Origin of the sequence: Bacillus cereus group sp. BfR-BA-01492, from assembly GCF_022662815.1 — a bacterium.
Classification (GTDB): Bacteria; Bacillota; Bacilli; order Bacillales; family Bacillaceae_G; genus Bacillus_A; species Bacillus_A cereus_BD.
Map to the genome: position 1 here is coordinate 1 of NZ_JAKUEH010000012.1, position 57,671 is coordinate 57,671.

Below are 57,671 nucleotides of genomic sequence, written 5' to 3' on the forward strand. Positions count from 1 at the left end.
AGGTGCTCTACCAAGCTGAGCCACTTCCCGTTAATGGCGCGCCCGAGAGGAGTCGAACCCCTAACCTCTTGATCCGTAGTCAAACGCTCTATCCAATTGAGCTACGGGCGCTTATTTATAATATTTTTTCATCACCATCTCTTGGCGACTTAGTTATCTTACCATAACACATTTTCAATTGCAAGTACTTTTTTATTTTTCTTTGGTGCGGCCGAGAGGACTTGAACCTCCACGGGGTTTCCCCCACTAGGCCCTCAACCTAGCGCGTCTGCCATTCCGCCACGACCGCGTATGCGGGTGAAGGGAGTCGAACCCCCACGCCAAAGGCGCCAGATCCTAAGTCTGGTGCGTCTGCCAATTCCGCCACACCCGCGGAAATAAAAAAGAGTGAGCCATGAAGGACTCGAACCTTCGACCCTCTGATTAAAAGTCAGATGCTCTACCAACTGAGCTAATGGCTCGTAAATGGCTGGGCTAGCTGGATTCGAACCAGCGCATGACGGAGTCAAAGTCCGTTGCCTTACCGCTTGGCTATAGCCCATCAAAATGTTTTTTTGTGACGCAAAGTATTATATCATAGCAACCAATAAAAAACAACTGCTACTAGCAGAAGTTAAAATGGCGGTCCCGACCGGGGTCGAACCGGCGATCTCCTGCGTGACAGGCAGGCATGTTAACCACTACACCACGGGACCATTTAAACTTAATCTACTTATTTCTATATGAAATATGGTGGAGGATGACGGGATCGAACCGCCGACCCCCTGCTTGTAAGGCAGGTGCTCTCCCAGCTGAGCTAATCCTCCAAAAGTGGTGACCCGTACGGGATTCGAACCCGTGTTACCGCCGTGAAAGGGCGGTGTCTTAACCACTTGACCAACGGGCCAATAGAAATGGCAGAGAAGAAGGGATTCGAACCCTCGCGCCGCGTTAGCGACCTACTCCCTTAGCAGGGGAGCCCCTTGAGCCTCTTGGGTACTTCTCTGTATGGCTCCGCAGGTAGGACTCGAACCTACGACCGATCGGTTAACAGCCGATAGCTCTACCACTGAGCTACTGCGGAATAAAGACAATTTGTATCTTATAAAAATTCACGTTGTAAGTCAAGATGTTTTTTACATTTTGTCCAAACGTGACATGTTTATAATATACTGGATTGCTTTTTAACTGTCAAGGCGTTTTTCAATTTGTTTTAATTTCCCCTTACACCTTCCGCACACATATTTTCTTATATTCATTTGACGCCTGCGCACATATTGAAATGAACAATCCGTACATTCATATACATACGTTCTCTCTCCTTTATTTGATACAGGTATTCTCTTACAAAATCGAGGTGCATCTACTTTTTCTAATAGTTGACGAAAGTCACGATCCCTATGCTGATATCCTTTTCCTTCAATATGCAAATGATAATGACATAGTTCATGCTTAATGATTCCAATCAATTCTTCTTCCCCATATAATTTGTAGTAATGATAATTCAGTTCTATATTGTGGCTTTTTAATACATATCGCCCGCCTGTTGTGCGTAATCGCATATTAAATGTCGCTCTATGTAAAAATGGCTTTTCAAAATATCGTAATGATATTTCTTCTACAAGTCTTTGAATTTCTTTGTCATTCACCTTTATTCCTCCTAAACGAAAAATAAATTTACACTTTTCTCGCTTTTGATACATATATTAAATAGTACATATACCCATCCTCATACAAAAGAAAGACCTTCTATAATAATGAAACTTTAATCAGCAGGGGATTTCTTCATCCCCACTGATTATACCTTCACCAATCGGGCTGTTACTGCCCTAAAATAACGGGATAACTAATAGAAGTCTCTTCCCTAAACTCTTATAGGGAGTTTCTAACACGACACATCTATATGCTTTTTCATCTTTGTAAACAAGGAAACTACTTATTTGAGTAGGATAAAACAAGGAGGGATACGCGTGCCCACATGGCTTCGAAAACAAATGCAGCGTGCATATTTTGAAAAAAACCGGTATCAAATTAAACTTTTAAATGAATGCTGGTTTTATTATAGCAACACAAGTCAAAATTCAACTGCACTTCCACGTTCCTAACGAATACTTATTTTTTTATCACGCAAACTACCATAAAGAAAAGAGAGCAATCTTTTCTGCTCTCTTTTCTTTCTTACTCGATAGGCAACATGGATAAAGCTACACGTCCCTTTTTCATATCCACATCGTCTACCCATACCTTTACAATTTGTCCAACCGACACAACATCTAATGGATGCTTTACAAACTGCTTACTTAACTTAGAAATATGTACCAACCCATCTTGCTTCACACCAATATCTATAAAAGCACCGAAATCGACAACGTTTCGAACAGTCCCTTCCAATTCCATACCGCGCTTTAAATCTTCTAGTTTCAAAATACCCTTTTTAAGCAGCGGTTTCGGTAATTCATCACGCAAGTCTCGTTCAGGGCTAATTAAAGCATCTATAATATCCATTAAAGTAGGTTCACCGATATTCGTTTCTGAAGATAATTCCGAAACGTCTACTCCTTCTAAATGTTTTTGTAGTTCTGGTGTTCCTACATCTTGAATTGCTAACCCTATTTTGTTTAATAACAATTCAACATTCTTGTACTGTTCAGGGTGAATACTTGTTCGATCTAATGGGTTTTCCCCTTCTAATATCCGTAAGAAACCGATACATTGTTCATATGTTTTCGCACCTAATCGCGGTATATTCTTAAGCTCTGCACGATTTGTAAATTTCCCATTCTCTTCGCGTTTCACAACAATATTTTTCGCAACTGTTTTTGATAATCCTGATACATATTGTAATAGTGACACCGAAGCTGTATTTACATTCACCCCAACTTGGTTAACAGCTGTTTCCACTACAAATGTTAATGATTCGTTCAATTTCTTTTGCGATACATCATGTTGATATTGCCCAACTCCAACTGATTTTGGATCTATCTTTACCAATTCAGCAAGCGGATCTTGTAAACGACGACCAATTGAAACTGCACTTCTCTCTTCAACTTGTAAATTCGGAAATTCTTCACGTGCTAAGTCAGAAGCTGAATATACACTAGCTCCCGCCTCATTGACAATCATGTAAAATACATCTTGTTTGACATCTTGCAAGACATCCACAATAAATTCTTCTGTTTCCCTTGAAGCTGTTCCATTTCCAATTGCAATCATTTGTACTTCATACTGATTTATAATAGAAAGAACTTTCTGTTTTGCATCATCGTACTTTTTCACAGGTGGATGTGGATAAATGACATCAATATGCAGTACCTTTCCTGTATCATCGACTACTGCCAATTTACAACCTGTTCTATATGCAGGGTCTACCGCCAATACAACTTTCCCCTTCATAGGTGGCTGCAATAATAAGTTACGTAAATTCTCAGCAAAAATATGAATCGCTTGCTCTTCTGCTGCTTCTGTTAATTCCTTACGAATTTCCCTTTCAATCGACGGCTGAATTAAACGTTTATATCCATCTTCAAGCGCTAATTGTACATACATGGCACTTTTTGAAGATTCATCACAAATCACTTTCTTATGTAAAAAACGAATCACTTCTTCTACAGGCGGAACAATAGAAACTTTTAATATCGCTTCTTTTTCACCACGATTTATAGCTAGCACACGATGTGGTACAATTTTTTGGATCGGTTCTTCATAACTGTAATACATCTCATATATGTTCTTTTCATCTTTTTCTTCATCTTTCACAGAAGAAGAAATCATCCCTTTTTTAAAAGTAATATTTCGAATCCAAGTGCGATAGGAAGCGTTATCTGAAATCACTTCGGCAATAATGTCCTGTGCTCCTTGTAATGCGTCCTCTGCTGAGTCCACTTTTTTCTCAGTATTTATAAAAGACTTCGCTTTTAATAGAGGCTCCTCTTTTGAAAATAGCAATAACCATTCCGCTAACGGCTCTAATCCTTTTTCCTTCGCTATCGTTGCTTTTGTTCTTCTCTTTTCTTTATAAGGACGGTATAAGTCCTCTACTTCCTGCAATTTTGTTGCAGCAACAATCTGTTGACGCAACTCTGCTGTCAATTTACCCTTTTCATCGATTAGACGAATCACTTCTTCTTTTCGATCTTCCAGTTGCATGACATACTGCCATCTATCTAAGATTGCCCGAATCTGCACTTCATCTAAAGAACCTGTCCATTCTTTTCGGTAACGAGCAATAAATGGAACTGTGTTACCCTCTTCTGTTAATTGAATCACATGACGAATTTGTTTTTCAGTAAAGCCTAATTCTTTTACTAACATTTTCATTAACACTTGACGATTATCTACCATTTCCATATACAATCGAAACCTCCTCTAATAAAAAAAGTTGCCCCTACAAAGAGCAACTTAAACTGCCGATTTAAAAATCTATTAGTCCTAAACTAATTTGTAAAGCCTCATCTACACGAATCATCATCACTTCATCTAAATGTGTGATTTTGTCCGTTAAGCGTTGCTTATCGATTGTTCGAATCTGCTCGAGCAAGATCACAGAATCCCTCTCAAATCCGTACTTCTTCGCATCAATCTCCACATGCGTGGGCAATTTTGCTTTCTGAATCTGTGCAGTAATCGCTGCTACAATCACAGTCGGACTAAAACGATTTCCGATGTCATTTTGAATGACAAGAACCGGACGAACGCCTCCTTGCTCAGAACCAACAACTGGGGAAAGGTCTGCAAAATACACGTCGCCGCGTTTTACAATCAAAATATTACCCCCCGCTTACTAAGCGTTCTACTGTATGAGCTGCTTCATACTCTGCTAAGAAAGCTTCAGATGCAATACCAAGATTAATTTTTCCCATTTCAATGTACCCACGTCGCATTGATTCATGTTGGTAGCGTTTTTTCGTCTTATGTTGACGCAATAACAGTTGTGTTGCCTGGCAAATTAGTTCATGGCGATTCTTATTCTCTTGTTTTCCAATCCCGTCCAATTCCGTCACCATTTGCTTTGGCAACCGAACCACGATTTCAGTAGTTACACTTGATTCGGACACAAAAATACACCTCCACCGTCAACTACACACTCAAATATATATGACACCTATTGTAATAATACCATTGTATGGAGCCTGTTGCAAAGACTTCCTTATTCCTTGCTTATGTTTTCCTATTCACAAACAAAACATTCATTCTCTTTTATTTTTTCCTTTTCTAATTTCAACATCATATAATACCTTTATGCCTACGAGCTCATCTTAAATACTTCTTTTATATATCATTCAAATAGTTGATTACTTCTACTACTTTCCCATTTCGAATGAATATACGTGGTACACGAAAACTAATCGTTGTTATAATCTCATAATGAATCGTATTTGTGTACTCCGCAACGTCTGCTGCACGAATATATTCACTCCCTTGTTTGCCAATAAGTGTGACTTTTGTACCAAGAGGAACTTTACAAGGAAGACGTAACATCAACTGGTCCATTGTAACTCTACCTACAATCGGAACTCGCTTTCCATTTACAAGCACTTTAAATCCTTGTAATCTTCTAAGCCAGCCATCCGCATAACCAATCGGTATAGTAGCAATCCACTCCTCCGTCCTCGTCCGGTACGTAACACCATAGCTAACCCCATCTCCTTTCATAACTTGCTTTATATGCGCAATAGTTGAATGAAGAGAAAGGGCAGGTTCTAATTTTATTGGTAAAAAAGGGCTTATTTCCATAGATGGTGTTAACCCATACATTGCAATTCCAATCCGAACAGCATTAAATGTAATTCCATGGAATCGCAAAGTAGCTGCACTATTTGCTGTATGAACAAGCTTTGGACTGACGCCAAGCTTTTCCAACCAACTCATTTGCTTTAAAAATGTATTGTATTGTTTGTCAAAGTACGATGTCTCTACTTCGTCCGCTGTTGCAAAATGTGTATAAACTCCTTCAAACTCTAGAAATGGAGCATTTTCTAAACTTCGTAAAAACCTTTCTAATTCCCCGTACTCACGAATTCCAATTCGCCCCATACCACTATCAAAGTTAAGATGAAATTTCATTGGAACTGGACTATTCCAAAGTTTTATCGCTTCTTCCACCCATTCTTTTTGAAACACAGTTAATGTAACATCATGTTCCGCAGCTACATTTACATCACGTGGCGCTGAGGGACCTAATACTAAAATAGGTGCTGTAATACCTGCACGCCGAAGGATCAAAGCTTCATCTAAAAACGCAACTGCCAATCTTGTCGCTCCGGCCTCTAGTGCCGTTTTGGCTACTGGTACATAGTCATGTCCATACGCATTCCCTTTTACTACAGCAAAAATCTCTACATCATCTCGGATTAATTCTTTCATGCGCATAACATTGTTATAAATTGCATCCAAGTCTACTTCAACCCACGTATCACGGTAAAACGATAATTCTTCCATAAAAAAACACACTTCCTTATATAAGATATACGAAGCTTATTCTTTTATATGCAACTTTTCATGAAATCCATTCCTTGAAGCAAGAAAAAGACGTGGTGTATATATCACCACGTCTAAAAAAGGTCATTTCACCTGCTTTTCTGTAACAGAACGAGCAACCATTAACAACTCTTCTTGTTTTAAACCTTTAGACACAAGCATATATTCCACTCCGTTATGAGACCATGTTAAAGAGTCCTTTGTTAACGCGCCAATTGTAAAGCCTAGGTCAACTAACTCTCCACTTACATGAATTGGCGACGAAGCCTCCGCAACTTTTGCCTTTTCTTGTATTAAAGTAAAGGATTTCTTATCTCCAGTGTATGTGAGAATCGCACGCTTGCCACTGTCTGTCTTTAACTCTTTCTCTTCTTTTAAAACAACACCTTGTGGGGTATCGCGCGGATATAAAATAGCAAATGACTTATCTTCTTTCACGGTTGTTTGTACATCCATTTGTGCTCTTGACATATTTTGTTTCATATCAAAAGCACCTTTATCAAATTTCGCATCAAATTTCACCTTTGAGAAGTCGACTTTCACAAGAACATTTTGATCGTTATCCATTAGTTTTACTGAAACAGGTGTTAAATCACTCTTATTCAATTTTATTTCCTGCTGCGGCAACATGTTTTGATGATGATAATTCGTTTTTGTCTTAAATACATAGTATTTATCGGTCTTTTTAAATGAGAGATTCTTCTTATCCTTTAAGATGTCTCTTACAAGCGACTCATATAAATAAGCTTGACTACTATTTTGTGGCCAATCACTTTGGAAGCGAAAACTTTTATTAAGAGATGGTGTTAACACAAATACACCTTCATTATTTCTTAAAATAATTTGACTTTGATCTTTCTTCGCATTTTTCAAATTCACACGATAATAAGCAGGCTCTTTGTGCCAAACTTCTACTTTGTACTCTTGCGGTTCATTCCCTGTCTTAATAGACAATGTCGCTTCAGCCTGGTAGCTCTTCATCCCTTTCACTTTCGCTTCTAAATCCCGCACGACATCTTCCTGTTTCTTCTCCATGCAACCCGCTAGCACAAAAACGGTCAATAAACCGACAATCACTAAAAATAGCTGCCTTTTCATCATTTCAGCCCCTTTGCCCCATAAATAAATGGAAGATATTTCTTCCCTATCGCTACCTCAAATATATGAGACAAAGTTTCAAAATATGCAGACTAGCATGACGAGCTTTCTAAAACAACTTGAGCAACTGCGAATTCTCTACTATGGCTAATTGATAGATGGACAATATATTCCGTATTTGTGAAAAGTACTGGTTTCCCTTTTGGATCATTTTTTATTTCAATATCTAAAAAACTCACTTCTTTTCCAATACCCGTTCCAATAGCTTTAGAATACGCCTCTTTTGCTGCAAATCTTCCGGCTACAAATTCTACAAGACGCTTCCCCTTTAACTTAGCAGCGACGTCGCGTTCTGTTTCAGTCAAAATTCGTTCCATAAAATGCAATTTTCCATTTATCATCTTTTCAATTCGATTTAACTCAATAATGTCTATCCCAATACCTAGAATCATTCTAACAATCCCCTTCTTCTATTTCTCTCTCTTCATTCATATTGTAAGAATAACAGAGAATCTTTTCGATGCAAAAGGTGGGATTATAAAATGCCAAGGATATTGCCATATATACGAATCAGTTCACAACCCGTCACCTTCTCTTTACTCTTCTTACAAGTTCTTATGATGCTATTAGGACATTTTTTCTTCTCTACTTTAGCCGCCTACAATGAATCCATATCAAAAGGAGAATGGTGGCGATTTATAACTTCCCTTTTTCTTCACGTCGACTTCCAGCATTTTCTTTCAAATATGATTTGTTTACTTATTCTCGGCCTTTCAATTGAAAAATACTTAGGCAGTATCGCTTTTTCTATTATTTTTTTCACCACTGGTATTAGCGGTAATATTCTCTCTTACCTCGTTATGTCCCTTACATATACCCATGCCGGGGCATCAGGTAGCATATTCGGTCTACTCGGCGTACAACTTTTCATTTTTTACAGCCGCTATCGTGATATAAATGGAAAGGAACTCATGTTATTTTTTTCAATTCTATTTATCCTTCTTCTCTTTACTTTCTTTCATTCTTCTTCCAATCCTATCAGCCATTTAACCGGCCTCTTAATCGGGGGTATTGGGGCACCTTTTTTACAAAATAAACATTGATGTAGAACTTATAAGATGGAAAAGCTCTCACTATAGCATCATATATGCACAAAAAGAGGATGATTCAAAAATCACCCTCTTTTTATTAAGCTTGTGGCTTACGGCTATGATGTTTTCTTTCGCCGCGTCCATTTGAAGATCCAGAGCGGCCTTCGCCTTTACGACCACGGTTGCGATTACCGTCACGATTGCGATCGCGATTACGTCCATCACGGTCACGACTACGGTTACGGTTACCATCACGGTATCCACCGCTTCGTTTCTTAGAACCACGCGAAACTACAGGCGGTTCTGATGTTAAAGAGATTGGCGTTGTATCCGGCTCTTTTGTCATCATTTTTAAAGCAGCTGCTACAACCGCTACAGAATCATTTTCTTCTAACATTTCTTCTGCAATACGCTTGTAGTATGATAAATTATCATTTTCAATTGTGCTTTGTAGTTTTTCCGCAATGAGACGTTGTTGTCCTTCTAATGCTTCATCAAGCGTTGGTGCTTTCATACGATCCATTTTACGCTTTGTTGTACGCTCGATATTTTTCAATTGTCCCATTTCACGCGGTGTTACAAATAACATCGCAAGACCTGTTTTACCAGCACGTCCCGTACGGCCAATACGGTGAACGTATGATTCTGGATCTTGTGGAATATCGAAGTTGTATACGTGCGTTACACCTGAAATATCAAGACCACGTGCTGCTACATCTGTTGCAACAAGAACTTCAATAGAACCTTCTTTAAATTTACGAAGTACAGACATACGTTTCGCTTGTGTTAAATCACCATGAATACCTTCCGCTGCATAACCACGTAAGTTTAATGCTTCTGATAATTCATCAACACGGCGCTTTGTACGACCGAATACGATTGCAAGTTCTGGAGATTGAATATCTAATAAACGTGTTAATACGTCAAATTTTTTCTTTTCTTGTACTTCTAAATAGAACTGCTGGATATTTGGCATTGTTACTTCTTTTGCTTTTACTTTAATATGCTGAGGCTCAGTCATGAAACGTTCAGCAATGCGACGAATTGGCTCTGGCATTGTCGCTGAGAATAATAGCGTTTGATGCGTTTCTGGCACATCTGTTAAAATCGCCTCAATATCTTCAATAAAGCCCATGTTTAGCATTTCATCCGCTTCATCAAGAACAACTGTTTCTACATTTTGTAAACGAAGTGTTTTACGATTGATATGATCTAAAATACGTCCTGGCGTACCAACAATAATGTGTGGACGTTTTTTTAGTGCACGAATTTGACGGTTAATATCTTGGCCACCATAGATTGGTAAAATACGAACGCGCTTATGTTGACCAATTTTGTAAAGTTCTTCACCTACTTGAATTGCTAATTCACGTGTTGGTGCGATAACAATCCCTTGAACCATTTCTTTATTTGTATCCACTTTTTCTAATAGTGGTAATCCGAATGCAGCTGTTTTCCCTGTACCTGTTTGCGCTTGCCCAATAATGTCTTTACCTTGCAATGCATGTGGAATTGTTTCAGCTTGAATTGGCGTAGCCTCTTCAAAGCCCATTTTTTCAACAGATTGCAGTAAAGAATCGCTTAATCCTAATTCTCGAAATGTTGTCAATGTTACTTCTCCTTTTCTTATCCTAGTACTTATCATTTAAAAAAAGGCTTTTTCCGTGTTTGCGGAAAAGCCCTTTTCCTGAATGCTCACGTATATAAACGGGCGTATATTCGTCACGAAAATACTTCTAAACGTTATTACACTTTATCAATTATAAGTTTTGTATGTGTAAAAAGCAAACCCCAACTGTTACCTTATTTCATAATATAGGGCTTTTTTCTTCACTTTCTCTTTTTAATCTTCACTGTAAGCGCTTATTATAAGTTTCCGCTATTTTCGTGATGAACATTCCTATTTATATACACCAATTATTTCAACATTGTAATGATTTCTTCCATTTTCATACCACGAGATGCTTTCACCAACACTACGTCTTCCATATTTACGACAGCTTTTAGATCTTTTACTAATTCTTCCTTATTATCATACGCCTTCACACGTTCATTTGGAAAATTAATTTTTGCTCCTTCAGCAATTTGAGCCCCTAATCTACCATATGTGAATACATAAGAAATTCGTGCAGGATCAATGAGCTTACCTACCTCATAATGAAATTGTACTTCTTGATCTCCAAGTTCTAACATATCACCAAGAACAACAATCTTTTTAGCAAATCCATCTAAACCGTTCATTAAATGAAAAGCAGCTTCCATTGCAGTTGGACTTGCATTGTACGCGTCATTAATAATTGTTAATCCGCTATTTGTTTTTACAACTTCCATACGCATTCCTGTCATTTGAAGCGTCACTAGACCTTGTTTCATTTCTTCCCATGTCACACCAAAGTATTTCGCAATTGCCATTGATGCAAGTGCATTATATACATTATGCTTCCCAAGAACGGGCAAATAGAACAATACATTTTCATCTCGGTTCATTGTAAAATGCGTTCCAGTTGCTTGTAATGTCACAGAAGTTGGAAAATAATCATTCGCTCTAGCATCGCCAAATGTAATCGTATCTACCGCTAAATTCATTTTCGGTACACGATTTGTTAATAAAGGCTCATCCCCGTTATATACAAATACTCCACCTTCTTGTAATCCAGTAACAATCTCAAGCTTCGCTTCTGCAATTGCATCTCGAGAGCCTAAATCCATCAAATGAGCTTCTCCAATGTTTGTAATAATCGCTGCATTCGGACGAGCTAGCTTAGATAAAAATTCAATTTCTCCTCTACTAGACATTCCCATTTCTAAAACAGCAATTTCTGTATCCTCTTCCAAATTCAAAATCGTAAGAGGTAGGCCAATATGATTGTTAAAATTACCTTCTGTTTTTTGGACTTTAAATTTAGTCGCAAGAAGACTTGTCACAATATCTTTTGTAGATGTCTTACCATTACTTCCTGTTACCCCAATAACTTTTACATTCAATTGATCACGATAGTTTTTAGCTAACATTTGCAATGCTTCCAATGTATCTTCTACAAAGATAACTGGCATATTCGTCGGTGGATTTTGTACATCTCTTTTCCAAAGTGTAGCTACAGCACCGCTCTCTATCGCTTTCTCTACAAATGAATGACCATCGAAACGTTCACCTTGAATCGGCACATATACATTCCCTTTTTCAATTTTCCGTGTATCAATTGAAACACCTTGCGCAGTCATATCAAAATATTTCTCTGCTAAGCCTGTTCCATTTACCATTTGCTCGATTTGCTTTAACGTTCGTTTTATCATATGAAACACTCCTTACATAGCGGAAGCACTATTCTTATGAATAGTGCCTCCTCCTTTTTTGTTAGATTGTATATTTAATTTTTTGTTTTTCCTTGTGACGCTCAATTGCTAAACGAATTAATTCTTCAATTAACTCCGGATATGGCAATCCCGTATGTTGCCATAATAATGGGAACATACTAAATGGTGTAAATCCTGGCATTGTATTTACTTCATTAATATAAACTTCGCCATCTTTTGTTAAGAAGAAGTCAGCTCTCGTTAAGCCCGCACCATCTAAAGCTTGGAATGCCCGAATCGCATCTCGCTGAATTGTAGCTGTTTCTTCTTCTGTAATTTCAGCAGGGATAATTAATGCTGTATCACCATCAATATATTTTGATTTATAATCATAGAATTCTTTCTTAGGTACAATCTCACCTACAACAGAACATTTCGGATCATCATTTCCTAAAACGCCCACTTCCACTTCACGACCGATAATATTTTCTTCTACAATAATTTTACGGTCAAATTGGAACGCTTCCTCAAATGCTTTCTCTAATTCTTCACGATCTTTACATTTATTAATACCAACGCTTGATCCAAGGTTTGCTGGTTTTACAAAGCATGGATATCCTAACGCTTCTTCTACTTTTTCATAAGCTTCTTCACGATTTTTCTCCCATACACTTCGAACGAAAGATGTATATTTTGCTTGGTTTAATCCAGCTTCTGCAAAAATATTTTTCATCACAACTTTATCCATACCAGCAGCTGATGCCAACACGCCATTTCCAACGTATGGTATGTTCATTAATTCTAATAGTCCTTGTACTGTTCCATCTTCACCGTTTGGCCCGTGTAGCAATGGGAAAATAACATCAATTGCTTCCTCTTGCTTAGAAGCAGGTGCAGGGATAATTTCTGTACTTAGTGATACCGGAGAAATTGCATTCACTTCTCCACTCATTTGTAAAGCTTCCACACTTGTTACTTCGCCTTCAATGCGTTCCCCACGCATCCATTGGCCTTGCTCTGTAATATAAATTGGATGAATCTCGAATTTTTCTTGATTTAATGCTTTAATAGCAGCTAGAGCTGTTTGTAATGAAACTTGATGCTCTGCTGATTTTCCACCATATAATAAACCTAATTTAATTTTCGTCAATGAAATCACCCTAACCAATTGTTTTCATTTTTCTATTTTAGCACTTTTTATAAAAATAGGTAGTTCTATTTGAAATAAAATGAAACTTCCACAAACAACAGAAAAGCACCGTTTATTGGTTTCTCTATTGGAAGTATATAATTTTCTTGATGATCTAGAAAAACGTCCTTTAAAGTAAGATTATGAAAGCATCTAGTTATGTACCTAAAATATGAAAAACTCATCCCTTTTGTGTATGTCACCTATTCATTATAAAGATTGCTTTACTACATTTTCCTTTTGCTTCTTTTCAACAAGATAATCTAATGATATGTATACAAGACCTGCTACTATACACCCTATCCCTAAAATTGTAAATAATAAGTGTCCTAATAAACGGTCAAGTAACACACCTCCTAAAAGAGGGCCAAACGCATTCCCTGTAATCCATTGTAAACTTGCCACACCCATATATGTCCCGCGTAAATGTTCCGGTGCCAAATTAGCAACAAATGTCATTTGTACAGGGGACATAATCATCTCTCCTAATGTGTATATAGCATATATAATTAGCAATGTGATGAAGAGAACTGTGGCATTGGCTCCAAAGCTGCCAAACCACTTTGGTACCCATCCTATAAAAAACAAACCAAATCCAAATAACCACGCACCATATAACATCGTCTTCCCAACTGGCTTATCTGTTGCCCATTTAGAAATTTGAAATTGAAATAAAACAACTAACAGACCATTTAAAGCCATTAAATATGGATACGGATTATTTTTCCCAAATATATCTTTCATTTCATTATCAAAATGAAGCGGGAGCATTCCCTCCGTTTGAGAAAATCCCATTGAAATAATAATTCCTGCCAATAAATAAATCATTAAAACTCTATCTTTTAAAACAACTTTCCAAACAGAACCTCTTTGCTTACTTTCACTCTTTACCTGACCAACCTGAGCTTTCGGCATTGTTTCACGAATTAATATGAAGACAAGCAATGTATAAAACAACATAGTAGATGCTGCAATAATAAACACAAGGTCTTTTGATAGTACAACGACCAATGACCCTAGAATCGGTCCAATTGCTGCACCAATATTATGTCCCATCCGCAATAAACCATATGCTTCTGTTCTTTTTTCAGGTGCAGTAACATCAGCTACCATCGCAGATGCCGCTGGATGAAATAACGAGTTACTAAATCCTAAAAGAGTAGATAATATAGCGTAAGGAATAAATCCTTCTATAAATAAAAAGCCGAGCATCAAGAGCGCATTACTAGCCATCGAAAAAATCATAATAGGCTTTCTTCCATATATATCAGCAATTCTTCCCCCTATAAGAGAACCGACACTCGCTGCGACAGGAGAAAGCGCCATAATAATTCCTACCTGAAATAAGGAATCTACACGATCTTTTAAGTACAATGCAAAAAACGGCATCAACATCATCATCGCAATTCCATTTAACGTTTCTCCTATAAATCGAATCCATACATTACGATCCATCCCTCTCAATTCACGCCATGTTTCCTTCATATTTTTCCCCCTTTATTTAGCCATTTATTATGTTATAACAATTACAGAAAAATGTAAATTTTCAAAATAAAAATTCCGTTATTATGAAAAACACATGTCGCTCACCATTTCCTACATCGTATGTAGCGCATAAATATTACAACATTACATCTCAACTAATCAAAAGGAAACAAACATTATATCTATATATCTTTTTTTGGTTATTTTTGCTATTCTATACATTGTCGATTCCAAAAAGAAAAAGCATGTTCATTTTTTGAACATGCTTTTTCTTCTATTTAACTGTATATGAATTTTCTTCAATCCAACTATACATATACTTTTCATCTTCCATTTCATGAGCTTGTTTTACAATGCGCAATGGACGGAATGTATCAATCATAACCGCTAATTCAATTGTTTCCTTTTTCCCTAAACTCGCTTCTGTTTTTCCCGGATGCGGTCCATGAGGAATTCCACTTGGATGGAGTGTAATAGACCCCTCTTCTACACCCTTCCTACTCATAAAGTTTCCTTCTACATAATACAGAACCTCATCACTATTCACGTTACTATGATAATACGGTGCTGGAATAGCCTTAGGATGGTAATCATATAAACGAGGTACAAAAGAACAAATAACAAAGTTATGCCCTTCAAATGTTTGATGAACTGGTGGTGGTTGATGAATGCGGCCTGTAATAGGTTCAAAATCCTCAATATTAAAGACCCATGGATATAAATATCCGTCCCAACCAACGACATCTAACGGATGATGACCTAAAACATGCTTATGCATAGATCCACGTGATTTTGTCATAACGACAAATTCACCCTTTTCATCATATGTCTCCAGTTTCTCTGGACCGCGAATATCTCTCTCGCAGAAAGGACTATGTTCTAATAACTGACCATACTCATTCCGATAACGACGCGGTGTTGTAATTTGACTATTCGCCTCTACAACAAGAAACTTAGATTCACCTTCGTCTGGAATTATTCGATATATTGTACCGATTGGAATCGTTATATAATCTCCTTTTCGATAATGAATCGTTCCAAACATCGTTTCGATTTTTCCAGTTCCATGATGGATAAATAACATCTCATCTCCATCACCATTACGGTAAAAATAATCCATTTTTTCCGTCGGATGTACGACGCCAATTAATAAATCTTCATTTCCTAATATAAAGTTCCTCCCACTTATTGCATCGCCTTTCTTTTGATTCTCCTTCGTACGAAAATGACGATGCGAAAGCGCCCCCTCTTCTTCATACTGTAATTGACAAGAATACGCTAATGTAGCGTGCTCTACTTCCGTCGGCATATAGTGATGATATAAAATGGATTGTGTTCCCGAAAAACCTTTTGTTCCCATTACTTGTTCACGGTAAAGTGATCCATCTTTTTTACGAAATTGTACATGTCTTTTATGGGGAAGTTCTCCCATGTGACGATAATACATGGTCATCACCTGCTTTCGTTTCTTTTTTAACTATATTACGCAGTGTACCTAATCCTGTAATTTCAAGTTCTACCACATCGCCATCTTGTAGCCACTGCTCCGTCCCTAATTCTAAAATGCATCCAGTCCCTACTGTTCCAGAACCTATTACATCTCCAGGGTATAACGTAACATTTTCAGAGGCACGTTCAATCATTTCTGCAAACGTATAATAAATATCTTGAAAATTCCCTTTGGATAAGAGATTTCCATTTACACGGGCGGTCATTTCCAAGTTATAACGATCCTGTAATCGATATGTGTCCAGCTCATCTTTTGTAACAAGATAAGCACCTAATGAAGTGGCAAAATCTTTTCCTTTTGCTGGTCCAAGCCCAACTTTCATCTCTTTTGCTTGTAAATCCCTTGCACTCCAATCATTCATAATACAATAACCAAAAATATACTCTTCCGCTTGTTCACGTGGAATATCTCTACCTTCTTTCCCTATAACACAAGCAATTTCTAATTCATAATCAAGCTTTTTAGTATTCTTCGGTCCAATGACAACATGTTCTGGACCAATTACAGCACGGTGATTCGTAAAATAAAAAACCGCAATATCATACCATTCAGGAACGACATCTAAACCGCGACGCCCACGAGCTGTTTTGACATGCTGTTCAAATGCATAGAAATCGCGTATACTGCTCGGATTCGGAAGTGCAGCACAAAGTTTTACATGTTCTAACGGGTATATACCACTTGTCGGCTTTTGAATACGACGTACAATCTCTAAGTGCTCATCAGCTTTCTCTAAAAAAGCCAGCATTGTAGAAGGAAGTACGCCACCACTTGCTATATTCATATCAATCACTTGATCGCCTTCTAACCACCCTGCTCGCATCTCTTGTGAAGGAAGACGAAACGTAACAAATTTCATCAATACTCCTCCTTGCTTATCATCAAATAACGTATCCACCAGCAGCCCGATTTCTTACTGGTGGATACACATTTTATAGGTTTCCGCGACGTTCTTGCTCTCTTTCAATTGATTCAAATAACGCCTTAAAGTTCCCTTCTCCGAATCCACGAGAGCCTTTACGCTGGATAATTTCAATAAATAATGTTGGACGATCTACAATCGGTTTTGTAAAAATTTGTAGTAAGTATCCTTCATCATCACGGTCTACTAGAATCTTAAGCTCTTTTAATCTTTCAACTTCCTCATCGATTTCTCCAACACGTGCAGTTAATTCTTCATAATACGTATCTGGTGTGTCTAGAAATTCAACTCCATTGGCACGAAGCGCTTCAACTGTTTTGACAATATCATTTGTCAACAATGCAAGATGCTGTACACCCTCACCATTGTAAAACTCTAAGTATTCTTGTATTTGCGACTTTCGTTTTCCCTCTGCAGGTTCATTAATTGGGAATTTAATACGGCTTCCATTTGTCATAACTTTTGACATCAACGCAGAATATTCCGTACTAATATCTTCATCATCAAAATGAATCATTTGTTTAAAGCCCATAACATTTTCGTAATAGCTAACCCATTCTTCCATTTTCTCAACGTTACCGACAACATGATCAACAGCAATTAAACCTGATTCTTCTGACGGAACTTCGAACTCAGCTTTTTCATAGCCAGGCATAAATGTTCCTTTATAGTTTTTACGCTCTATAAGCGTATGAATTGTATCCCCATACGTACCAATTACTGCTTTTTTTAATGCTCCATGCTCATCTGTTAACTCTTCTGGAGGAGAAATTGCAACAGCACCTCGTTTCACAGCTTCTGAGTATGCTTTCTCGACATCGTCAACAAGTAACGCAACATCTTTTACCCCGTCTCCATGAAGTTTTACAAATTCCGCGATACGGTTATCACTATTTAACGCTCCAGACACAACAAAGCGCATATTTTTTTGTACAAGAACATAAGATACCTTTTCGCGGTTTCCTGTCTCTAATCCAGAATAAGCTACAATTTTGAAGCCAAATGCTCTCGCGAGATAATAACTTGCCTGCTTTGCATTTCCTACATAAAATTCTACATGGTCTACATCACGTACTGGGAAAAAATCCTCCATTTGTGTAGTCAACGCATCCATAGATTTTTGTTTCATAACTTTCTCATCCCCCTGTAAATGAATTGAATATGACATACTTAAAACCATTCGAAAATTCTTCTAGGTACTAACAGCAAATTAGTTAGCAAGCTAACAAATTTCTGACTTTTTAAATTTTCTATTTTTTCTGTCAAATTCCTCTTTTTTCTCCCATATAAAATTCGACTTTTTTCTATGTAAAAGTTAGCTCATTTCCAACAAAGAAACAAAACACCCAAAAATAAAAAAAGCTCTAACATATTAATTATTGATAATATGTTAGAGCTTTTATCTTGTTAGAATAATGGTTCGAATCAAATATGAAAAATTCTTTCTATTTCTATTCATCATACTAATACATTTGCAAGGAATACGATTAACATTGTTAACACGGCTGCTCCGCTTGCTGTTCCTAAAAGATCCATCTTTGTTACTTGTAATACTTGTTCCATATTCCTCATTCTCCCTTCCTTTTATTTATATATGAAGCATAAAACTTCTATTATACTAAAACACTTGAAAGAAATACGATTAGCGCTGTTAATACTGCTGCTCCACCTGCTGATCCTAAGAAATCCATCTTTGTTACTTGTAATGCTTCTTTGTTTTCCATATTGTTTATGCTCCCTTCATTTTGCATATGTATTTCAATTCTTACGCTAAAACGTTAGCTAAAAATACGATGAATGCTGTTAATGCTGCTGCCCCGCTTGCTGATCCTAAAAAATCCATTTTCGTTACTTGTAACACTTGCTCTTTGTTCATATTTTCCCTCTCCTTTTATATGTATCTCTATATCATTTTAAAGAAATGATTGATTCATAGTTTTCATCTTATTGTTACAATGATTTGTTTTGTGTAACCTTTGTAACAATAATGTAACATAACTTTTCTTCATCTGCAATATCATTTGCAAAATTTATGACGTTTTTTTACAAGATAATAAAAAATATATACTCATATCCTTTTATATAAGGATTTCTGTCGTTTTATCGTTTGTAACGTTAATGTAACATTTGTATTACATTCATAAAAATAAGCGTATGAAAGTGAACCTTTATAAGCCCTCGCCAATCGGGCTGTTACGGGATAAACGAATGATAACGCCCCTTTCCTATCTCTCCTTAAAATAGATTACTTCCTGACTTCTACTTTTTATCTCAAAGTTGATATATTTCCTCAACATAACTATGTATAATAAAAGCAAAGAGGTGGTCATTTTGAAATTAATCGCATTAGATATGGATGGTACACTTTTATCATCTAATCTTGAAATCTCCAAAGAAAACTTACAAGCAATTCATGCTGCACAAGAAGCTGGGCATATTGTAATGATTTGTTCTGGCCGTGCAAAAGAAGATGCTTTAAAGGTGTTGGAAGAATATGAGTTATCACTTCCAGTTGGGGCAAGCAATGGGGCAATTGTATATGTGGATGGAAACGTAATTAATTCTCGCTGTTTGCAAAATGATAAAGTATACAAGCTTGCAAAATTATTAGAATCTGAAGGTTTTCCGTATAAATTATATACAAACCAAGGAGTCTACGCTCCTTATAATTGGAATGGACAAGTCATGCGTACATTTGAGGAAAATAAGCATGAACTTGACGTTACAATGGAAGAATTGGAACGAATTACAGAGAAACAAAAAAAATCGAATCTAATTACTGATTTTCAAAAAATTGAAGATGTCATAAGTAATGCAGACTTAGAAATATCTAAATTCTTTATTTTAACTTTCCATGCTGGACACCGCTCGGCACTACTACAAACTTTACAAGAAGATAAAGAGATTATGGTTACAGCGTCGGCACCAACAAACTTGGAAATTATGGACAAAGACGGTCATAAAGGAAATGGGCTACGAGAAATGGCAGCACATTTTAACATTCCGCTTGGAGATACCGTGGCAATTGGTGATAACTTTAACGATGTACCAATGCTTGAAATAGCAGGCCTATCTGTCGCAATGGGAAATGCCGAAGAAGATGTAAAGAAACTATGTGATGTAGTTACATTAACAAATGATGAACATGGCGTTGCGCACGCAATTAAACAATATGTATTAAAACAACCATCATCCAGCAAGTGATAAAAAGGCTCTTTCACCATTTGAAAGAGCCTTTTTATTTATATATGATGACAAGCAACATGATGTCCTTCCTCAACCTCTCGAAATTCTGGTACAGCTTGCTTACAAATATTTGTTGCAAATGGGCAGCGCGTATGGAAGCGGCAGCCTGACGGTGGATTAGCTGGACTTGGAACATCACCTTGCAAAATGATTCGTTCACGCTTCACAGTTGGATCGGGAATTGGTACCGCAGATAATAGCCCTTTTGTATACGGGTGAAGTGGATTCATAAACAATTGATCACGAGAAGCCGTTTCGACAATTTTCCCTAAATACATAATCCCTATTTTCGTACATAAATGCTCCACAACACTTAAATCATGCGAAATAAATAAGTAGGAAAGACCTTTTTTCTCACGCAACTCACTAAACAAATTAATAATTTGTGCTTGAATCGATACATCTAACGCTGCAACGGGTTCATCGGCAACAATAAATTCTGGATCTAATACCATCGTCCTTGCAATCACAATACGCTGGCGTTGTCCTCCGGAAAATTCATGCGGATAACGATCCATATGATAGGGGGCTAATCCACACAGCTCTAATACTTCCAACACTTTTGCCCGAACATTTTCTTTTGTTGCTAAACCGTGGGCTAACATTGGTTCACCAAGCGCTTCACCAATTCGCATCCGTGGATTTAATGAACTAAATGGATCTTGGAATACAAGTTGCATATTGGGACGATATTTTCGCAGCTCTTCTTTCGATAACGAGTGAATATCTTCCCCTTTAAATTTTACTTCACCCTCTGTTTTTTGAACGAGACGAAGAATGGTTTTCCCAATCGTCGTTTTCCCACTTCCAGATTCACCAACTAGACCGAATACTTCACCTTTATTGATTGCAAAGCTAACCCCATCTACCGCCTTTACATGTCCAATTGTCCTCCTAAATACACCGCCTTTAACCGGAAAATACGTTTTTAAATTCTTTACTTCTAATAATGGTTCACTCATTTCTCAGCACGCTCCTCATATAACCAGCATGCTACTTTATGATTATCTTCATGTTCCTTAAGGTCTGGCGCTGCATTTCTGCATATATCCATACAATGCTCACAGCGACCACTAAAGTAGCAAAACTCCCCTAATCCAACTAAGTTTGGAACTTGCCCAGGAATGGAATACAGTTTATTTGTTCGTTTCCCCATTACTGGTTTTGACTTTAGCAAACCTTTTGTATATGGATGCTTCGGATTTTGGAATAGCTCTAATACCTTCGCTTCTTCAATGACTTTTCCACCATACATCACAACAACATAATCCGCCATTTCTGCTACAACACCTAAATCATGTGTAATGAATAAAATAGATGTTTTGAATTCTTCTTTGACTTGTCTTAATAAATCTAATATTTGCGCTTGAATCGTAACATCAAGAGCTGTTGTTGGCTCATCAGCAATTAACAATTTAGGATTACAACTAAGAGCGACAGCAATCATAATTCGCTGCAACATTCCGCCGCTTAATTCATGTGGATAGGAATGAACAATCTCATCTGCACGTGCAATCCCAACCTTCCGAATGAGTTCAATTGCCTTTTTATATGCTTCGTTTTTACTAAGAAGTTCATGTTCTCGTAATGTCTCAACAATTTGTTCCCCAACAGTAAATACGGGGTTAAGAGATGTCATTGGCTCTTGAAAAATCATCGTGATGTCATTTCCTCTTAAACTACGAAGCTCCTTCTCTTTCATTCCTAACAGACTTTTCCCTTCGTAAAGAATATCACCACCAACAATACGACCGGATTCATCAATAAGCCCCATAATAGATAAAGCCGTTACACTTTTCCCGCATCCTGATTCACCGACCACACAAACAATTTCTCCCTCTCGAACAGAAAAGCTCACATGATTAACAGCTTTCACAATCCCCTCTTCCGTTTGAAAGTGTGTTTGTAAATCTTTTAATTCTACTATCGCTCTACTCATTCATCTCACCTACCGCTTCATCTTTGGATCTAATGCATCACGAAGTGCATCACCAAGTAAATTAATTGATACAACTGTTATAAAAATAGCAAACCCTGGTGGAATCCATAACCACGGACGCTTTTGGAAATCAATTAGCGAGTTTGCTGCATTAATCATATTTCCCCATGAAGGTGTAGGTGGAACAACTCCAAGACCTAGATAACTGAGTGCTGACTCTCCTAAAATAGACCCTGCAACACCTAAGGTAGATACAACGATCAATAACGGTAATACATTCGGAATTAAGTGATACACAATCTTACGATAATCTTTCAAACCTAACACATCAGCTGCTTGCATAAAGGCTTGTTCCCGAAGCGACAAAATTTGCCCTCTAACAAGACGAGCGAGTCCTGGCCAACCCACCAAACTTAAAATAATCATAATGACATAAAGACGGTAGTTTGATGGGATCTTCCACTCTGATAAAATAGCTCCCATTATAATGAGTAAAGGTAATCCTGGCATTGACATTAAAATATCGGCAAGGCGCATAATAACGTTGTCAACAATACCTCGATAAAAACCAGAAATGGCACCTAATAAAGCACCTAAAATTACCGATAGAACCATTGATGCCAAACCAATTGTTAGTGATATACGCCCCGCTTGCATAAGCCTTGTTAATACATCTCTTCCAAGTTGATCTGTACCAAGCCAATGTAACGAGCTAGGTGGTTTATTCATTAAAGTAACTTGTATTTTTCCAGATGCATATGGTGAAAAGAATGGCCCAATAAAACAAAATAAAAACATAAAAATCAATGCATAAAACCCGACTAACGCCATTTTATTTTTCTTAATTTTCCTATAAGCCTGTCGCCATGGCGACGATTCATTTCTTCTTTTCTTTTTCTTCTTTATCTCTGTATTTGTTGTAACAACTTCCATCTCTTTTCCCCCCTTTACTGCAACCGAATACGCGGATCCACAACAGCATATACAATATCCGCTAAGAAATTTGAAACAATCGTTAAAACAGAAAGAAACATTGTAAAGCCCATTAATACTGTATAATCTCGAAAATTTAATGCCTCTAATTGAATGCTTCCGATTCCAGGCCAGTTAAAAATTTGTTCAATAATAATTGCACCAGAGAATAACCCTGGTAATTCAAATGCGAGCAATGTAATGGCTGGTAAAATTGCATTTTTTAGTGCATGTTTATAAATAACAGCCTTCTCCTTGAGCCCTTTTGCTCGTGCTGTGCGAATATAATCTTGTCTTACAACCTCAAGCATACTTGTTCTAAAATAACGAGTTAACGATCCTACGCCAAGAAGTGTCAAAATAAATACCGGTAGGATCATATGCTTAGCAACTTCTAAAACATAAGCAAAACCGGTTGAATTACTACCAACATCAATCATTCCACCTATTGGTAACAATTTAAAATCTACAGCAAAGACTTTAATCAGAAATAGACCAATAAAGAATGACGGAAATGACATTGCAGCAAAAACTCCGACTGTCACAAGCTTATCGAATAAGGAGTGCTGTTTTATTGCTGAAAATACTCCAACAATAAGCGCAATTAACCAAATAAAAAATAAAGCTACAATCGCTACCATAAACGAATTCCAAATAAATTTATTTAATAGCGATGTTACAGATTCTTGATATTGCAAAGAAAAGCCAAAGTTCCCTTGTAATGCATTACCTAACCAATGAACGTAACGCTCCATAATTGGTTTGTTTAACCCATATAGTTCCCTAAGCTCTGCAGCTCTTTCTGGCGTAATCTTCGGATTCGAATCAATATAATCCCCTGGTAAAAGTGCGAATAAGAAGAAGATAATAATAGATGTACCAAACAGTGTAGGGATCATTTGTAACAACCTACGAATGATATATGTTTTCACCCTTCGTCTCCCCAATCTTATGTACTTAAAATAGAAGAACATTTTTTCATTCAGCATTTCGAATGAAAAAATGTCTTCTATTTATACGGACTGATCTTTATTTTTCAATTGATAATACAGGTAAATTAGAACTAATACCGTCATATTTTTCAGGATCAATTCCTTTTATATTTGCGTTGTAAGCTGTAATAATTTTACGGTAGTTTAATAGAATAACAGGTGGATCATCACTTAATTCTTTATATAGTTCTTTATAAATCGGTTTTCTTTTCTCGATATCAATTGTTTCAAGCCCTTTTTGAATTAACTCATCAACTTTTTCATTTTTATATCCTAGCTTGTTTCCATCCCCTTCAGATGAATAACCACTAACCGGTTCACTTGGATCTACTGTAATTGGGGTTGCAACAGCAGCTAAATCATAGTCACCTTTGTTCACTTTTGAAAGCATCGTATTAAAATCCATAAACTCTGGGTTAAACTCAATTCCTATTTCTTTATAATTCTCTTTCGCAATCGGGATGAATAGATCACCCTCTTTTGCTGAACTTCCACCATAATATGTTACTTTTAATTTTTGACCGTCTTTTTCCCGAATTCCATCCGAACCGACTTTCCATCCCGCCTCATCTAACAATTTCTTCGCCTTTTCTTTGTCATATTCATACTTATTAATCCCATCTTCTGTATAAGCCCACGAAGTTGGATGAATTGGTACGTTTGCTACCGTACCGTAACCTTTCAAGGCTGTATCCACATACTTTTTACGATCTAATCCATAGATAAGTGCTTGTCGAACTTTTTTATCTTTTAAATATGGCTTTTTACTATTTATTTTTATATAAGAGAATGAAGATGCCGTCTCAATTTCAATATTGGCAAATCCTAAGCTTTTTACTTGTTCTAAAATTTCATCACCTGTTCCAACACCTGTATAGTCTATCTCACCTGTTTGGAATAGTTGAAATTTCGTATCTGCTGACGTAATTTTATAAATAAAGTTTTTAATTTTCGGTTCTCCTGCATAATAATGTTCATTCGCTACGAAACGAACTTCTTGCCCAGGAATATATTTTTCAAATTTATAAGGGCCCGCAGCAAGCGGTTTACCATACAGCTCTTTTAAATAATCTAAACTTGTATTTTGTTTATAGTCCTTACCGTAATATGCCTTCGATAATACTGGTCCTCCTAAAGCGAGTAAAGCTTGAGAATTTACTTTCTCTGTTGTAATTTTAATTGTTTGTGGATCAATAATTTGAATACCTTCAATAGCATTTGCCTTCCCTTCTCTGTACTCTTTTCCACCTTTAATCGCATATTGCAAAATAGAATCGCTACCTTCATATGCTTGATCATGTAAAAGTGTTAATGTGAATGCCACATCATCCGCTGTTAACGGTGAACCATCACTAAACTTTGCATCTTTACGCAAGTGGAATGTGTATGTTAATTGATCGGGAGAAACATCCCATTTTTCCGCTAAATCGGGAACTGGTTTCCCTTGCTTATCTGTTGTAACAAGGGAAGCAAAAATAACAGATGTTACGTTTCCATCCCAACCGTTATCTTGAAAATATGGTAAGAAAACACCCCCTGGTTTAGAAATACCAGCAATCAGCGTATCCTTTCTGTTTTTTGCTTTGTCTGGAACTTTCGTCTTATCTGTAGCTGCGATTTTTTCAACTTTGAGATTCTTCAAGTCCTGCTGCTTAGCAGGTTCTGTTGAAACCTCTTCTTCTCCTCCCCCACAAGCAGATAATACAAGTGAACTACTTAGTAAAATCGAAAATACACTAGCCCATCTTTTTGACTTTTTCTCCATTGTCCCCACCTTAACTTTCCTAAATATTTCTTAAATTGCCCTTAAATAAATCATAAAACCTATCGAAAAAATTGGTTTTATATTTAAAAAATAAATGTTCGTGAGGGGGTAAATAATTTTATTCATACATTTCCGATAGGTTTTATTGTTATTAGATTACATCTCTGAATATTTTTTGTCAATTCATTCTATTTAAATATTTTTATTTTTTTACTAATTCATCTAAAAAAATGAATTATATATATAAAATCATAAAAATCATTCTATTCTTTCTTTCCTATGCATAAACTACTAACAAATGACCAAAAAGGGGGCGAAAATATGGACAAACTATTCCAATATGTCTTGCACTATGTGGCATTGACAATCATGATTGTGGGAGCATTGCTTTTATTCCCGTTCTTCCCAAAGTTCGTCCTCTTTTTAGCGTTCTTCTTCATACTTGGAATGGCTATTATCATCTCTTTAGGAGAGGACGATACCCAGAAAGAAAGCAGAGCTCAGCGCTTAAAGCTGTAAACTCTGCTTTTTTCATTCATAACGTATTCTTGTTAAACCAATGATAAAAAATACACCTGCAAACAACAGTAATATACCAATATAACCCGTTATATCAATGAAAGTTCCACCTCTTACAATTAACTCGGTAAATCCGCGCATTGCCCAAGTTTGCGGAACAAAATTGGCAATTTGCTGCATCCATTCCGGTTCAATTTCAATCGGCCAATATAGACCGCTTATCATACATGTTGAAATCACAACAATATTCCCTAGCGCTGACTGTTGCTCGGCCGTTTTTACAATACTCGCTACTAACAGCGCCAAACCAATGACCGCTAGTAATAGTACCGATACAAGCATAATAATTCCTAGCATATCTCCCCATTGAACAGCAAACAAACGATTCGTTAATACCATCAAGACCCCAAATTGAATCCATCCGATTAAGAAGAATGAAAGTATATATCCGCCTAGTATTTGAGCTTTTGACGTAGGAGTTTCGAGCAGGCGAGACCATACTCCTATTTGCCTTGATTTCAAAATCGTCCCTGTTGCACTTAGCATAACAATCATAACAAATAAAATAGAAAACCCTGCTGCACGCCCTGCCATGTGATTCAAATTTTTCTCCCCTGCTATAGAATCTTTTTCAATTGAGACCGGTTTTACTTTTGCATGAATGCTTTCATATATATCCTTCCAAGAAGTTCCCCCTGTTTGTTCGAGTTTTTTTGCTGCTGCTACCTCAATTTTCATTTTTTTAATCGTACTTTGCAGAACTTGCTCTACAGAAGAACTTCCTGTAAAATCAGCGCTTGATTGAAATTTCATTTTCCCCGACTCTCCAGCTATCACATTCTCTTGAAATCCCTTTGGAATGATAACAATACCCGAAGACTTCTTATTTTCAACTCTCTGCTTTGCTTCTTTTAAAGTTCCTTTTTCAATCGTAATGAAATGATTCCCTCTTAGTTCTTGATAATACGAATGAGACAACTTTGACTGATCATAATCTACTAAACTAATCTTTACTTTTTCATCTCCACTTCCACTTAACAAACCTCCAAATATGAGTGTAAAAATGATTGGCATTCCAAACATGAGTATATAGCCTTGCGGTTTCGTGAAAACTTGTTTTAACTCTAACGAACAAAGCGCCCAAATTTTTTTCATTTCTTCTCCTCCTATCTCATGCGTAGACGAACCGTCCCAATGATTACTGAAACAAATCCTGCACTAGCCAAACTTAAGATAACTGGAAGTAATGTACCCCAAGATGTTCCCGACATAATGTTTAAAAAACTTGTCAGCGCCCATTTATTTGGAGCAATATGAGCAATGGTTTGAAGACTGTCTGGAAATGCATAAAGCGGTAGCATAGATCCGCCTAATAAAGCGAGTAATTGAACTCCAATCCCGCCCATTAAATCTGCCGTCTTCTCTTCATGAATCCATGCTGCAATAAGCATCGATAATCCAGAAACACAAATGGCATAGGCAATTCCTACTGTTATCATCTGAAGTATATTCCCTCCCCAATTCACATGAAATACATAATGAGTAGCGAATACAAATACGCCAAATTGAATAAAAGAAAATAACAATGTTCCAAAGAATTTTCCTAATAAAATAGAGAATGAACTTGTTGGGGTACTAAATAACCTTGCTAACGTTTCTGTTCTTCGCTCCGTTATAATAGATTTCGCTCCAACTGTTATATTAAATAATAAAAACATGACTACCATAGCTGCTGCATAATATTGCATGGCAGTGACTGTCTTTTTACCGATGGTTCCTTTTTCAACTTCATCTCTATTGGAAGTAGCCACTGTTTGTAAATTCGTACTTACTTCTTTTGCAATTTGTTCTATATTTTTAGGTTGCGACTTTGCTAACTCTGTAATAACGACCTTAGTAGAAACTGCGATTGTTTGTGCCTGTTCTGTGAAAGAACGAATCATCGATTCAGCAATTTTTGCTTGCATATCTTTTGCTGGATTCGTCATTAGTTTTGCTTCTTTTAATGTTCCTTCTTCTATCTGTTCACTCCAGCTGCTTGGTATGATTACCCCAACATCAATTTTTTGTTTTTTTAATAGGTCCTCTAGCTCACTTTGTGACGTTACAATCTCTACTTTTATATCCTTCTCTAGCTCTTTTGACTGCAATATGTCTTTTCGAAGCATCTCACCAAAGTCATCCGGTCCTTCTTGATAATAGCCGATTACTGTTTTAGGTAACCCCCCGTTATCTAATATGTTGCTTAGTGCCGATCCTAAAATAGCTGTGAGTAGTAATGGCATTAGTAACATCATCATAACTCCACGCCGATCGATGACACGAATCTTTACATCTTTCCATGCTACAATGAGGCTTTTCATAATCTTCTCCCCCTAATCGCGAAGTGACCGCCCTGTTAATTGTAAAAAAAGGGCTTCTAAATTCGGTTCTTGCACTTCAAGTCTTACAATTTGCGCTTGATTTTCTACCACTACCGAAACAACAGTACCAACAGCTGCTCCATTCTGCAGTCCAATATCAAGGGTATTTGTCTCCTCATGGATAACAACCCGTTCTACAGTAGGAATTGCCTTTAATTTTCCCAATAACTCCTGAGTGAAATGATTCAACTGCACTTTCACCATAAAGCCATCTGTCAAACGATTACATAGCTCTGTTTTTGTTCCGACTGCAATCACTTTTCCATGATCAACGATTGCAACCCGTTCACATAAATGCTCTACTTCCTCCATGTAGTGACTTGTATAAATAACAGTCATACCTTTTTCATTTAATTTCTTTACTGTTTCTAAAATATGATTTCGCGATTGTGGATCGATTCCTACTGTCGGTTCATCCATAATTAACAACTCTGGCTCATGCATGAGCGCTGCTCCAATATTAATTCGGCGTTTCATTCCTCCTGAAAATGTTTCAACTTTATCTTTCGCTCGATCTTGTAATCCTACATATGCAAGCACTTCATCTGATCGTTTCTTAGCAACAGCTCCACTTAATCCATACATCTTCCCCCAGAAAATTAAATTCTCTTTCGCAGAAAGCGTAGGATATAAAGCAATATCTTGTGGAACAATTCCGATTTTCTTTTTTATATCTAATGGGTACTCTTTTACAGACTTTCCTCCAACTTTAATATCACCACTATCATAAGGAATAAGCCCACAAATCATCGCTATCGTCGTTGACTTTCCAGCGCCATTTGGACCAAGTAACCCAAATATCTCTCCTTTGTGTACTTCAAAAGATACATTCTGTACAACCTCTCTCTTTCCGAAAGATTTCACAATATGTTCCACAGCTAACATGACGGTTCATCCTCCTTACATTCATCTACAGTTCCATTGTAAAAGAATGCTCCCTCTCTTCCATCCTCCCTCAGATAGAAATGTAAAATAAAAAAGCAGCATCATTGGCTGCTTTTTTCGATTTCTCTATGCTAAAAGTCATGTGTATGTAGTAATACCATATCTCACTGCATATATAGCTGCTTGCGTCCGATCTCTAAGTTCTAGCTTGCTAATTAAGCTGGAAACATGATTTTTTACAGTCCCCTCTGTAATAAACAACTTTTCAGCAATCTCTTTATTATTGAGTCCAAAGCCGATTTCCCTTAATACTTCTATTTCACGTTCTGTTAATTGTTCTATTTGCTTTGGAGCACTTTGTTCTGATGCGTCTACAACTTTTGTTCTTTTTAATTCCTTTACAATTTGTGCTGTTATATTTTGTGGAAGAACAGCACCTCCGCCATGGACTGTTAATATCGCTTGAACAATCGCATCTGTCTCCATATCCTTCAATAAATAACCACTTGCGCCTTGCTCTAACGCCTCAAAAATAAGTTCACTATCATTAAATGTCGTTAACATGAGCACTTTGATTTCGGGAAATTCCTCTCTTACTAATCTCGTTCCTTCCACCCCATTTACTCGAGGCATTCGAATATCCATCAAAATAATTTCAGGTTGCAGTTTTTCTATTTTCTCAACAACTTCATCCCCATCACTTGCTGTCCCTACCACCTCAAGTTCTGGACGCAAGTTTAATAACATTGCTAAACCGTCACGAATCAGCGACTGATCGTCCACAATCATAATACGAATCATTTCGTTCCTCCTATTACCCATGTTTTTTCTTTTAACGGGAACTCAGCTTTTAGCCGAAATCCCTTCTCTATCTCACTTTCAAACCGAATTACTCCTCCATGTTCCTCTACGCGTTCTTTCATATTCATTAATCCAAAGCCAGGACTTACTTCATTCACACCAATGCCATTATCAGAAATTGATAACATTACCTTTTCACTGTCACAAAATAATTCAACTTCACATGCACTAGCTTTTCCGTGACGTTTCGCATTTGTTAAAGATTCTTGCATAATACGTAATAAAGTTGGCTGTAGTGATAATGGAATAACAATCGGATCTCCTTTTAAGTGAAAGGTTACTTGTACTGTCGCCGCTTTTGAAAACTCACTTAACATTTCTCGCATATTCTCCACTATATTCCCTAAATTCTTTTCTTCCTTCAGCGCACGTACCGAAGCTCTTACCTCTTGGAGAGATTTTTTAGCTAATTCATGGCATGTACGTAAAACATCCTCTGTCACATTTGATTTTTGTTTCCATAAAGCTTCGGCAAGTTGCAGTTGTACAAGTAAAGCTGTCATATTATGACCCACTGTATCATGAATTTCTCTAGCAATATCGTTTCGTTCCCGAACGGCAGTTAATTCTTCTACTTCCTTCGCATAAAGCCGTAGTTGTTCATGTGCTTCTTTTAAAGCCGTATGAGATGATATTAATTTTTCATACTGTTCATCAACTGTTTGATGTGCTACGGTCAGCTTTCTTATTAAACTCCCTGCTAAAGCACTAAAGAGTACAAACATAAAGTTAATGGCGTTTGTATCCAATTCTACCTTCCCTGTATATTGATATGTATATAACAAAATAGAAAACCAACATATAAAGAAAAAACTTACAAAAAAATATACAACTTCTTTCCGCCATGTGTGAATAAATACTCCTACCGCTTCAATTCCAAATATAATCAAGTATAAAGATGTTTCAGGAAATAAAAATCCAAGCAGTGCTGTAACAATTCCATTGGTTAGAAATATATAAAAATCACGTTTTTTTCCTTTTTGTGGCTGAAAGAGCAACACATGATTCAAAATATAAACAAAACATGCAGTACCAATAAATACTTGCAAACCGATCGTTTCACGTGAAACATTGTTGATATATACTAAACAGATCATAATAATCGTAATGATGCGTGCATACTTTAACATACAATTCTCCTCGCATTTTAAAATGTGGATTTCACTTATAACAAGAAAATTATACCATTTACACCTCGATTTAATGGACATGAAAAAGACAAGTCACCCTCACATATGTTGAGAAGGTGACTTGTTTTTTCATCTATTCCATCATACTATCTAATCGATTATATAATTCCACTCGTAATCGTTCTTTCTCTGCTTTTTCTTTATATAACCGCTCCAATACTTCAACCTCACTTGTTTCTGCCATTGTAAACTTCAGTCCATATATCTCTTCTTCTATATGCACAAGCTTATTTTCAAGTTCGTCTATACTACTAAATTCTTTCTCTTTTACTCTTACATTTATTCCTTTAATTTTTAGAGTCTCTTGTTGTTTCACTTCTTCTTTCTCTATTCTTTCTGCCCATTTCTGACGTGCCCAAGCATAATTCCCCGCAAATTCAAATAATCTATGTTCATCAATCCAATACGTTTTCTCAAATAACTTATTTAAAAAGTAACGGTCATGTGAAACAGCAAGGATTGTTCCATTATATTGTTCAAGTGCTTCTTCCAACACTTCCCTTGATTCGATATCAAGATGATTTGTAGGTTCGTCCAACACAAGGAAATTTATATCTTGATACATAAGTTGTGCCAAACGCAATCTCATCCGTTCACCACCACTAAGCTGATTGACATTTTGAAAAACGGCTGGACCATAAAATAAAAAACGAGCTAATATATGGCGAGCTTCTCCTTCATTTACAGCTACATATTCTCTAAATTCTTCTAACACATTACATTTCACATTCTCATATACATGCTGCGATAAATAACCAACTTTCACACCACTACCAATTCGAATCTCGCCAGCATCCGGTTTCATTTCCTCTAACAATAGCTTTAATAATGTTGTTTTCCCTGTACCGTTACGTCCAACAATAGCGGATCGCTCTTGAAAACGAACATGTAAATTAACTTCTTGAAATAAAGTACGATTCATAAAACTTTTGCTAACTTCCTTCATTACAACAACATCTTTTCCACTTCTCTCTTGTCCTTCAAATTGAAGCCCTATCTTTTTTCTTTCTAAAATCGGCCTTTTTAACTTCTCCATGCGCTCTAATGCACGTTCCATATTTCGCGCGCGTTTATGCAACCCTTCATTGGGAGGATTCGCCTGATTTGCCCATTCTTTCAAACGCTTGATTGCTTCTTTCATCTTCTTTATTTTCTTTTGTTGCTCTTGATAGGACTGGAACTCTTGCAATAATCGTTCTTCTTTCTCCTCTACAAACTGTGAGTAATTCGTATGATAGACATGAAGCTCCCCGTCTTCTAAATCGAAAATTTTCGTAACAACTTCATCAAGAAAATAACGATCATGCGAAATGACAACAACTGTTCCTATATACTCTTTTAAAAATTGCTCAAGCCACTCCACTGCAAATAAATCTAAATGATTCGTTGGTTCATCTAACAGCAATAAATCTGGTTTCTGCAATAACATATAGGCCAGACTCACCTTTGTTTGTTCCCCACCACTTAACTGCGTAAAAATTCGTGGAAATAGTTCCTTCACTTGTAGACCATTTGCTACCTTCATGATATTCGCTTCTATTTCATAGCCACCCAAGAATGCAAATTGTTCCTGTACTGCTCCATATTTCTCCATCAATTTTTGTAAATCAGCTGGTTCTTGCTCCTCCGCCATACGTTTCTCTAAACTACGCATTTCTATTTCTAATTCTTTCTCTTTTACAAAAGCAGCGCTTAATACATCATATACAGTCATTTCATCAGCAAATTTCGGAATTTGTGCTACGTGACCAATACGGGTTCCTTTCTTCATATGAATAGCACCCGCATCTACGTTCTCAGTTCCTGTTAACAATTGAAAAACCGTCGTCTTTCCGCTACCATTTCGGCCAACTAATCCAATTCGTTCACCAGCCTTAATTTCAAGCGATATATTTTTAAATATGATGTTTCCACCAAAAGATTTCATTATATTGTTTACACTACAAATTATCATTTTCCGTACTCCTTTCAACGTAAAAAACCACAAGGAAAGAAACTTTCCCCATGGTTTTTGGCATAGAAAAAGGAAGCCAAATAGCCTCCCTTTTCACACGTTTATAAAATGGGTGAAGAGATTTCTATCGTTCAATAGCTACTATGCAATTGCTAAAAAAGGGCATACGTATCCCGTTAGCAATCACATCATGAAAAATCGCACGACAAAAATAAATAAAATCTAAAAATTTTGCGCGCGAAGCTAAAGAACGTTTCATCTCATTCACTCCTTTCGTACGAAATTTAATACTTACTTCTATATTATACTGCCCCATTCCATGTTTGAATAGTCATTTTTCTGAAAATAATGAAGATAGACTAAACATTTCAAAACTTCACATCTAATCTTACAAAACTGTTATGTTCACGTAATGGAAAGCGATAGTGCGAAATGATGCCTCCCTATACAATAAAGATAGAAACAAAAGATCACAAAAGGAGGAAATAATCATGATGAAAGAAATCGTAAAAGCAATCCTTGAGGTGTTAGTAAACGGACAAGCAGTTGTAAAAGAATTGAATCAATTATAAAAGGAGGAGCAAAAATGATGAACATGGTCAAAATGATTCTTCATGCTTTAATTGATGCAAAAGCTGTTAGCCAAGAATTAAATCAACAGTAAAAGGGGAAAAGGAATATGCAGAAGGCCATCGTTATACACATTTCCTTATGCGCAAAAGGCAATCAAAAGAAAAAACTATCGAGAAAATAAAAGACAAGATATCTATACGTACATTGGATATCTTGTCTTTTATTTTTTCTTTTCATAAAGCGTTTCTACTAAGTTAGAAGAGATAAAACAGCAATTGAAACACTACTTTAAACGAAAAGAATACGATTGGATGACCCGAAAAACAAATATAAATAAAGAGAGTAGCGGCTACATGCCCTACTCTTTTACGATTCCTTTATTTCGGTAATATACCTCTTGCAACCCTTCATTATATTTCATATTTTGATCCGTCCACTCAGTCCCTAGGTTTCCTGGCCATCCAGATGTATTCGCGATATATTTTAATAAAGCAAAATCAGTTAGCCCTTTTTGTACTCCTCTTTTATAACCTTTCAGTAGATGAGGCATCGCAATTTGAGCATTTGTACGAGGATCCTTTAGTTGTTCATCTGTTACATGCTCTGGAGCCAGTCCACCGCCGCGATGCAATTGAAACAACCCAAATGAAGTGCCATTATCTCCAACACTTCTTGGATTCAAACGACTTTCATGTTCAGCAATTGTAAGAGGAATCCATTCTGGAAGGTTTACCTTCTTTGCTTCTTCTATAATAATTTGTTTTATTTGCTTTGCTTCCTCTGAATCGACATAACTTGTCTGTTTTGTCCATCTTTCCATTCCTTCCGTTTCACCTTGAAAATATAAATACATTCCAAGAACAACTAGAAATCCTACAAAGAATTTTTTCACTACTTTTACCTCTTTCTTTGCTGAAATTTTCTCCTTTTCATCCTTCTACCTATATGATTCTAGCAACCTGCTACAACTTTTATCATAGCAAACAAACATATACTACAGCATCGTGCTCTAGACTGATTTAACAAAAATTCATTCATACTCGGCTTTTCTATTCTGTCTTAATTGAGTAAAACTGAACTGTATTCCAATATATTTGCTTCGCCACCTCGTCTATCGGAACATTTTTGATTACACTAATTTCCTTTAATACGTCTTTAATCATATTCGGATGTGTCATTTGATTCGCTTGAAATTTCCAAGGTCCATCTGTCTCTACCATCATATATTGTAACGGATAAAACGAGACGATGTTTCTAATTTTTTCCTTACATAAAACATCTGGTGTAATAGAAATATAGTAACCATTTCGAATCATTCTCTTCATCGTTTCTTTACTTCCCTTAAACCAATGAAAATGAGCATGTGAAATTCCATGCTTTTCAAGTAGATTACAAACAATATTTGCATCTTCATAAACTGCATGTAATATAATTGGCAAATGATATTTCTTAGCCAAAATCATAAATCGTTCTAATACCTCTATATACGTTTCTAATGCAAGGTTCGGCTGCTCTTGTCTTAAATAATATGGCAAACCAACCTCACCGATAGCAACAATCTGTTCTCTTCGCTCTTCAATAAGTTTATAAATTTGTTCACATTCTTCTTTCTGAATCGGCTGTTCTGGATGGAAACCAATCGCTGGATATACAAACGGGTACTGTTTTGCTAAAGCTAATATTTCATAACAAGAATGATAGTTCATTGATACCCCAATTAATCCATCAATCTCAGCACTTTTTTTCACATCGCTTAATATATTCATTCGCTCTTTACTTTCATATTGATCCAAATGTATATGACTATCTATCCATTTCACTCTTATCACCTCTTACACTTATTCTAATACGTGATTTTAGGGAAAGGATATAAAAAAACAAGAAAGAGCGTCTTTCTTGTTATATATATATTGATTTATTATCAAACATATAAATCTTCATTTCTATGTTTGGTTTTTTTATTCCATATCTATATTATTTAACAATTAAATTTGTTATTATATCAAACAATCCAATACATACTATAGCAACCATAAAGTAGCTACAGTACTCTTTCAGCGGAACCTTCACTACTTCTTCTTTACACATCCCAGTCGTCTCCCTTCTGAATCATCTTCCTAATCTATTTCTATTATGCAAAAAATATAAAAAACAAGCTATTGAATTAACTTACGTGAACCTTACAATATTGTAAGGTTCAAAAAAATAGCTCCATCCCTATTAGGATAAGAGCTATTTAAAAGTTAGTTGGTTTTTCAATATTCTTCCTTACTTCAGACAGAAAGTAATATTGCGATACTTTCTATTCTTATTATAATAAGGTTTCTCACATACAACTATCGAATTACCTTACATCCACCTTACAATATTGTCACCCATGATTATTGTTACTATTTTTCTTTGTAAAAGTAATCACATTATATGTCCCGCTTATTTTCTCATAGAATAAGCGCTTATCACGTTTAAACATGTGAAGTAAAACGTGTAAGAAAAGCAAACCATTAAATATGAAGAAAAGCATTGCTATAATGAGATAAATGATTGGCTTATTTTCATTCGATACCGCAACTGCAAATAACAGATAATTGATCCCGCCAATTCCGAAATATAAAAGACCATAGCGTTTCAATAACTCTAGCCATGTAATTCTCTCGCCCTTTCCCTTCACACGCATGTGCAATAACCATTTCCCGAATGTTTTCCCATTCGTGAAATATTGGATAACGATAAAATAACAAAATACAACAAAAAAGCCATTTAATAATTCATCTAATCCCGAAGTAGAATGGAAGACAGATGTAAATTGAACTTGTTGTCCAATTAATAGCCCTGATACCATTCCAAGAATAAGCCAATCTAGCCAAAGAGCTAATACACGTCGCGTCATCCGAACAGGCTTATTTTGCAAGTCAATTTTTTCATCTAAGCGGTGCATATCTGGTAAGAAGTATACAAATAGTGGTGCAATCCAAAAACCAATCACTCCGCTCGTTGTATTTAAGATGAGATCATCTACATCAAATAAGCGATATGGACAATTATACATACCATAAAATCCTGTGATTTGCGTAATTTCAAAAAATAGAGAAGTTAAAAAGACAATACACAACGTTTGCATAAAATTCCGTCGGAAATAATAACGCAAATACACTCCTAATGGTAATAATAAAATGGCGTTAAATGCCGCTTGTAAGAAACTGCGCTCTTTTAATGCAGCGAGATACGTAGCTGGTTGATTCCAAATCACTTTTGTTTCCTTTAGAAAATCGCTCACAAATGTAAATGGTACTAAATTATAATGTTGCGTTCCTAGTCGCTGCATACTACATGTATCAAATGTACTCGGAAACGGTAAAATGACTAAATAATATGCCGCCATACAATATAATAGTAAGGAATATAAAATAAACATGCGAAAGTAATGAATATAACCATGTTTCCGATACTGCCAAATTAGAAAAGGAATTAATAATAGAAAACCTGCAATCGGAAATGTGATAAATGCTGTTTGAATGGGCAATAAATATGCTCCCAACCTTCCACCTCCTAAAAGTGCAACGTTGCTATTATAGTAAAGTTCCTATTTTATTGCTAGTATATTGTTGTTTTGATATATTTTTTCAGAAGCTAAATTCATTCTTTTTCCACTATTTTAGAATAGTAATGTTCCACCACTAATTAAGGTGTCCTGGTACATCATTATTCTAAGCTAAAAACAACCTATCCAAATTCGGACAGGCTGTCTTTAGTTCACCGCCAACAACTTCGTTCTAGCTTGCACAGGGATATCTTGTGGTTCAATTTCTACAATTGATTCACCGTAACTTCCTTTTGCAAAGATCTTCAACGGTTCATTTCGTTTTAACATACGGTTAACCTTTTTCGTAATCGTTTTCTCTCTTCCCTTTTCATCGTAAGCAATAAACTCATATTCATACCATCCATCACCGATATGTTGACCAATATCATTCACAACTGTATAGTATTCTTTCGTCTTATAAAATGGATTATATTTATCAATTACTGGTCCCAGTCTTGTTGGTGATAAGAGTATTAACAAAGCCGCCAGTGCAATTATAGTGATAATAATTTTTTTCTTTAACACTTCCCACCGCACAGTAGATGCCTCCTCTACACAATATGAGCAGTTTTTCTATACATTTATTTTAAAAAGATAGACTAGATCCTGCCATCTCATCTCATTACATTTCTCTTACATTTTTGTAAGAATCCAATTCGGATTTTATATGATTTTTAACAATTTGTGAACCTGTAAAAACTGTGATAAATGTCACACCCTCTATTTTCCAAAAATTCTATACTATATGTATAAAAATTTGTTAAACATTTCACATTTAAGAGGGGAAATGAATATGAAAAAACGTTTAATCATGATCGGAAATGGTATGGCTGGAATACGATGTATCGAAGAAATTTTAAAACAACAACCAGATCTTTATGATATTACTATTTTTGGTGATGAACCTCATCCAAACTACAACCGCATTATGCTATCTCACGTCTTACAAGGAAAAACTACTACAAAAGATATCATCATGAATGAATATAGTTGGTATAAGGAAAATAACATTACCCTTTACCCAAATGAAAGGGTAATTACGATTAATCGGGAAAAACAAGTGGTTGTTACGGAAAAACAGCGTATTGTTACATATGACAAACTTATTATTGCAACAGGTTCTAGTGCCTTCATTCTGCCGATTGAAGGTTCAAATCTGCCGGGAGTAACAGGTTTTCGCACCATTGAAGATACACAATTTATGATAGATGCTGCTAAACAATACAAAAAAGCTGTTGTGATAGGTGGAGGACTACTTGGTCTTGAAGCTGCCAGAGGTCTCATTGACCTAGGAATGGATGTACATGTAGTTCATTTAATGCCGCACTTAATGGAGCAACAACTTGATGCGAAAGCAGCGTCATTATTACGTGAGGACTTAGAAGCGCAAGGTATGAAGTTTCTTATGGAAAAGAAAACCGTGAAAATTTTAGGAACAGACCGTGTAGAAGGTATCCAATTTGAAGATGGCGACATTGTACCATGCGATTTAGTTGTAATGGCCGTTGGGATACGTCCTAATACTCAATTAGCAAAAGACGCTGGGTTACTTGTTAATCGCGGAATTGTTGTTAACGACTATATGCAAACAGAAGACAACGCAATTTATGCTGTTGGTGAGTGTGCCGAACATAACGGGATTGCTTACGGACTTGTAGCTCCTTTATATGAACAAGGGATTGTATTAGGAAGACATATAACAAATACACAGACAGATAAATATAAAGGGAGCATCGTTGGTACGCAACTTAAAGTAGCTGGATGTGACTTGTTCTCTGCTGGACAAATCTATGAAGACGATCAAACAAAAGCCATTTCTATCTTTAATGAATGTACACGTTCTTATAAGAAAGTCTTCCTTCGTGACAATAAAGTTGTCGGGATTGTCTTATACGGTGATACTGCAGACGGCACACGTCTATTCCGCATGTTACAAAAAGAAGAGGACATACAAGAATATACAGCCGTTTCCCTTCTTCATAAAGCTGGTGAAGAGAGCGGGCTTAATGTTGCAAGTATGAGTGCTGATGATACCGTTTGTGGATGTAATGGTGTTACAAAAGGAACCATTGTTCATGCCATTTTGGAGCAAGGGTTAACTACTTTTGAAGAAGTAAAAGGATGTACAAAAGCAGCTGGTTCATGTGGGAAATGCCGCCCAATCGTTGAGCAAATTTTATCCCATACACTGGGCGATCATTTTGATCCTTCTGCTCAATCAATTGGTATGTGCGGGTGTACCTCTTTATCACGTGATGAAGTTGTCGCAGCTATTCATGAGAAAGCGTTAAAATCGCCAAAAGAAGTACGAAACGTCCTTGGTTTCGCACATGAAGATGGCTGCTCTAAATGTCGCCCTGCACTGAATTATTATTTACGTATGGCCAATCCAGAAGAATATGCTGATGACAAAACTTCACGCTTCGTGAACGAAAGAATGAATGGCAACATCCAGCATGATGGTACATTTTCTGTTATTCCTCGCATGTACAGTGGTGTGACTACCGCAGATGATTTAATGAGAATCGCAGAAGTGGCAAAGAAATATGATGTACCGCTCGTAAAAATAACAGGTGCAAGCCGCATTGGTTTATATGGTGTAAAAAAAGAGGATTTACCAAATGTTTGGGCAGATCTTGATATGACATCCGGTTATGCTTATGCAAAATCCCTTCGTAATGTTAAATCATGTGTCGGTTCTCGTTTCTGTCGCTTTGGTACAAAAGATTCCTTAGGACTTGGTATGTTGCTTGAACAATCATTAGAGATGGTAGATACACCCCACAAAATGAAAATGGGTGTTACAGGTTGTCCACGTAATTGTGCTGAGGCATTAACAAAAGACTTTGGAGTTGTCTGTGTTGAAAACGGCTTCCAGCTTTATATCGGTGGTAATGGCGGTACAGAAGTTCGTGAAGCTGATTTTCTTATGACTGTTCCGACGGAAGAAGATGTATTACGCATCGCAACCGCTTATGTACAGTATTATCGTGAAACAGGGATTTATGGCGAGCGAACAGCTCCTTGGGTAGAACGAATGGGCTTAGAACATGTAAAAGAAATACTGCAAAATGAAGACATGGTCACTGTGCTAAATGAACGTTTCCAAACTGCCCGCAGCACATATGAAGAAGCCTGGGGACAAACTCTAAAAACAAAGTCATTACAAGCTATGTATAAAGTGGAAACTGTACAATAAGGAGCGATTTATATGTTACACACAAAACAGAAAATAAAAATTATGCATGCAAAAGACCTTCCGGTGCAAATTGGTAAAGAAGTACGAATCGGTGACAAATCTATTGCATTATTTCGCCTTGCAAACGGGGATATTCGCGCTGTAGGAAATCGATGCCCGCATAAAAACGGACCATTAGCGGAAGGAATTGTTTCTGGTGAATTTGTCTTTTGTCCATTGCACGACTGGAAAATTTCATTACTTACAGGTGAAGTTCAAAAACCTGATGATGGTTGTATTCAAACCTATAAAGTAGAAGTCATTCAAGATGACATTTATATATATTTATAAATTGCAAAAGATTGGGATTTATTTTAAATCAAACAAGATGAGGTGAAGAGATGAACGGATACGTATATTTAATTGGTGCTGGACCTGGTGATGAAGGACTGATTACAAAAAAAGCAATAAACTGCTTAAAAAAGGCGGATATCGTGTTATATGACCGCTTATTAAACCCAAATTTACTTCGCTATACAAAGCCAACATGCGAACTCATATACTGCGGAAAAATGCCAACAAATCATATTATGCGTCAAAGCATGATTAACGCTTCTTTAATACAAGCAGCAAAGGAAGGCAAAATTGTCGTTCGTTTAAAAGGTGGCGACCCCTCCATCTTTGGCCGTGTTGGTGAAGAAGCAGCTGCTTTAGCTACAGAACATATTTCATATGAAATCGTCCCAGGGATTACCTCCAGCAGTGCCGCTGGTACGTACGCCGGTATCCCTCTCACTCATCGCGATTACAGTAATAGTGTAACTTTGCTAACTGGACATACAAAAGGTGCAATTTGTGATCAAGTCGATTACAGCGCTCTTTTAAATAGCGATACAATTGCCTTTTATATGGGGATTAAAAACTTACCAATGATTTGTAAAAATGTATTACAAGCTGGTAAAAGAAACGACACACCTGTAGCAGTCATTGAATGGGGTACAACTGGAAAGCAGCGAGTAGTAACAGGTACGCTCTCTACGATTGCGGAAGACGTAAAAAGAGAAAACATTTCGAATCCGTCCATGACCATTGTTGGGGAAGTCGTATCATTACGGAAACAACTTGCCTGGCAAGAACAGAAACCTCTTCATGGAAGAAAAATTTTATTCGCCTCTGCAACAAATAAAATAAGTAAATATGCAGAAACGCTGCGAGAAGCTGGAGCAGAAATATACCAAATACCTACTTTCAAAAAGCAAGAACATTCTTTAACAGCAAATGACCTCGGTGAAATATTCGAAGCGGAACGCCTTGTTTTCTGTTCACCAGAAAGTATGGGAATCTTCTTGCAATCGTGCACAAAACATGGAAAAGATATTCGTTCCTTACAAGCGAAACTTCAATATATGAATGCAAAGACAGAGCAAATGTTTATGAAGTACGGATTACTGGGCACACCTGCTACATTTTCTACAGAAACAACCGTTTATTTAGGGCGAAATATAAACCGGATTGAAGTCATCAAGAACAAAATAGGTGCTGGTTTTTACGTGATGACACATGAATATACAATTGACAATCGTTTTGATGAAATTCATGCGCGTATGCTCACTGAGTTTACATGGGATAGTATTTTCTTTGAAAGCCGCGCTACAATTGATACATTTTTAGCAGAAATCAATCGCCTTCGTTTTAACGATATTTCGAAATTACCATTTTCATATATGGACGAAGCAACTTTACAATATGCCAACAAAGTTGGGCTTCATTCTATTGATCATCAAGTACAGAGAGTAGTGGACCAAACAGAGGTGACTGTATCATGAAAGCCATCGTATATATTGGTCATGGTAGTCGTCTGCAAGAGGGCAACGAGCAATTCAAACATTTTATTCGTTCTGTTATGCAGGAGCGAAACGAGAAAATACAAAAGGTGGGATTTCTGGAACTTACGACTCCAACCGTTCAAGAGGCTATTTATGAAGCAATTACTGAAGGTGCCACTGAAATTGTAGTTGTCCCTGTTTTATTATTTGCAGCTGCTCATTATAAACGCGATGTCCCTTTTGAAATAAAAGCAATGCAACAACTCTATCCGCACATTTCATTTTCAGTTGCATCACCTTTTAGTATCCATCCATTCATGATTCAACTTGTAATAAAACGAATACGTGAAATGCAACCCATACAAGAAAGTGAAATACTACTCGTCGGCCGAGGCAGTAGTGATGCTCAGCCTATCTATGAATTAAAACAAATCGGTTTAGCTGTGGAACAAAAGTTACAAATCCCTGTAACGTGCACCTTTTTAACAAAAGGGACACCTTCTTTTATAGATACGTTAACTGAAACAGCATCTACTGCAAAACATGTATATATTATGCCTTATCTTCTCTTTACTGGATTACTGCTTCAAAAGATAAAAAAGTATGCAAAAAAATATGATAACGTGAGCACTTGTAACTGTCTTCAATTTGATCCTTATATGAAATTTACTTTGCTAGAACGAATGGAGGAACATATACATGTTTCAAACATACCCAATTATGTGCAACCTTGCAGGTAAGAATGTTGTCATTATTGGAGGCGGAACAATCGCTTATCGAAAAGCAGCTAGTTTACAAAATACTAGAGCCCGTGTCACGATTGTAAGCCCTCATATTTGTGATGAAATGAAAGAGTTATCCTATATTGAATGGAAGAAAAAAGAGTTTACAGAAAAGGATCTTCGAGGGGCCCATCTTATTTATGCAGCCACGAATCATCATGAAATCAATATGATGGTCAAACGAGCTGCTCATGATTTCCAGTGGGTCAATGTTGTAAGCGATGGAACAAAATCCTCCTTCCATACACCAGCAGTCATTCGAAAGAATGACTATATGATAAGCATTTCAACCTTTGGCAAAAGTCCATCACTTGCAAAGAAAATAAAACAAAAATTATTAGCTCACTTGCCTCAAATATTAAAATAATAAAAAGATGAACGAATCGAATCGTTCATCTTTTTAACTTGCTTTAAAGCCACCGCCAAGTACATCCCGTACATCATGAATCACGACGAATGCTTCTTCATCTACATCACGAATCACTTGTTTTAACTTAACAAGCTCTTGTTTATTAATTACAACATACAATACTTCTTTATTTTTCCCTGTATATCCGCCTCGTCCTTCTAGAACGGTCACACCACGTGTCATATGTTTTGTAATTGTCTCACGTATTAAATTTGGCTGATCCGATATAATCGTCACTGCCGTTTTCGTATTAATTCCTTCTACAATGAAGTCAATTACCTTCGCTCCGATGAAGACTGCGACAAGTGTATACATCGCCTTTTCTTGACCGATGATAAAGACAGACCCAGCAATCACAACAATATCAATAATAAGAACACCTTTTCCAACACTCCATCCTAAATATTGATTTGCCAATTGCGCTAAAATTGCTGATCCCCCTGATGTACCTCCTGCCCGGAACATACATCCTAATCCAACTCCAACAAACACTCCAGCAAATAAAGCGGCTAGTAATGTATCGCTATTTACTCGATGTCCAATATGTTCGGTAACATATAAAAATAAAGATGTCTCTACAATTCCAATAATTGTATACATCATCGTTTTTTTATCAAAAAATTTATATCCGATCGCTAATAAAATTGCATTTAAAGCAAAGTTCACAACCCCTGGTGACCATCCAAATAAATAATACGTAACAACCGTTAACCCGATAATTCCACCCTCTGACAAACGGTTTGGAATTGCAAAATAGTTAATACCGATTGCAAATAATAATGAACCAATTGTAATGAGTGTAATTTCTTTTATTCGTTGAGTAACCATAGTTCGTACCTCCCCCCCATTTGACATTGTATCACCATCTCCTAGAGGTATAGAAGTGGTTTTTACCACCCATTTTGTTATACGCTATTTACAAAATTATGATTAAACAAATGATTGGTTAATTATTCAAATTCTCCCTCACAACCCACATTCATCCCTGTACTTCCCCTTACTAAATATGCTTTCCCACAAAGGTTTCTTCTGCATCCGTACATATTACATATATGTCTCTCATATACAAATAAAAATTTTTCTATTTCGTATAAAAATAACCGTCTACATCAAAGACACTGAAAAAAGGGAGTGCTCTCTAAAAAAACAACGCGCCTTTTATCCCGCATTAACGGGCAGTAAGACTCCCACCTCAAGATTCAGAGAAAAGCAAGGAAGATAGGTGGGAGTAGGGCTGCCCGTAACAGCCCGATTGGTGAGGGCTCATAATCAGTGGGGGATGAAGAAAACCCCCACTGATTAAAGTTTCACTTTATAAAAATGTTGAAAATAAACAGGAGTCCGTCACCTATATAGTAGATGATGGACTCCTGCTTTATTATGAAGTAGGTTTTTTTAGTGGCCTCTCTATATCCGATTGTTTTTTCCTATTTCTTTATTAACATGTCCTTTAATTCTTCAAATTTCGTATTTAATTGATCTGTCATCTTTTGCATAATTGCTTTCCGATCCATCGTTTCTTCCGTCTCTACTTGAATTGGATCTCCAAAGATAAGTTGTGCTCTCTTACCTTTTATCAATTCTTTTATACTTGTCGGGCCAATATATGCTGCCGGTACTAACGGCACACGAGAACGCATCGCAATTGTTACAGCACCAGCTTTTAAAGAGACATCTTCTGTAGATCTTGTTCCACTTGGAAAAATCCCAACGACTTTTCCTTCTTTTAATAAGCGCGATGGGATTTTCAATGTACTTGGCCCTGGATTTGCTCGATCCACAGGAAAAGCATTTACATTCTTAAAAAACCAGTTCAAAAACTTTTTTTCAAATAACTCCTTTTTGGCCATGTAATGGATTTCCGTCGGATACATTCCTGTTGCTAACATTAACACATCCATAAAACTTGTATGCGTACATGCTACGACATACGGTCCTTCTTTCGGTAATTTCTCTTTCCCTTGTACTTCTACTTTTCCAACAGTCTTAAATATATATTTCAACAAACATGTAATTGGTTTATACATTTCGTTCGTTCCTTTCTCGCCTTCCAAATTGAACTTCACTTTTAAAACCATTATAACACTAACTTTTAATAGTTGATAATAAAATTAGGTATCAATTTCAAAAAAGCGGATCTATATGAAACAAAGAAGGAAAGAGACATGTATGTATCCCCCTGCAATATCTTTCCTAACATATATAGAAAAAAGCTGTGCACCCTATAGGCACGCAACTTTTTTAGTTTGTTTCATATATAATTTGACCTGTTTTCCTTACATCGTAACCACCAATTGCTAGCAATTCATTTTGAAATTCTATAGATTGCAAAATATCTTTTACCGCTTCAATTAATTGTTCATTCCCCTTGTTTTTCAAAATGACTAAGTCATATTGTTCTTTCATAAGTGGAATAAAGTCTACATTTACAATTTGCGCTACTTTTTCTGCCCCTACACCAACATTAGCTTTCCCGCTAGCAATTTGCGAAGCAACACCAAAATGGTTTGATTCTTCCCATTCATATCCTTGAACATGTTCCTTGCTTAAGCTTTGAATGCGAAGTTGCTCATCTACTAATACACGAATTCCTGATCCTTTTTCGCGGTTTACAAATTGTATAGACGGTTTAACTAAGTCACTCCAATTTTGTATTTCATTTGGATTTCCTTTTTGAACATAAAATCCAACATTTCTTGCTAATAAATTGATGACAACACAAGGCTGTCCAACTAAAATTCGTTTTACATATGGAATATTATATTCTTTTGTATCTCCATCAAATAAGTGTAGACTAACAACGCTTCGTTCCCCATGATACATTTTGATTAAACTTGCTAAACTACCTTGATACGCTCGAAGTATATTAGAATTTGGCATTCGATTTTCTATATGTTTTGCTAGCATATCTAACGTTAATTCTTGTCCGCTAATTACACAGTGCTCTGCACTTTTGTTCTCTACTTTTACAAAGGATGTTTGTAACGTTCCTGTCTTCATCTGTCTAATATATTGTTCTAAATCCCCCGCATCAATACGCATTTGCCTGCCGACTCTATAAGAAGGAAGCTCTCCTTTTTTTATTAAGTCGTATACGGTTAACTTTGATACCTTTAATTGTTTCGCTACTTCTTCCGTTGTGTAGGAATGATGGTCCATAGGCGATTCCTCACTTTCTTACTCTATTGTAACAAAGAAGTGAAACTTTCTCCTATTTTTTCAAACAGTGACTTATTTCACATTATATTTAATTATAACTATTTATAATTAAATATAATTAGTTATAATTGATATGGTAAGAAGGAAAGGAGATTATACGTTATGAACAAATTTGTATTGCGGTATATTGGGGTACTTACACTTTCATTTTTCCTTATTTTCAGTAGCGCTTGTGCAAACGGAGACAAGAAAGAGAAAACAAATGCAAAAGAAGAACAAACAATTGAACTGACAATATCAGCAGCCGCTAGTCTACAAGATGCTTTTAAAGAAATTGAAAAACAATATAAGCAAAAAGAACCTAACATAAAGCTATCATTTAACTTTGGTGGTTCCGGTGCACTTCAGCAACAAATTGAACAAGGTGCTCCTGCTGATTTATTTTTTTCTGCGGCAGAAGATAAATTTCAAACGCTTGTAAAGAAAGGATTTATCAATAAAAAAGAAGGAAAAGATCTTCTAGGAAATAAGCTTGTATTAGTCGTCCCAAAAGAAAGTTCTATTCAAACATTCCAAGAATTGAAAGAAGAGAAAGTGAAAAAACTAGCAATTGGTACACCTGAATCTGTACCGGCCGGAAAGTACGCAAAAGCTCTTCTTACACACGAAAACTTATGGAATGATCTTCAAGACAAAATTGTACCTACAAAAGACGTTCGTCAAGTATTAACATATGTAGAGACTGGAAATGTAGATGCTGGTATTGTATATAAAACAGATGCTCTCATTTCAGATAAAGTAAAAATAGCTGCTGTAGCGCCAGCTAACTCTCATGAACCGATTCGTTATCCTGTTGGAGTTATAAAAGAATCTAAGCATAAAAAAGAGGCGACTTTATTCTATGAATATTTACAATCGAAAGATGCACAAACAATCTTTAAAAAGTATGGATTTACAACCTTACCTTAACTACTATGACATTTGATACACTTTGGCCGCCTGTTTTTCTTTCTTTACGAGTCGCTGCACTCGCTACTATTATTTCTATGATTTTCGGTACAATTATTGGTCGAATATTAGCACGCTCCTCTTCGCGTTATAAAGTGTTATTAGAAACCATTTTTCTATTGCCGATGGTGCTTCCGCCAACTGTGATTGGGTTCTTTCTCATCATTATTTTTGGAAATCATAGCCCGATTGGGCAATGGATTGAAACATTATTTCAACAATCGATTATGTTTACATCATGGGCAGCAGTCATTGCCTCAACAGTTGTTTCATTTCCGCTTATGTACCAATCGGCAAAAACAGGTTTCTCTATTGCAAATGAACAAATTGAAGACGGGGCCCGTGACCTCGGAGCAAGTGAATATCAAGTCTTTTTACACGTCACACTACCACTTGCATTCCCTGCATTACTTAGCGGAATGATTTTAAGTTTCGTACGAGCATTAGGAGAATTTGGTGCAACACTCATGTTTGCAGGAAACATTCCTGGTAAAACACAAACGATTCCAACAGCCATTTATATGGCAATTGATGCAAGTAATATGTCCCTTGCTTGGACACTTGTTATCATAACAGTTAGTATGTCGCTCATTTTCTTATTGTGCATGCAATTCATTAATAAACGAATTACTTTTTAAAGCAGCTTTCGACAAAAAGCTGCTTTTTTATTTCCCGAAAAATAAATTATTTTGTAAAACGAGGAAATGCGTATCTTACAAAAATGTAATCTTCTTGTAAGCTAATTCGATAGTTGCTCCCAATCACATCTCATATAATGAATACATGAGATACCCCCTCAAGAAGTGGATTGTCCCCCCACATCTTGTTGTTAAAAAAGTTAACAAATTTATTTCCCTATTCCCCTCAAAAGATCCCAATTTGGGATCTTTTTTATCGTGAAACAATAACGAAATTTTCCCATTTATAAAAATATACATTTTATTTGAATTCACTTTCTAAAATGAGGGCTTTCCTGTTATTATATGGAGGTGTTTGAAAAAACAAAGAAATGAAAACGCATTTATAATGTAAATTCTTCATTATATTTTAATGATCAGTAATCTTCTACTCTACTAATGGAGAATTACCAATTTTTAGAGTGGCTTTCAACTATATTGATATAGTAAAAACGAAGGGAGTCTTGTGATGGACATTTTATTAGCTCTTCTTCCTGCAATTGCATGGGGGAATATCTTATTAGTAAGTGTAAAAGCTGGTGGCGGTGCCTATAGTCAAACGCTTGGTATGACAATGGGCGCTCTATTCTTTGCAATTGTTATGTATGTATTTACTCAGCCGGCTTTAACGATGACAATCTTAATCGTCGGTTTTATCTCTGGTGTATTCTGGGCTTTAGGACAAGCAAACCAATTAAAAACTGTTGAAAGACTAGGGGTTTCGACAACAGTAACCATTTCAACCGGGATGCAACTTGTTGCAACTTCTATCTTTGGAGTAATCGCTTTTCATGAGTGGACTACTACTACTACGATTATTATGGGAACGATTGCAATTCTTTTAATTGTAGTTGGTGTTGTCTTCACTTCATTAGATGATAAAGAAAATGCACAGCCACCAGGACAATTAAAAAAAGGACTTTTCACTTTAATTATTTCTACTTTCGGCTATCTTGTATATGTAATTATTATTCGCTGGTATAACATTGATGGTTGGTCAGCTATTTTACCACAAGCGGTTGGTATGTTTGTTGGAGCAATCATACTGACATCTAAACATAAACCATTTAATAAATATGCAATTCGCAATACAATATCTGGTATACTTTGGGGAACAGGAAACTTATTCTTACTTCTTTCATTACCAAAAGTTGGAGTCGCAACAAGTTTCCCATTATCACAAACAGGTATTGTTATCTCTACATTTGGTGCAATTGTCTTTTTAGGTGAGAAAAAAACAAAACGCCAAATGGTATTTATCGCATTAGGCAGTGTTCTCATTATTGGTGGCGCTGTTTTACTCGGTATGACAAAAGCATAAACTCACAATTGATTATCGCACCCTAAAAGTATAGTAAACTTTTAGGGTGTTTTGCTATCTATTTTTCCGCATAAACCATGGCTACAAAATCTAAAAATGCTCTTCTCCTCTCAAAACTTTTCTATCATTTTTACATTCATCTAATAGACCTTTTCTTTTTACACGCTCTCTTATCAATGTTATTGTTTTTATAACTTACTTTATAAGAAAGGATTAGAGGATATGCCAAAGAAACAGCGAATTTTATTTATTGGTGCTGGACGTATGGCCGAAGCAATCTTTGCTGGTTTACTTAAGACAAGCAAACAACACATCGAAGAAATTATTGTATCTAACCGAAGCAATACAAAAAAACTCCAGCAATTACAAGAACAATATCCTATTTCAACAACAACTGATTGGAAAGAATGCATCAAGTCTGTAGACACGATCGTTCTAGCAATGCCACCAGCTGCACATGAACAACTATTAACAGAACTAGCATCTCTTCTTACGCATCAACTTGTCGTGACCATTGCTGCTGGAATTGGACCATCTTACTTAGAGAAAAGATTACCTCAAGGCACACCAGTTGCTTGGATTATGCCAAATACGGCCGCTAGCATTGGACAGTCTATCAGCTTGTATACGACGGGGCACTTCGTAAATGAAAATCATAAAAAAACATTACAGCTTCTTTTAAAAGGAATTGGCACATCACAGCTTTGCACAGAAGAAGAAATTCATCAGCTAACCGCTGTTACTGGTAGCGCACCAGCATTTCTTTACCACTTTGCAGAAAGTCTAATTGCAGCTACGAAAAGTTATGGTATTGATGAAACAACAGCACATCACCTTGTTATTCAAATGATTGCCGGCTCAGCTACGATGCTTGAGCAAGCACAAAATCCAGCACTTCTTCAGGAACAAGTGACCACACCTGGTGGTTCAACTGCGGAAGGCTTAAAAGTGCTCTATGAACATCATTTTTCCGAAATCATTCAGCAAGCAATTGAAGCTACAAATAAAAAGGCAAGGGGGAACTAATATGAAAATTACAAGTTTACAAGATTACACTACATTACATAACGGGGTAAAAATACCTTGGTTTGGTTTAGGAGTATTTAAAGTGGAAGATGGCACAGAAGTAATTGATTCTGTAAAAGCTGCTATCAAAAACGGGTACCGTAGCATTGATACAGCTGCTATTTATAAGAACGAAGAAGGTGTGGGACAAGCAATTCGTGAGTCCGGCGTTCCTCGTGAAGAGCTATTTATTACATCAAAAGTATGGAATAGCGATCAAGGATATGAATCGACATTACAAGCGTTCGAAACTTCCTTACAAAAATTAGGTTTAGAGTATTTAGACTTATATTTAGTTCACTGGCCTGTACAAGGAAAATATACCGAAACGTGGAAAGCATTAGAAAAACTTTATACAGATGGCCGCGTTCGTGCGATTGGTGTAAGTAATTTCCACATTCATCACTTACAAGATATATTCGAAATTGCAGAAATTAAACCGATGGTGAACCAAGTTGAATATCACCCTCGCTTAACACAAGAAGAATTACATGCTTTTTGTAAAGAAAACCATATCCAACTAGAAGCATGGTCACCGTTAATGCAAGGACAACTCCTTGATCATCCAACATTGCAAGAGATTGCAAAAAAGTACAATAAATCAACAGCACAAATTATTTTACGTTGGGATCTTCAAAATGCAGTGGTAACTATCCCAAAATCAATTAAAGAACACCGCATCATCGAAAACGCAAATATTTTTGATTTCGAATTAAGCTCTGAAGATATGAAAACAATTCAATCTTTAAATGAAAATCATCGCGTTGGTCCAGATCCTGATCATTTTGATTTTTAATAAGAGTTTAGCTGTTACATCTACTGAAGAAGCATAAAAGTTGTCCATGAAGAATAGAAAGGTATCCGTTCGTCGGATACCTTTTTTTATTACGCTTCTGTTCCTACAGCCCTTTCTCTCTTTAATACAAATGATACCCCTACTACACTTAGTGCTACAATTTGTGTAATCGCAATTATAAATAATAGAGAAATAATATTTTCACTTAAATTCCCACCACCAAATATTATTGCGAAATAACCCTTCGCAGCATAAGTTGCGGGAAATAATTCTCCGATTGTTTGATATGTTTTGGATAACATAGCCTGCGGGACCATTACACCAGAACTTACAAGTTGCAACGAGAGTGATATAATATTAAAAATCATACCTGCATTTCCGAATAGAGTAAGAAACATTTGCGTTAATGATAGGAAAGCAAAAAAGACAATGGTTTGGAATAGCCATACATTTCCGATCGTTTCTTGGGTTCCAACGTGAAAAATTTTCATTAAGCCAATGGTAATACATGCAAGTAGAATAGATACTACACCGTTAATCACTTGTCTTGAAAGAAAATTTCTCCAATCTCTTCCGACTTGTTTTGCCACTTTCGATAATTCCATACTCATAATCATTGCTCCAACGAATGAAGCTAACACAATCATAAGCGGCACCATATTTACAGAAAACCCTTTTGCATCATTTACTTTATGCACTTTAAGTCCAACTGATTCTTTTGTTAGCCCCTTTAGCATTTCAATGCTTTCTGGCCCTACAGCTTGTAACTTTCCTGCAATAGCTTGTTGTTTATTGTTTGCAATTTCTTTATTTACATTACTATGAACTTGTTTTGCTATGCTTTCCATCATCTGCTTTGCCATCATCGAGCTTGCTTGGTTAATATGAAAGTTTAAATCTGTTTTACCTTTTTCGCTTATATCCTTTGAAAAAGAGGCTGGAATTTCAATAATCATATCGTATGCATACTGATCCATTTCTTCTTTTGCCTTTTCCATAGACTTCTCTTTTGTCACTTGAAAAGGTAAACTTTTCTGTAAACCGTCTCCTATTTTACTTTCCATACTCGTATCTTGGTTTACAATCGCAATTTTCAGTTTATCTGCTCTTTCATTAACTCCATCATAAGCTGTTAGCCAAATACAAAAGAAAATGAGCTGGAATGCTAAAGCTACTACAATCCCTATATACGTACCTGGTATTCTTAAAAATTGTTTCATCGTATTCATTTTCTTAACTCCTTTTAGCAAGCAAGTACATACTTGCATTTTATTTTAAATAAATACTAGGGTTTTAATGCCCTAGCATATAAAGTTATATTATTTTCAATAAAATCTTCATCATTCATCTCCATCAAGCGATTTTCAAAACGCATTTTAGAGAGAAAATATCCAAAGTTAATCCATATAAAATTCATGACTTGTGCTTCAATATTCGTATCAATGACTTTTCCCTTTTTCTGCATTTCTGCAAAATAAATCATTAATTCTTCCTTTAAACCTTTCGGTATTTTAGCGATTTCATCATCTAACTCCGGAAACGCACCTGTTTCACGAATACCGATCGCAATGATATCTTTCACTTCATTCAAAAATTGATGATAATGCCTTGCTAAGTTTTTTAAGTCTGTCTCTAATTCCCATACAATTCCTGTTTGTAAAAAATGTTTTAAATGCGGCACATATGAAAATTCAGCAACGGCTGCTTCAATGACCCCTTTCTTATTTTTAAAATTACGAAAGATTGTCACTTCATTGACACCAGCACGCATTGCAATTTCTTTCGTTGTCGCTGCTGTATATCCTCTTTCTTTCACTAATTCAATTGCTGCTTGAATAATTTTTTCTGCTGTCTTTGAGCGCGCCATACAATCCTCTCTTCCTTATGCAAGTGATCACTTACATTCAGAATATACTTTTTTCTAATTATTGTCAATTCATTTCCTGTAAATTAGTAAGATTGATATTCGTATAAGCAACCAATGAACTGAAATACGGTTAATACGCAACTAAACAGAATCATAACGAACATGCTCATATGTAACGTTGGTTGAAATATAGCATTTGCTATCCATATGCTAATACTAAAAAAGAAAAATTGCGCAAGAACCCCTATTGGCTTCAACCATATTCTCGTTTTTTTCTTTGTTACTTTTACAATCCATCCAAGTATGAAAACTAAAGTTAATATAATAAATGCTAGCCATCTTCCATACTTCGCATCATAAGGTGTCACTTGATTCGGGAAAATGAAGTGCATCATGCGGAATAATAAAAGACTAATACCGAGACAAATAATAAGTGACAGGAACGATTCTATCGTGACTTTGAAGAGGGCATATGAAAATGAATATTTCTTTCCTGTTGTATCCATCATTTCACATATAACCATCGCAATGAAAAGCACGAAAAACCATATAAAAAAATAAATAGGCGTTTCTACTTTGAACAATTCTGCTATTGAATAGAATAACAGCTTCCACATATATTCATTTTCACCTCTGCTATTCTTCTATCTCTTCAAATTGCAAATTCATTGGTTCACTGGAGAGGGTTTCATAGAAACTTTCTGTCAAATCTGTCGACGGTACCTTTTCATCTACTTCATCTAACCGAAAACTATCTGCCCATATACATCCTTCCCCTGACAACAAAATACCAAATGCAATCCCAATTGCTTCTTCTTTTACATCGAGTACAACTGAATAAGGTTGCCAACTTGTAGTATGTTTTATAGGACGATTTTGCATATTATCCATAGCTAGTGGTTCTGTATCTTTCCCATCTACACGCATCCATAGCCCTGCCCAATCTTTCACATTTTCACTTTTGATAAACGCTGTTAACCGCAAGCGCTTTCCTTTATATTTATCCGCTTTAAACATTTGCATTAGCGTCGTAAATCCGCCATGGGTCACACCTTCTTTTGCTTGAATATAAGCTGATACTTTTCCTTGGTGAACTGTTTTATAATCTAAGCCCATTTCATATTCTGTAGGGTGACTTCCGCTCAATACCCATCCTTTCGGTAAACCTTTTTGCATTGAAATTTCCCCTCTTTCTATATAAAATGATTGAAAATAGTTACGGTATTTTTTCGGTGGCAAATGATACATTCTTTTAAACGCTCTAGTAAATGCCTCTTGTGAAGAAAAACCATATTGCAGTGCAATATCAAGAATCGGTCTATTTGTCGTTACTAAAGCTTGTGCAGCATATGTAAGTCTTCTTTTTCGAATATAATCTGTTACACTCATTCCCAAATTACTTTGAAAAATACGATGAAAGTGATACATAGATATCGCACTATACGAAGCGACTTTTGCAATTGTCAATTCTTCTTCTAAATGATTTTCTATATACGCAATTGCTTTTTTGACTAAACTACTATATTCATCATACATATCCGCGCCTCCTTACATTTCCAATTTACCACATACATCCAAATCATTTTTTGATTTAATTTGCGAAGTCTTCTACCTATTACATAGAAAATATCTTTCTAATTGATACATAATTAAGGGCATTTAGGGAAAAATTGTATAGAAGGAAGCTATACTAAGGAGGAAGATATCATGAGAATTTTACTTTCAGCTTTATTAGCTCTTATGTTAATACCTGCATTAACAGGGTGTAACGCACCAGCAAAAGAAGATACGACTTCTAACAAGAAAACAACGGAAGAAGCAAAGAATGAAACATCTGCTGATTTAAAGCTTAACTTTAATGAATTCGATTTAGATGTTGACTACCAAGATACAAAAAAAGATTATGAAGCTGACTATAAACATAAATCTGCTGATCAAAAAATGGAAGCAAAAATTGAAGACCATAAAGCTAATGTAAACTTAACTAGCGATGAAGCAATTGCAAAGTTAAGCCCACTTCTTAAAAAGCTAACATTTGATAAAAACACACCAGATCAAGAAGTGATTGACCAAGTAGTCGACGTCTTCCAACTCGATAAAGATTATCAAAAATTCGAATTAGAAGTTGTCTTCTCTGATGGAACGAAGAAAGAATATAAGAAGGAAGCAAAATAAAGAAGTAGGCGTTTGCCTACTTCTTTATTTTTTCATCATTTCTTGATTTTCACATAACGTAAATCTGGCTCACCTCCAACATCATACTGAACCCCAGACACTGATTCTTTTTGTAAATAGGATGATGATGGGAATAAAATTGGGATTAATGGCGTTTCAGCAAACATAATATCTTCTGCTTTATGCAATAAATCAAAGCGCTTTTCTTCATCTCTTTCAACTTTCGCTTCTTTTATTAAAGCATCAAATTCTTTATTATGCCATTTTGCATAGTTATTCGGTCCATCACCTGCATATAATTCAAGTTTTTTAGCTGGATCTACAGCTCCACCCCATCCCATATAAGCTAATTGAAAGTCACTTTGTTTATACGTATCAATGTAACTTTTCCACTCTTTATTTTCTATTTTTACATCTACACCAAGATTTTTCTTGAACATTTCTTGCATTGCTTCTGCTACTTTTTTATGCTGTGTATCTGTTGTATACTTCAATGTTACTTGAGGAAGTTCTGTCCATCCTTGTTCTTTCATGCCTTCTTCTAATAATTTTTTCGCTTCTGCTGGGTCAAATTTTAAATAATCCCCTTTTTCTTTACGGAAATCACGGCCGCTTTGTGTTTTCGCTCCTTCTGGAACAAAAGCATATGCTTCTTGTGCATTCCCTTTATACAATTTTTCAACAATAAATTTACGATCAAGCGCTAACGCAAATGCTTTTCGTACTTTTGCATTAGTAAACGGTTCTTTTTCAACATTAAATGAATAAATGTAAGATGAAAATCCTGCAATGCGTTTATATTCTTTATTTTTCTTTTCTTTTTCAACCATCTCTTGTGGCAATCCGCCTAATAAGTCTAGTTCTTTTGACTTATACAATTGATACGCCGTATTAGTATCTGGAATAATACGAAACTCCAATTCTTTTAATGTTACTTTTTTATCATAAAACTCTTTGTTCTTCTGTAAAATAATTGCTTGGTTATGCTTCCATTCTTTTAATTTGAATGGTCCGTTTGTAAGTAATTCTTTTGGACTTGTTTTTAATTTATTTTTATCATCAATAGATTTCTTTGAAAGTGGAATAAATAAAGAACTCGCTAATTGTTGTTTGATAGATGCAACTGGATGTTCAAGCGCTACTTTTAAAGTTTGCGAATCTACCACTTGAATACCTACTTGTCCTTCTTCCCCTTTTCCAGTATTATACGCTTCTGCGCCCTTAATAAAATACATTTCTGTTGCATTCATAGATCCTGTTTTAGGATTTAATATACGTTTCCATGCAAATTCAAAATCATTAGCCGTAATAGGTGAACCATCTGACCATTTTATATCTTTCTTTAAATGAATTGTATATTCTGTTCCATCTGCATTTACTTCTTCTTTCTCTGCCAACTCATTTTGGTATTTTCCATCCGTATCCTTTGTATATAGACCACTAAATAAATGTCCAATTACATAA

Annotated in this window: 56 protein-coding genes and 10 tRNA genes (1 of these 66 running past the window's edge); 15 read left to right on the top strand and 51 right to left on the bottom strand. The window is 36.2% G+C overall.

The genetic code is table 11. The annotated features are described in order from the left end of the window. Window positions 1-34: 34 nt before the first annotated feature. From MR063_RS14985 to MR063_RS15035, 11 genes are all read right to left on the bottom strand, one after another. Window positions 35-111 (bottom strand) — tRNA-Arg (locus tag MR063_RS14985). Window positions 112-203: 92 nt separating this feature from the next. Further along, window positions 204-289: transfer RNA gene (locus MR063_RS14990), tRNA-Leu, on the bottom strand. A gap of 3 nt (window positions 290-292) precedes the next feature. Continuing rightward, window positions 293-373, bottom strand: a tRNA-Leu gene (locus tag MR063_RS14995). 15 nt (window positions 374-388) lie between these two features. Beyond that, window positions 389-461 (bottom strand) — tRNA-Lys (locus tag MR063_RS15000). Between the two features lie 5 nt (window positions 462-466). Next, window positions 467-541, bottom strand: a tRNA-Gln gene (locus MR063_RS15005). 78 nt (window positions 542-619) lie between these two features. Further along, window positions 620-695 (bottom strand) — tRNA-Asp (locus MR063_RS15010). Between the two features lie 35 nt (window positions 696-730). Next, window positions 731-806 (bottom strand) — tRNA-Val (locus MR063_RS15015). Between the two features lie 5 nt (window positions 807-811). Continuing rightward, window positions 812-886 (bottom strand) — tRNA-Glu (locus MR063_RS15020). An 8-nt stretch (window positions 887-894) separates the two neighbouring features. Continuing rightward, a tRNA-Ser gene (locus tag MR063_RS15025) sits at window positions 895-985 on the bottom strand. A gap of 3 nt (window positions 986-988) precedes the next feature. Next, window positions 989-1,063 (bottom strand) — tRNA-Asn (locus tag MR063_RS15030). A gap of 100 nt (window positions 1,064-1,163) precedes the next feature. Beyond that, a complete protein-coding gene (locus MR063_RS15035) occupies window positions 1,164-1,628 on the bottom strand; it encodes a SprT family protein (protein WP_242199027.1) in 465 nt (154 codons plus the stop codon). A gap of 321 nt (window positions 1,629-1,949) precedes the next feature. Between MR063_RS15035 and cmpA the strand changes: the two genes are divergently transcribed. Next, the gene (cmpA, locus tag MR063_RS15040) at window positions 1,950-2,084 is read left to right on the top strand and encodes a cortex morphogenetic protein CmpA (RefSeq protein WP_087094358.1); all 135 of its coding nucleotides are present in this window, start codon (window positions 1,950-1,952) and stop codon (window positions 2,082-2,084) included. Window positions 2,085-2,157: 73 nt separating this feature from the next. Here the strand turns inward: cmpA and MR063_RS15045 are convergent, their stop codons facing one another. The 6 genes from MR063_RS15045 to acpS all read right to left on the bottom strand — a co-directional run bounded on the left by MR063_RS15045 (window position 2,158) and on the right by acpS (window position 8,006). Then, a complete protein-coding gene (locus MR063_RS15045) occupies window positions 2,158-4,326 on the bottom strand; it encodes a Tex family protein (protein ID WP_242199029.1) in 2,169 nt (722 codons plus the stop codon). Window positions 4,327-4,390: 64 nt separating this feature from the next. Next, on the bottom strand, window positions 4,391-4,741 hold the full coding sequence (gene ndoA / locus MR063_RS15050) for a type II toxin-antitoxin system endoribonuclease NdoA (protein ID WP_000635963.1): 351 nt from the start codon (window positions 4,739-4,741) through the stop codon (window positions 4,391-4,393). A 4-nt stretch (window positions 4,742-4,745) separates the two neighbouring features. Then, window positions 4,746-5,033 (bottom strand): antitoxin EndoAI, encoded by a 288-nt coding sequence (locus MR063_RS15055; RefSeq protein ID WP_000004570.1) that lies wholly within the window; start codon window positions 5,031-5,033, stop codon window positions 4,746-4,748. Window positions 5,034-5,247: 214 nt separating this feature from the next. Further along, window positions 5,248-6,417: an alanine racemase gene (alr, locus tag MR063_RS15060; protein ID WP_242199031.1), complete on the bottom strand. Its 1,170-nt coding sequence runs from the start codon at window positions 6,415-6,417 to the stop codon at window positions 5,248-5,250. 123 nt (window positions 6,418-6,540) lie between these two features. Continuing rightward, window positions 6,541-7,491, bottom strand: a complete 951-nt coding sequence (locus MR063_RS15065) for a LolA family protein (protein ID WP_242145818.1) — start codon at window positions 7,489-7,491, stop codon at window positions 6,541-6,543. Between the two features lie 155 nt (window positions 7,492-7,646). Further along, on the bottom strand, window positions 7,647-8,006 hold the full coding sequence (acpS, locus tag MR063_RS15070) for a holo-ACP synthase (protein WP_242199033.1): 360 nt from the start codon (window positions 8,004-8,006) through the stop codon (window positions 7,647-7,649). A gap of 90 nt (window positions 8,007-8,096) precedes the next feature. Here acpS and MR063_RS15075 point away from each other — a divergent pair, with 90 nt between their 5' ends. Next, complete coding sequence (locus MR063_RS15075; RefSeq protein WP_242199035.1) at window positions 8,097-8,657, top strand: rhomboid family intramembrane serine protease; 561 nt, start codon at window positions 8,097-8,099, stop codon at window positions 8,655-8,657. Window positions 8,658-8,742: 85 nt separating this feature from the next. Here MR063_RS15075 and cshA read toward each other — a convergent pair whose 3' ends face one another. From cshA to MR063_RS15125, 10 genes are all read right to left on the bottom strand, one after another. Further along, window positions 8,743-10,254: a degradosome RNA helicase CshA gene (gene cshA / locus MR063_RS15080; protein ID WP_277927886.1), complete on the bottom strand. Its 1,512-nt coding sequence runs from the start codon at window positions 10,252-10,254 to the stop codon at window positions 8,743-8,745. A gap of 308 nt (window positions 10,255-10,562) precedes the next feature. Next, entirely contained in the window at window positions 10,563-11,939 is a 1,377-nt protein-coding gene (locus MR063_RS15085) for a UDP-N-acetylmuramoyl-tripeptide--D-alanyl-D-alanine ligase (protein WP_242199040.1), read from the bottom strand. A gap of 61 nt (window positions 11,940-12,000) precedes the next feature. After that, window positions 12,001-13,089, bottom strand: coding sequence for a D-alanine--D-alanine ligase (locus MR063_RS15090; protein ID WP_242199043.1), 1,089 nt, complete (start codon window positions 13,087-13,089; stop codon window positions 12,001-12,003). Window positions 13,090-13,338: 249 nt separating this feature from the next. Next, window positions 13,339-14,613 carry an MDR family MFS transporter gene (locus MR063_RS15095; RefSeq protein ID WP_242199046.1) on the bottom strand — a complete coding sequence of 425 codons (1,275 nt, stop codon included), beginning with the start codon at window positions 14,611-14,613 and terminating at the stop codon, window positions 13,339-13,341. Window positions 14,614-14,887: 274 nt separating this feature from the next. Then, window positions 14,888-16,060 (bottom strand): homogentisate 1,2-dioxygenase, encoded by a 1,173-nt coding sequence (locus MR063_RS15100; protein ID WP_242199048.1) that lies wholly within the window; start codon window positions 16,058-16,060, stop codon window positions 14,888-14,890. Continuing rightward, a complete protein-coding gene (locus MR063_RS15105) occupies window positions 16,026-16,982 on the bottom strand; it encodes a fumarylacetoacetate hydrolase family protein (RefSeq protein WP_242199051.1) in 957 nt (318 codons plus the stop codon). The genes MR063_RS15100 and MR063_RS15105 overlap by 35 nt, the downstream gene beginning before the upstream one ends. A gap of 73 nt (window positions 16,983-17,055) precedes the next feature. Further along, the gene (hppD, locus tag MR063_RS15110; protein ID WP_242145813.1) at window positions 17,056-18,174 is read right to left on the bottom strand and encodes a 4-hydroxyphenylpyruvate dioxygenase; all 1,119 of its coding nucleotides are present in this window, start codon (window positions 18,172-18,174) and stop codon (window positions 17,056-17,058) included. Between the two features lie 329 nt (window positions 18,175-18,503). Beyond that, a complete protein-coding gene (locus tag MR063_RS15115; RefSeq protein ID WP_242145814.1) occupies window positions 18,504-18,617 on the bottom strand; it encodes a DUF3948 family protein in 114 nt (37 codons plus the stop codon). A 41-nt stretch (window positions 18,618-18,658) separates the two neighbouring features. Continuing rightward, window positions 18,659-18,769, bottom strand: a complete 111-nt coding sequence (locus tag MR063_RS15120; protein ID WP_048721294.1) for a DUF3948 family protein — start codon at window positions 18,767-18,769, stop codon at window positions 18,659-18,661. A 41-nt stretch (window positions 18,770-18,810) separates the two neighbouring features. Beyond that, window positions 18,811-18,921 carry a DUF3948 family protein gene (locus MR063_RS15125; RefSeq protein ID WP_242199055.1) on the bottom strand — a complete coding sequence of 37 codons (111 nt, stop codon included), beginning with the start codon at window positions 18,919-18,921 and terminating at the stop codon, window positions 18,811-18,813. Window positions 18,922-19,376: 455 nt separating this feature from the next. On the opposite strand from MR063_RS15125, the gene MR063_RS15130 reads away from it, so the two are divergent. Next, window positions 19,377-20,249 carry a Cof-type HAD-IIB family hydrolase gene (locus tag MR063_RS15130; protein ID WP_242199056.1) on the top strand — a complete coding sequence of 291 codons (873 nt, stop codon included), beginning with the start codon at window positions 19,377-19,379 and terminating at the stop codon, window positions 20,247-20,249. Between the two features lie 38 nt (window positions 20,250-20,287). Here the strand turns inward: MR063_RS15130 and MR063_RS15135 are convergent, their stop codons facing one another. The 5 genes from MR063_RS15135 to MR063_RS15155 all read right to left on the bottom strand — a co-directional run bounded on the left by MR063_RS15135 (window position 20,288) and on the right by MR063_RS15155 (window position 25,959). After that, the gene (locus tag MR063_RS15135; protein ID WP_242199058.1) at window positions 20,288-21,253 is read right to left on the bottom strand and encodes an ABC transporter ATP-binding protein; all 966 of its coding nucleotides are present in this window, start codon (window positions 21,251-21,253) and stop codon (window positions 20,288-20,290) included. Continuing rightward, window positions 21,250-22,230 (bottom strand): ABC transporter ATP-binding protein, encoded by a 981-nt coding sequence (locus MR063_RS15140; protein ID WP_242145365.1) that lies wholly within the window; start codon window positions 22,228-22,230, stop codon window positions 21,250-21,252. Before MR063_RS15140 ends, MR063_RS15135 begins: the two co-directional genes overlap by 4 nt. Window positions 22,231-22,239: 9 nt before the next feature. After that, window positions 22,240-23,163: an oligopeptide ABC transporter permease gene (gene opp4C / locus MR063_RS15145; RefSeq protein ID WP_242199060.1), complete on the bottom strand. Its 924-nt coding sequence runs from the start codon at window positions 23,161-23,163 to the stop codon at window positions 22,240-22,242. Between the two features lie 14 nt (window positions 23,164-23,177). After that, window positions 23,178-24,134 (bottom strand): ABC transporter permease, encoded by a 957-nt coding sequence (locus MR063_RS15150; protein WP_242199062.1) that lies wholly within the window; start codon window positions 24,132-24,134, stop codon window positions 23,178-23,180. 97 nt (window positions 24,135-24,231) lie between these two features. After that, the gene (locus MR063_RS15155; RefSeq protein ID WP_242199064.1) at window positions 24,232-25,959 is read right to left on the bottom strand and encodes an ABC transporter substrate-binding protein; all 1,728 of its coding nucleotides are present in this window, start codon (window positions 25,957-25,959) and stop codon (window positions 24,232-24,234) included. Window positions 25,960-26,280: 321 nt separating this feature from the next. On the opposite strand from MR063_RS15155, the gene MR063_RS15160 reads away from it, so the two are divergent. After that, entirely contained in the window at window positions 26,281-26,478 is a 198-nt protein-coding gene (locus MR063_RS15160; RefSeq protein WP_041809369.1) for a hypothetical protein, read from the top strand. Window positions 26,479-26,490: 12 nt separating this feature from the next. Here MR063_RS15160 and MR063_RS15165 read toward each other — a convergent pair whose 3' ends face one another. From MR063_RS15165 to MR063_RS15215, 11 genes are all read right to left on the bottom strand, one after another. Further along, a complete protein-coding gene (locus tag MR063_RS15165; protein WP_242199066.1) occupies window positions 26,491-27,633 on the bottom strand; it encodes an ABC transporter permease in 1,143 nt (380 codons plus the stop codon). Window positions 27,634-27,644: 11 nt separating this feature from the next. After that, window positions 27,645-28,841, bottom strand: coding sequence for an ABC transporter permease (locus tag MR063_RS15170; protein WP_242199068.1), 1,197 nt, complete (start codon window positions 28,839-28,841; stop codon window positions 27,645-27,647). A gap of 12 nt (window positions 28,842-28,853) precedes the next feature. After that, window positions 28,854-29,786: an ABC transporter ATP-binding protein gene (locus tag MR063_RS15175; RefSeq protein WP_242199070.1), complete on the bottom strand. Its 933-nt coding sequence runs from the start codon at window positions 29,784-29,786 to the stop codon at window positions 28,854-28,856. Between the two features lie 138 nt (window positions 29,787-29,924). Next, a complete protein-coding gene (locus MR063_RS15180; RefSeq protein WP_242199073.1) occupies window positions 29,925-30,587 on the bottom strand; it encodes a response regulator in 663 nt (220 codons plus the stop codon). Next, entirely contained in the window at window positions 30,584-31,777 is a 1,194-nt protein-coding gene (locus MR063_RS15185) for a sensor histidine kinase (protein WP_242199074.1), read from the bottom strand. The genes MR063_RS15180 and MR063_RS15185 overlap by 4 nt, the downstream gene beginning before the upstream one ends. Window positions 31,778-31,910: 133 nt before the next feature. Continuing rightward, window positions 31,911-33,791, bottom strand: a complete 1,881-nt coding sequence (gene abc-f / locus MR063_RS15190; protein ID WP_242199076.1) for a ribosomal protection-like ABC-F family protein — start codon at window positions 33,789-33,791, stop codon at window positions 31,911-31,913. Between the two features lie 124 nt (window positions 33,792-33,915). Next, window positions 33,916-34,050, bottom strand: a complete 135-nt coding sequence (locus MR063_RS15195) for an RAxF-45 family protein (RefSeq protein WP_313929434.1) — start codon at window positions 34,048-34,050, stop codon at window positions 33,916-33,918. A 672-nt stretch (window positions 34,051-34,722) separates the two neighbouring features. Beyond that, on the bottom strand, window positions 34,723-35,256 hold the full coding sequence (locus MR063_RS15200) for a transglycosylase SLT domain-containing protein (RefSeq protein WP_242199080.1): 534 nt from the start codon (window positions 35,254-35,256) through the stop codon (window positions 34,723-34,725). A gap of 157 nt (window positions 35,257-35,413) precedes the next feature. Then, window positions 35,414-36,184, bottom strand: a complete 771-nt coding sequence (locus MR063_RS15205; protein ID WP_242199082.1) for a TatD family hydrolase — start codon at window positions 36,182-36,184, stop codon at window positions 35,414-35,416. A 551-nt stretch (window positions 36,185-36,735) separates the two neighbouring features. Continuing rightward, window positions 36,736-37,899, bottom strand: coding sequence for a VanZ family protein (locus tag MR063_RS15210; protein ID WP_242199084.1), 1,164 nt, complete (start codon window positions 37,897-37,899; stop codon window positions 36,736-36,738). A gap of 210 nt (window positions 37,900-38,109) precedes the next feature. Then, the gene (locus MR063_RS15215; RefSeq protein ID WP_242199086.1) at window positions 38,110-38,481 is read right to left on the bottom strand and encodes a YxeA family protein; all 372 of its coding nucleotides are present in this window, start codon (window positions 38,479-38,481) and stop codon (window positions 38,110-38,112) included. A gap of 256 nt (window positions 38,482-38,737) precedes the next feature. Between MR063_RS15215 and nirB the strand changes: the two genes are divergently transcribed. The 5 genes from nirB to MR063_RS15240 are packed head-to-tail and all read left to right on the top strand — an operon-like array spanning window position 38,738 to window position 44,097. Beyond that, window positions 38,738-41,143, top strand: coding sequence for a nitrite reductase large subunit NirB (gene nirB, locus MR063_RS15220; RefSeq protein WP_242199088.1), 2,406 nt, complete (start codon window positions 38,738-38,740; stop codon window positions 41,141-41,143). A gap of 12 nt (window positions 41,144-41,155) precedes the next feature. Further along, on the top strand, window positions 41,156-41,473 hold the full coding sequence (nirD, locus tag MR063_RS15225) for a nitrite reductase small subunit NirD (RefSeq protein ID WP_242199089.1): 318 nt from the start codon (window positions 41,156-41,158) through the stop codon (window positions 41,471-41,473). Between the two features lie 50 nt (window positions 41,474-41,523). Continuing rightward, a complete protein-coding gene (locus tag MR063_RS15230) occupies window positions 41,524-42,948 on the top strand; it encodes a uroporphyrin-III C-methyltransferase (RefSeq protein WP_242199091.1) in 1,425 nt (474 codons plus the stop codon). Further along, window positions 42,945-43,688 (top strand): sirohydrochlorin chelatase, encoded by a 744-nt coding sequence (locus MR063_RS15235; RefSeq protein ID WP_242199093.1) that lies wholly within the window; start codon window positions 42,945-42,947, stop codon window positions 43,686-43,688. The genes MR063_RS15230 and MR063_RS15235 overlap by 4 nt, the downstream gene beginning before the upstream one ends. Continuing rightward, entirely contained in the window at window positions 43,648-44,097 is a 450-nt protein-coding gene (locus MR063_RS15240) for a precorrin-2 dehydrogenase (protein WP_242199095.1), read from the top strand. The genes MR063_RS15235 and MR063_RS15240 overlap by 41 nt, the downstream gene beginning before the upstream one ends. 33 nt (window positions 44,098-44,130) lie before the next feature. On the opposite strand, the gene MR063_RS15245 is transcribed toward MR063_RS15240, so the two are convergent. The 3 genes from MR063_RS15245 to MR063_RS15255 all read right to left on the bottom strand — a co-directional run bounded on the left by MR063_RS15245 (window position 44,131) and on the right by MR063_RS15255 (window position 47,298). After that, the gene (locus MR063_RS15245) at window positions 44,131-44,967 is read right to left on the bottom strand and encodes a YitT family protein (protein WP_242199097.1); all 837 of its coding nucleotides are present in this window, start codon (window positions 44,965-44,967) and stop codon (window positions 44,131-44,133) included. 599 nt (window positions 44,968-45,566) lie between these two features. Further along, window positions 45,567-46,166: a lysophospholipid acyltransferase family protein gene (locus tag MR063_RS15250; RefSeq protein WP_242199196.1), complete on the bottom strand. Its 600-nt coding sequence runs from the start codon at window positions 46,164-46,166 to the stop codon at window positions 45,567-45,569. Between the two features lie 214 nt (window positions 46,167-46,380). Beyond that, the gene (locus tag MR063_RS15255; protein WP_242199099.1) at window positions 46,381-47,298 is read right to left on the bottom strand and encodes a helix-turn-helix transcriptional regulator; all 918 of its coding nucleotides are present in this window, start codon (window positions 47,296-47,298) and stop codon (window positions 46,381-46,383) included. A gap of 162 nt (window positions 47,299-47,460) precedes the next feature. Between MR063_RS15255 and modA the strand changes: the two genes are divergently transcribed. From modA to MR063_RS15280, 5 genes are all read left to right on the top strand, one after another. Further along, window positions 47,461-48,267, top strand: a complete 807-nt coding sequence (gene modA, locus MR063_RS15260) for a molybdate ABC transporter substrate-binding protein (protein ID WP_242199100.1) — start codon at window positions 47,461-47,463, stop codon at window positions 48,265-48,267. Between the two features lie 5 nt (window positions 48,268-48,272). Then, entirely contained in the window at window positions 48,273-48,944 is a 672-nt protein-coding gene (modB, locus tag MR063_RS15265) for a molybdate ABC transporter permease subunit (protein WP_242199103.1), read from the top strand. Window positions 48,945-49,452: 508 nt separating this feature from the next. After that, window positions 49,453-50,304, top strand: coding sequence for a GRP family sugar transporter (locus tag MR063_RS15270; protein WP_242199106.1), 852 nt, complete (start codon window positions 49,453-49,455; stop codon window positions 50,302-50,304). A gap of 222 nt (window positions 50,305-50,526) precedes the next feature. Beyond that, a complete protein-coding gene (proC, locus tag MR063_RS15275) occupies window positions 50,527-51,330 on the top strand; it encodes a pyrroline-5-carboxylate reductase (protein WP_242199108.1) in 804 nt (267 codons plus the stop codon). A gap of 1 nt (window position 51,331) precedes the next feature. After that, window positions 51,332-52,165, top strand: a complete 834-nt coding sequence (locus MR063_RS15280; protein ID WP_242199112.1) for an aldo/keto reductase — start codon at window positions 51,332-51,334, stop codon at window positions 52,163-52,165. 89 nt (window positions 52,166-52,254) lie between these two features. Here the strand turns inward: MR063_RS15280 and MR063_RS15285 are convergent, their stop codons facing one another. The 4 genes from MR063_RS15285 to MR063_RS15300 all read right to left on the bottom strand — a co-directional run bounded on the left by MR063_RS15285 (window position 52,255) and on the right by MR063_RS15300 (window position 55,568). Next, on the bottom strand, window positions 52,255-53,394 hold the full coding sequence (locus MR063_RS15285) for a YhgE/Pip domain-containing protein (RefSeq protein ID WP_242199113.1): 1,140 nt from the start codon (window positions 53,392-53,394) through the stop codon (window positions 52,255-52,257). 56 nt (window positions 53,395-53,450) lie between these two features. Further along, window positions 53,451-54,032, bottom strand: a complete 582-nt coding sequence (locus tag MR063_RS15290; RefSeq protein ID WP_242199115.1) for a TetR/AcrR family transcriptional regulator — start codon at window positions 54,030-54,032, stop codon at window positions 53,451-53,453. An 83-nt stretch (window positions 54,033-54,115) separates the two neighbouring features. Further along, window positions 54,116-54,649, bottom strand: a complete 534-nt coding sequence (locus tag MR063_RS15295) for a DUF5823 family protein (protein WP_242199118.1) — start codon at window positions 54,647-54,649, stop codon at window positions 54,116-54,118. Between the two features lie 19 nt (window positions 54,650-54,668). Beyond that, entirely contained in the window at window positions 54,669-55,568 is a 900-nt protein-coding gene (locus MR063_RS15300) for a helix-turn-helix transcriptional regulator (protein ID WP_242199120.1), read from the bottom strand. Between the two features lie 171 nt (window positions 55,569-55,739). Between MR063_RS15300 and MR063_RS15305 the strand changes: the two genes are divergently transcribed. After that, entirely contained in the window at window positions 55,740-56,207 is a 468-nt protein-coding gene (locus MR063_RS15305) for a YusW family protein (protein WP_242199123.1), read from the top strand. 35 nt (window positions 56,208-56,242) lie between these two features. Here MR063_RS15305 and MR063_RS15310 read toward each other — a convergent pair whose 3' ends face one another. Then, window positions 56,243-57,671 carry the 3' portion of a peptide ABC transporter substrate-binding protein gene (locus MR063_RS15310; protein ID WP_242199125.1) on the bottom strand. 173 nt of this gene lie beyond the right edge of the window, so 1,429 of the gene's 1,602 nt are visible here — the last part of the coding sequence; the start codon falls outside the window, past its right edge; it ends in the stop codon at window positions 56,243-56,245.

Bases quoted from the DNA above. Each gene is read 5' to 3' on its own strand.
- modB (WP_242199103.1), top strand. From the start codon at position 48,273: ATGACATTTGATACACTTTGGCCGCCTGTTTTTCTTTCTTTACGAGTC.
- MR063_RS15135 (WP_242199058.1), bottom strand. From the start codon at position 21,253: ATGAGTGAACCATTATTAGAAGTAAAGAATTTAAAAACGTATTTTCCG.
- MR063_RS15185 (WP_242199074.1), bottom strand. From the start codon at position 31,777: ATGTTAAAGTATGCACGCATCATTACGATTATTATGATCTGTTTAGTA.
- MR063_RS15175 (WP_242199070.1), bottom strand. From the start codon at position 29,786: ATGTTAGCTGTGGAACATATTGTGAAATCTTTCGGAAAGAGAGAGGTT.
- alr (WP_242199031.1), bottom strand. From the start codon at position 6,417: ATGGAAGAATTATCGTTTTACCGTGATACGTGGGTTGAAGTAGACTTG.
- acpS (WP_242199033.1), bottom strand. From the start codon at position 8,006: ATGATTCTAGGTATTGGGATAGACATTATTGAGTTAAATCGAATTGAA.
- nirB (WP_242199088.1), top strand. From the start codon at position 38,738: ATGAAAAAACGTTTAATCATGATCGGAAATGGTATGGCTGGAATACGA.
- MR063_RS15245 (WP_242199097.1), bottom strand. From the start codon at position 44,967: ATGGTTACTCAACGAATAAAAGAAATTACACTCATTACAATTGGTTCA.
- MR063_RS15165 (WP_242199066.1), bottom strand. From the start codon at position 27,633: ATGAAAAAAATTTGGGCGCTTTGTTCGTTAGAGTTAAAACAAGTTTTC.
- modA (WP_242199100.1), top strand. From the start codon at position 47,461: ATGAACAAATTTGTATTGCGGTATATTGGGGTACTTACACTTTCATTT.
- MR063_RS15195 (WP_313929434.1), bottom strand. From the start codon at position 34,050: ATGAAACGTTCTTTAGCTTCGCGCGCAAAATTTTTAGATTTTATTTAT.
- MR063_RS15115 (WP_242145814.1), bottom strand. From the start codon at position 18,617: ATGAGGAATATGGAACAAGTATTACAAGTAACAAAGATGGATCTTTTA.
- MR063_RS15160 (WP_041809369.1), top strand. From the start codon at position 26,281: ATGGACAAACTATTCCAATATGTCTTGCACTATGTGGCATTGACAATC.
- MR063_RS15230 (WP_242199091.1), top strand. From the start codon at position 41,524: ATGAACGGATACGTATATTTAATTGGTGCTGGACCTGGTGATGAAGGA.
- abc-f (WP_242199076.1), bottom strand. From the start codon at position 33,791: ATGATAATTTGTAGTGTAAACAATATAATGAAATCTTTTGGTGGAAAC.
- MR063_RS15105 (WP_242199051.1), bottom strand. From the start codon at position 16,982: ATGAAATTTGTTACGTTTCGTCTTCCTTCACAAGAGATGCGAGCAGGG.
- MR063_RS15170 (WP_242199068.1), bottom strand. From the start codon at position 28,841: ATGAAAAGCCTCATTGTAGCATGGAAAGATGTAAAGATTCGTGTCATC.
- MR063_RS15180 (WP_242199073.1), bottom strand. From the start codon at position 30,587: ATGATTCGTATTATGATTGTGGACGATCAGTCGCTGATTCGTGACGGT.
- proC (WP_242199108.1), top strand. From the start codon at position 50,527: ATGCCAAAGAAACAGCGAATTTTATTTATTGGTGCTGGACGTATGGCC.
- opp4C (WP_242199060.1), bottom strand. From the start codon at position 23,163: ATGGAAGTTGTTACAACAAATACAGAGATAAAGAAGAAAAAGAAAAGA.
- MR063_RS15125 (WP_242199055.1), bottom strand. From the start codon at position 18,921: ATGAACAAAGAGCAAGTGTTACAAGTAACGAAAATGGATTTTTTAGGA.
- MR063_RS15250 (WP_242199196.1), bottom strand. From the start codon at position 46,166: ATGTATAAACCAATTACATGTTTGTTGAAATATATATTTAAGACTGTT.
- hppD (WP_242145813.1), bottom strand. From the start codon at position 18,174: ATGAAACAAAAATCTATGGATGCGTTGACTACACAAATGGAGGATTTT.
- MR063_RS15270 (WP_242199106.1), top strand. From the start codon at position 49,453: ATGGACATTTTATTAGCTCTTCTTCCTGCAATTGCATGGGGGAATATC.
- MR063_RS15295 (WP_242199118.1), bottom strand. From the start codon at position 54,649: ATGTGGAAGCTGTTATTCTATTCAATAGCAGAATTGTTCAAAGTAGAA.
- MR063_RS15285 (WP_242199113.1), bottom strand. From the start codon at position 53,394: ATGAATACGATGAAACAATTTTTAAGAATACCAGGTACGTATATAGGG.
- MR063_RS15155 (WP_242199064.1), bottom strand. From the start codon at position 25,959: ATGGAGAAAAAGTCAAAAAGATGGGCTAGTGTATTTTCGATTTTACTA.
- MR063_RS15305 (WP_242199123.1), top strand. From the start codon at position 55,740: ATGAGAATTTTACTTTCAGCTTTATTAGCTCTTATGTTAATACCTGCA.
- MR063_RS15095 (WP_242199046.1), bottom strand. From the start codon at position 14,613: ATGAAGGAAACATGGCGTGAATTGAGAGGGATGGATCGTAATGTATGG.
- MR063_RS15100 (WP_242199048.1), bottom strand. From the start codon at position 16,060: ATGTATTATCGTCACATGGGAGAACTTCCCCATAAAAGACATGTACAA.
- MR063_RS15255 (WP_242199099.1), bottom strand. From the start codon at position 47,298: ATGGACCATCATTCCTACACAACGGAAGAAGTAGCGAAACAATTAAAG.
- MR063_RS15290 (WP_242199115.1), bottom strand. From the start codon at position 54,032: ATGGCGCGCTCAAAGACAGCAGAAAAAATTATTCAAGCAGCAATTGAA.
- MR063_RS15045 (WP_242199029.1), bottom strand. From the start codon at position 4,326: ATGGAAATGGTAGATAATCGTCAAGTGTTAATGAAAATGTTAGTAAAA.
- MR063_RS15235 (WP_242199093.1), top strand. From the start codon at position 42,945: ATGAAAGCCATCGTATATATTGGTCATGGTAGTCGTCTGCAAGAGGGC.
- MR063_RS15075 (WP_242199035.1), top strand. From the start codon at position 8,097: ATGCCAAGGATATTGCCATATATACGAATCAGTTCACAACCCGTCACC.
- MR063_RS15140 (WP_242145365.1), bottom strand. From the start codon at position 22,230: ATGAGTAGAGCGATAGTAGAATTAAAAGATTTACAAACACACTTTCAA.
- MR063_RS15240 (WP_242199095.1), top strand. From the start codon at position 43,648: ATGTTTCAAACATACCCAATTATGTGCAACCTTGCAGGTAAGAATGTT.
- MR063_RS15280 (WP_242199112.1), top strand. From the start codon at position 51,332: ATGAAAATTACAAGTTTACAAGATTACACTACATTACATAACGGGGTA.
- MR063_RS15085 (WP_242199040.1), bottom strand. From the start codon at position 11,939: ATGATAAAACGAACGTTAAAGCAAATCGAGCAAATGGTAAATGGAACA.
- nirD (WP_242199089.1), top strand. From the start codon at position 41,156: ATGTTACACACAAAACAGAAAATAAAAATTATGCATGCAAAAGACCTT.
- MR063_RS15300 (WP_242199120.1), bottom strand. From the start codon at position 55,568: ATGTATGATGAATATAGTAGTTTAGTCAAAAAAGCAATTGCGTATATA.
- MR063_RS15120 (WP_048721294.1), bottom strand. From the start codon at position 18,769: ATGGAAAACAAAGAAGCATTACAAGTAACAAAGATGGATTTCTTAGGA.
- MR063_RS15065 (WP_242145818.1), bottom strand. From the start codon at position 7,491: ATGGAGAAGAAACAGGAAGATGTCGTGCGGGATTTAGAAGCGAAAGTG.